This window comes from Pseudomonas sp. WT-JTC, from assembly GCF_056711565.1.
In genome coordinates this window covers 6,311,373-6,367,499 of record NZ_CM160042.1, presented here as the reverse complement: position 1 = coordinate 6,367,499, position 56,127 = coordinate 6,311,373, and the positions used below count along the sequence as shown (strand labels likewise).

Annotated in this window: 53 protein-coding genes (1 of these 53 cut by a window edge); 38 read left to right on the top strand and 15 right to left on the bottom strand. The window is 61.0% G+C overall.

The genetic code is table 11. The annotated features are described in order from the left end of the window. The 6 genes from ssuE to AC06G5_RS28970 all read left to right on the top strand — a co-directional run. On the top strand, positions 1–547 hold the 3' portion of the coding sequence (ssuE, locus tag AC06G5_RS28995; protein ID WP_480458660.1) for an NADPH-dependent FMN reductase. 47 nt of this gene lie to the left of the window's left edge; 547 of the gene's 594 nt are visible here — the last part of the coding sequence; its start codon lies off the left edge, out of view; it ends in the stop codon at positions 545–547. Positions 548–636: 89 nt separating this feature from the next. Then, the gene (locus tag AC06G5_RS28990) at positions 637–1,602 is read left to right on the top strand and encodes a sulfonate ABC transporter substrate-binding protein (protein WP_322617405.1); all 966 of its coding nucleotides are present in this window, start codon (positions 637–639) and stop codon (positions 1,600–1,602) included. A 25-nt stretch (positions 1,603–1,627) separates the two neighbouring features. Continuing rightward, positions 1,628–2,776, top strand: coding sequence for an FMNH2-dependent alkanesulfonate monooxygenase (gene ssuD, locus AC06G5_RS28985; RefSeq protein ID WP_111282858.1), 1,149 nt, complete (start codon positions 1,628–1,630; stop codon positions 2,774–2,776). A 9-nt stretch (positions 2,777–2,785) separates the two neighbouring features. Continuing rightward, the gene (gene ssuC, locus AC06G5_RS28980) at positions 2,786–3,568 is read left to right on the top strand and encodes an aliphatic sulfonate ABC transporter permease SsuC (RefSeq protein WP_413421915.1); all 783 of its coding nucleotides are present in this window, start codon (positions 2,786–2,788) and stop codon (positions 3,566–3,568) included. Next, the gene (gene ssuB, locus AC06G5_RS28975; RefSeq protein WP_413421913.1) at positions 3,565–4,371 is read left to right on the top strand and encodes an aliphatic sulfonates ABC transporter ATP-binding protein; all 807 of its coding nucleotides are present in this window, start codon (positions 3,565–3,567) and stop codon (positions 4,369–4,371) included. The genes ssuC and ssuB overlap by 4 nt, the downstream gene beginning before the upstream one ends. A 33-nt stretch (positions 4,372–4,404) precedes the next feature. Then, positions 4,405–4,620: a TOBE domain-containing protein gene (locus tag AC06G5_RS28970; protein WP_007967989.1), complete on the top strand. Its 216-nt coding sequence runs from the start codon at positions 4,405–4,407 to the stop codon at positions 4,618–4,620. Positions 4,621–4,809: 189 nt separating this feature from the next. Here AC06G5_RS28970 and AC06G5_RS28965 read toward each other — a convergent pair whose 3' ends face one another. The 3 genes from AC06G5_RS28965 to AC06G5_RS28955 all read right to left on the bottom strand — a co-directional run bounded on the left by AC06G5_RS28965 (position 4,810) and on the right by AC06G5_RS28955 (position 7,872). Then, positions 4,810–5,448 carry a TetR/AcrR family transcriptional regulator gene (locus tag AC06G5_RS28965; RefSeq protein ID WP_413421911.1) on the bottom strand — a complete coding sequence of 213 codons (639 nt, stop codon included), beginning with the start codon at positions 5,446–5,448 and terminating at the stop codon, positions 4,810–4,812. 91 nt (positions 5,449–5,539) lie between these two features. Beyond that, positions 5,540–6,292 carry a carbonic anhydrase gene (locus AC06G5_RS28960; RefSeq protein ID WP_413703834.1) on the bottom strand — a complete coding sequence of 251 codons (753 nt, stop codon included), beginning with the start codon at positions 6,290–6,292 and terminating at the stop codon, positions 5,540–5,542. Between the two features lie 203 nt (positions 6,293–6,495). Next, positions 6,496–7,872 carry a glutamine synthetase family protein gene (locus AC06G5_RS28955; RefSeq protein ID WP_008015393.1) on the bottom strand — a complete coding sequence of 459 codons (1,377 nt, stop codon included), beginning with the start codon at positions 7,870–7,872 and terminating at the stop codon, positions 6,496–6,498. Between the two features lie 278 nt (positions 7,873–8,150). Here AC06G5_RS28955 and AC06G5_RS28950 point away from each other — a divergent pair, with 278 nt between their 5' ends. The 8 genes from AC06G5_RS28950 (at position 8,151) to AC06G5_RS28915 (ending at position 16,967) form a co-directional block, all read left to right on the top strand. After that, entirely contained in the window at positions 8,151–8,510 is a 360-nt protein-coding gene (locus AC06G5_RS28950) for a gamma-glutamyl-gamma-aminobutyrate hydrolase family protein (protein WP_480458656.1), read from the top strand. A gap of 38 nt (positions 8,511–8,548) precedes the next feature. Next, positions 8,549–9,907, top strand: coding sequence for a glutamine synthetase family protein (locus AC06G5_RS28945; RefSeq protein ID WP_413421905.1), 1,359 nt, complete (start codon positions 8,549–8,551; stop codon positions 9,905–9,907). 59 nt (positions 9,908–9,966) lie between these two features. Then, complete coding sequence (locus tag AC06G5_RS28940) at positions 9,967–11,331, top strand: aspartate aminotransferase family protein (protein ID WP_413703835.1); 1,365 nt, start codon at positions 9,967–9,969, stop codon at positions 11,329–11,331. A gap of 171 nt (positions 11,332–11,502) precedes the next feature. Continuing rightward, entirely contained in the window at positions 11,503–12,612 is a 1,110-nt protein-coding gene (locus AC06G5_RS28935; protein WP_413421901.1) for a polyamine ABC transporter substrate-binding protein, read from the top strand. A 240-nt stretch (positions 12,613–12,852) separates the two neighbouring features. Continuing rightward, a complete protein-coding gene (locus tag AC06G5_RS28930; RefSeq protein WP_413421899.1) occupies positions 12,853–13,950 on the top strand; it encodes a polyamine ABC transporter substrate-binding protein in 1,098 nt (365 codons plus the stop codon). 70 nt (positions 13,951–14,020) lie between these two features. Next, entirely contained in the window at positions 14,021–15,163 is a 1,143-nt protein-coding gene (locus AC06G5_RS28925; protein WP_008015388.1) for an ABC transporter ATP-binding protein, read from the top strand. A 35-nt stretch (positions 15,164–15,198) separates the two neighbouring features. After that, entirely contained in the window at positions 15,199–16,080 is an 882-nt protein-coding gene (locus AC06G5_RS28920) for an ABC transporter permease subunit (RefSeq protein WP_238539257.1), read from the top strand. Next, complete coding sequence (locus AC06G5_RS28915) at positions 16,077–16,967, top strand: ABC transporter permease subunit (RefSeq protein ID WP_480458653.1); 891 nt, start codon at positions 16,077–16,079, stop codon at positions 16,965–16,967. The genes AC06G5_RS28920 and AC06G5_RS28915 overlap by 4 nt, the downstream gene beginning before the upstream one ends. Positions 16,968–17,102: 135 nt before the next feature. Here AC06G5_RS28915 and AC06G5_RS28910 read toward each other — a convergent pair whose 3' ends face one another. After that, positions 17,103–17,744, bottom strand: a complete 642-nt coding sequence (locus AC06G5_RS28910) for an HD domain-containing protein (protein WP_413421895.1) — start codon at positions 17,742–17,744, stop codon at positions 17,103–17,105. Between the two features lie 305 nt (positions 17,745–18,049). Here AC06G5_RS28910 and AC06G5_RS28905 point away from each other — a divergent pair, with 305 nt between their 5' ends. Continuing rightward, positions 18,050–19,015, top strand: coding sequence for a GlxA family transcriptional regulator (locus AC06G5_RS28905; protein ID WP_413703837.1), 966 nt, complete (start codon positions 18,050–18,052; stop codon positions 19,013–19,015). 145 nt (positions 19,016–19,160) lie between these two features. Here AC06G5_RS28905 and AC06G5_RS28900 read toward each other — a convergent pair whose 3' ends face one another. Beyond that, positions 19,161–21,560, bottom strand: a complete 2,400-nt coding sequence (locus AC06G5_RS28900) for a penicillin acylase family protein (RefSeq protein ID WP_480458651.1) — start codon at positions 21,558–21,560, stop codon at positions 19,161–19,163. Between the two features lie 103 nt (positions 21,561–21,663). Beyond that, positions 21,664–22,245, bottom strand: a complete 582-nt coding sequence (locus AC06G5_RS28895; RefSeq protein ID WP_413421889.1) for a DUF6436 domain-containing protein — start codon at positions 22,243–22,245, stop codon at positions 21,664–21,666. Between the two features lie 96 nt (positions 22,246–22,341). On the opposite strand from AC06G5_RS28895, the gene bipL reads away from it, so the two are divergent. Further along, a complete protein-coding gene (gene bipL / locus AC06G5_RS28890; RefSeq protein ID WP_413421887.1) occupies positions 22,342–23,289 on the top strand; it encodes a phospholipase BipL in 948 nt (315 codons plus the stop codon). A gap of 111 nt (positions 23,290–23,400) precedes the next feature. On the opposite strand, the gene AC06G5_RS28885 is transcribed toward bipL, so the two are convergent. Beyond that, a complete protein-coding gene (locus AC06G5_RS28885) occupies positions 23,401–24,153 on the bottom strand; it encodes a DUF2059 domain-containing protein (RefSeq protein ID WP_413421885.1) in 753 nt (250 codons plus the stop codon). 108 nt (positions 24,154–24,261) lie between these two features. Here AC06G5_RS28885 and AC06G5_RS28880 point away from each other — a divergent pair, with 108 nt between their 5' ends. Continuing rightward, positions 24,262–24,894, top strand: a complete 633-nt coding sequence (locus AC06G5_RS28880) for a 2OG-Fe(II) oxygenase (protein ID WP_413703839.1) — start codon at positions 24,262–24,264, stop codon at positions 24,892–24,894. Between the two features lie 2 nt (positions 24,895–24,896). Next, positions 24,897–25,382: a 2-thiouracil desulfurase family protein gene (locus tag AC06G5_RS28875; RefSeq protein WP_413421882.1), complete on the top strand. Its 486-nt coding sequence runs from the start codon at positions 24,897–24,899 to the stop codon at positions 25,380–25,382. 55 nt (positions 25,383–25,437) lie between these two features. Here AC06G5_RS28875 and AC06G5_RS28870 read toward each other — a convergent pair whose 3' ends face one another. Next, positions 25,438–26,031 carry a transporter substrate-binding domain-containing protein gene (locus tag AC06G5_RS28870; RefSeq protein ID WP_413421880.1) on the bottom strand — a complete coding sequence of 198 codons (594 nt, stop codon included), beginning with the start codon at positions 26,029–26,031 and terminating at the stop codon, positions 25,438–25,440. Between the two features lie 135 nt (positions 26,032–26,166). Here AC06G5_RS28870 and AC06G5_RS28865 point away from each other — a divergent pair, with 135 nt between their 5' ends. Then, entirely contained in the window at positions 26,167–26,592 is a 426-nt protein-coding gene (locus AC06G5_RS28865; protein WP_008015365.1) for a DUF4399 domain-containing protein, read from the top strand. A gap of 62 nt (positions 26,593–26,654) precedes the next feature. Here the strand turns inward: AC06G5_RS28865 and serA are convergent, their stop codons facing one another. Next, complete coding sequence (serA, locus tag AC06G5_RS28860; RefSeq protein WP_413703840.1) at positions 26,655–27,884, bottom strand: phosphoglycerate dehydrogenase; 1,230 nt, start codon at positions 27,882–27,884, stop codon at positions 26,655–26,657. Positions 27,885–28,090: 206 nt separating this feature from the next. Between serA and AC06G5_RS28855 the strand changes: the two genes are divergently transcribed. The 4 genes from AC06G5_RS28855 to AC06G5_RS28840 all read left to right on the top strand — a co-directional run bounded on the left by AC06G5_RS28855 (position 28,091) and on the right by AC06G5_RS28840 (position 32,405). After that, complete coding sequence (locus AC06G5_RS28855; RefSeq protein ID WP_043302073.1) at positions 28,091–29,485, top strand: FAD-binding oxidoreductase; 1,395 nt, start codon at positions 28,091–28,093, stop codon at positions 29,483–29,485. 37 nt (positions 29,486–29,522) lie between these two features. Then, positions 29,523–30,188: a fumarylacetoacetate hydrolase family protein gene (locus AC06G5_RS28850; protein WP_413421877.1), complete on the top strand. Its 666-nt coding sequence runs from the start codon at positions 29,523–29,525 to the stop codon at positions 30,186–30,188. Between the two features lie 257 nt (positions 30,189–30,445). Further along, positions 30,446–31,372 carry an SdiA-regulated domain-containing protein gene (locus AC06G5_RS28845; RefSeq protein ID WP_480458649.1) on the top strand — a complete coding sequence of 309 codons (927 nt, stop codon included), beginning with the start codon at positions 30,446–30,448 and terminating at the stop codon, positions 31,370–31,372. Positions 31,373–31,490: 118 nt separating this feature from the next. Further along, positions 31,491–32,405, top strand: a complete 915-nt coding sequence (locus AC06G5_RS28840; protein ID WP_413703842.1) for an SdiA-regulated domain-containing protein — start codon at positions 31,491–31,493, stop codon at positions 32,403–32,405. A gap of 141 nt (positions 32,406–32,546) precedes the next feature. Here AC06G5_RS28840 and rpiA read toward each other — a convergent pair whose 3' ends face one another. Beyond that, complete coding sequence (rpiA, locus tag AC06G5_RS28835; protein WP_413421871.1) at positions 32,547–33,221, bottom strand: ribose-5-phosphate isomerase RpiA; 675 nt, start codon at positions 33,219–33,221, stop codon at positions 32,547–32,549. Between the two features lie 269 nt (positions 33,222–33,490). On the opposite strand from rpiA, the gene ilvA reads away from it, so the two are divergent. Continuing rightward, a complete protein-coding gene (gene ilvA, locus AC06G5_RS28830; protein ID WP_413421869.1) occupies positions 33,491–35,005 on the top strand; it encodes a threonine ammonia-lyase, biosynthetic in 1,515 nt (504 codons plus the stop codon). A 39-nt stretch (positions 35,006–35,044) separates the two neighbouring features. Next, positions 35,045–35,470 carry a DUF2269 domain-containing protein gene (locus tag AC06G5_RS28825; RefSeq protein WP_007976406.1) on the top strand — a complete coding sequence of 142 codons (426 nt, stop codon included), beginning with the start codon at positions 35,045–35,047 and terminating at the stop codon, positions 35,468–35,470. Positions 35,471–35,576: 106 nt separating this feature from the next. On the opposite strand, the gene AC06G5_RS28820 is transcribed toward AC06G5_RS28825, so the two are convergent. After that, positions 35,577–36,233: a histidinol-phosphatase gene (locus AC06G5_RS28820; protein WP_413421867.1), complete on the bottom strand. Its 657-nt coding sequence runs from the start codon at positions 36,231–36,233 to the stop codon at positions 35,577–35,579. A 143-nt stretch (positions 36,234–36,376) separates the two neighbouring features. Between AC06G5_RS28820 and AC06G5_RS28815 the strand changes: the two genes are divergently transcribed. Together AC06G5_RS28815 and ptsP are read left to right on the top strand one after the other, a co-directional pair. Further along, positions 36,377–36,856, top strand: a complete 480-nt coding sequence (locus AC06G5_RS28815) for an RNA pyrophosphohydrolase (RefSeq protein WP_003229203.1) — start codon at positions 36,377–36,379, stop codon at positions 36,854–36,856. 22 nt (positions 36,857–36,878) lie between these two features. Then, positions 36,879–39,158 carry a phosphoenolpyruvate--protein phosphotransferase gene (ptsP, locus tag AC06G5_RS28810; RefSeq protein WP_413421864.1) on the top strand — a complete coding sequence of 760 codons (2,280 nt, stop codon included), beginning with the start codon at positions 36,879–36,881 and terminating at the stop codon, positions 39,156–39,158. 91 nt (positions 39,159–39,249) lie between these two features. Here ptsP and AC06G5_RS28805 read toward each other — a convergent pair whose 3' ends face one another. Then, complete coding sequence (locus AC06G5_RS28805; RefSeq protein ID WP_413421862.1) at positions 39,250–39,996, bottom strand: NRDE family protein; 747 nt, start codon at positions 39,994–39,996, stop codon at positions 39,250–39,252. Positions 39,997–40,129: 133 nt separating this feature from the next. On the opposite strand from AC06G5_RS28805, the gene AC06G5_RS28800 reads away from it, so the two are divergent. From AC06G5_RS28800 to AC06G5_RS28790, 3 genes are all read left to right on the top strand, one after another. Next, the gene (locus AC06G5_RS28800; protein ID WP_111285325.1) at positions 40,130–40,912 is read left to right on the top strand and encodes a sulfite exporter TauE/SafE family protein; all 783 of its coding nucleotides are present in this window, start codon (positions 40,130–40,132) and stop codon (positions 40,910–40,912) included. A 97-nt stretch (positions 40,913–41,009) separates the two neighbouring features. Then, entirely contained in the window at positions 41,010–41,822 is an 813-nt protein-coding gene (gene lgt, locus AC06G5_RS28795; protein ID WP_413703843.1) for a prolipoprotein diacylglyceryl transferase, read from the top strand. A 48-nt stretch (positions 41,823–41,870) separates the two neighbouring features. Beyond that, complete coding sequence (locus AC06G5_RS28790) at positions 41,871–42,842, top strand: thymidylate synthase (protein WP_413421859.1); 972 nt, start codon at positions 41,871–41,873, stop codon at positions 42,840–42,842. Between the two features lie 136 nt (positions 42,843–42,978). On the opposite strand, the gene cadR is transcribed toward AC06G5_RS28790, so the two are convergent. Next, the gene (cadR, locus tag AC06G5_RS28785) at positions 42,979–43,428 is read right to left on the bottom strand and encodes a Cd(II)/Pb(II)-responsive transcriptional regulator (RefSeq protein ID WP_111285329.1); all 450 of its coding nucleotides are present in this window, start codon (positions 43,426–43,428) and stop codon (positions 42,979–42,981) included. 93 nt (positions 43,429–43,521) lie between these two features. Here cadR and AC06G5_RS28780 point away from each other — a divergent pair, with 93 nt between their 5' ends. The 7 genes from AC06G5_RS28780 to AC06G5_RS28750 all read left to right on the top strand — a co-directional run bounded on the left by AC06G5_RS28780 (position 43,522) and on the right by AC06G5_RS28750 (position 52,576). After that, positions 43,522–45,783: a heavy metal translocating P-type ATPase gene (locus AC06G5_RS28780; protein WP_413421857.1), complete on the top strand. Its 2,262-nt coding sequence runs from the start codon at positions 43,522–43,524 to the stop codon at positions 45,781–45,783. A 16-nt stretch (positions 45,784–45,799) separates the two neighbouring features. Beyond that, positions 45,800–46,663, top strand: a complete 864-nt coding sequence (locus tag AC06G5_RS28775) for a LysR family transcriptional regulator (RefSeq protein WP_413421855.1) — start codon at positions 45,800–45,802, stop codon at positions 46,661–46,663. A 229-nt stretch (positions 46,664–46,892) separates the two neighbouring features. Then, entirely contained in the window at positions 46,893–47,969 is a 1,077-nt protein-coding gene (locus AC06G5_RS28770) for a putative 2-aminoethylphosphonate ABC transporter ATP-binding protein (protein ID WP_480458648.1), read from the top strand. Beyond that, positions 47,969–49,693 carry a putative 2-aminoethylphosphonate ABC transporter permease subunit gene (locus AC06G5_RS28765; RefSeq protein ID WP_413421851.1) on the top strand — a complete coding sequence of 575 codons (1,725 nt, stop codon included), beginning with the start codon at positions 47,969–47,971 and terminating at the stop codon, positions 49,691–49,693. Before AC06G5_RS28770 ends, AC06G5_RS28765 begins: the two co-directional genes overlap by 1 nt. Before the next feature lie 49 nt (positions 49,694–49,742). Next, a complete protein-coding gene (locus AC06G5_RS28760) occupies positions 49,743–50,768 on the top strand; it encodes a putative 2-aminoethylphosphonate ABC transporter substrate-binding protein (protein WP_008020008.1) in 1,026 nt (341 codons plus the stop codon). 117 nt (positions 50,769–50,885) lie between these two features. Continuing rightward, positions 50,886–52,019 (top strand): TIGR03364 family FAD-dependent oxidoreductase, encoded by a 1,134-nt coding sequence (locus tag AC06G5_RS28755; protein WP_413421847.1) that lies wholly within the window; start codon positions 50,886–50,888, stop codon positions 52,017–52,019. Next, complete coding sequence (locus AC06G5_RS28750) at positions 52,019–52,576, top strand: phosphonate degradation HD-domain oxygenase (RefSeq protein ID WP_480458647.1); 558 nt, start codon at positions 52,019–52,021, stop codon at positions 52,574–52,576. Before AC06G5_RS28755 ends, AC06G5_RS28750 begins: the two co-directional genes overlap by 1 nt. A 135-nt stretch (positions 52,577–52,711) precedes the next feature. On the opposite strand, the gene AC06G5_RS28745 is transcribed toward AC06G5_RS28750, so the two are convergent. After that, positions 52,712–54,088, bottom strand: a complete 1,377-nt coding sequence (locus tag AC06G5_RS28745; RefSeq protein WP_480458646.1) for a GTPase/DUF3482 domain-containing protein — start codon at positions 54,086–54,088, stop codon at positions 52,712–52,714. Further along, positions 54,081–55,451 (bottom strand): DUF2868 domain-containing protein, encoded by a 1,371-nt coding sequence (locus AC06G5_RS28740; protein WP_480458645.1) that lies wholly within the window; start codon positions 55,449–55,451, stop codon positions 54,081–54,083. The genes AC06G5_RS28745 and AC06G5_RS28740 overlap by 8 nt, the downstream gene beginning before the upstream one ends. 85 nt (positions 55,452–55,536) lie before the next feature. On the opposite strand from AC06G5_RS28740, the gene AC06G5_RS28735 reads away from it, so the two are divergent. Next, entirely contained in the window at positions 55,537–56,049 is a 513-nt protein-coding gene (locus AC06G5_RS28735) for a dihydrofolate reductase (RefSeq protein ID WP_413421839.1), read from the top strand. The last annotated feature ends 78 nt before the right edge of the window (positions 56,050–56,127 follow it).

Below are 56,127 nucleotides of genomic sequence, written 5' to 3'. Positions count from 1 at the left end.
CGGGGTGCTGCTGGATCGCTCCCGGAAATGGTTACAGGAGCAGGGTGTGGAAGTGGTGAGTTACCAGGTGCGGGACTTCCCGGCCGAGGACTTGCTGCACGCACGCTTCGACAGCCCGAAGGTAATCGACCTGCTGCAACAGATTGAAAACGCCGATGGCCTGCTGATCGCCACGCCGGTTTACAAGGCATCGTTTTCCGGAGCCCTGAAAGTCGTGCTGGACCTGCTGCCCGAACGCGCCCTGAGCCACAAGGTTGTTTTGCCCATGGCCACTGGCGGCAGCATCGCCCACATGCTGGTGGTGGATTACGCGCTCAAGCCGGTGCTGTCGGCATTGAAGGCCCAGGAAATGCTGCAGGGGATATTCGCCGTCGACAGCCACATCGCCTACGGCGAAGGCAGCACCCAGGCGCAATTGGCGCCGGAGCTGGAACAACGTTTACATGAAGCGCTGGAGCAGTTTTCCAGCGCCATGGCGCGACGGCCCAAGCCGCTCGATCCGAACCTGTTGAATGACCGTTTGTTGAGTGCTCGCTGGAGCATTTAAGCCTCACCGAAAATTGAAGTACTGGCCTTACTCGCCCGCCAACGGGCAAGCAGGTGCAGCCAAAACCCAACTGCAAAAAGGAGAGCGCCATGCGCCCTGTCATTTTGCGTCGTGGTCTGGTCGCTCTGTTTGCTGCGGCTGTCACCTTCGGCGCCATTACTCAAGCTCAGGCCGAGACGTTACGAATCGGCTACCAGAAATACGGCACTCTGGTGCTGCTCAAAGCCAAGGGCACCCTGGAAAAACGTCTAGCCGCCCAAGGCGTGGACGTGCAATGGACTGAATTCCCCGGTGGCCCGCAACTGCTTGAAGGCCTGAATGTCGGCTCCATCGACTTCGGCGTCACCGGCGAGACTCCGCCCGTGTTCGCCCAGGCGGCCGGTGCTGATTTGCTCTACGTCGCCTACGAACCGCCAGCGCCGCACAGTGAGGCGATCCTGGTGCCGAAGGACTCGGCAATCAAGTCGGTGGCAGAGCTCAAGGGCAAGAAAGTCGTGCTCAACAAGGGCTCCAACGTGCACTACCTGCTGGTGCGTGCACTGGAAGATGCCGGCCTCAAGTACACCGACGTCCAGACCGTATTCCTGCCGCCGGCTGATGCCCGCGCCGCGTTCGAACGTGGCAGCGTCGACGCCTGGGTCATCTGGGACCCGTACCAGGCTGCCGCCGAACAACAGCTGCAAGCGCGCACTCTGCGTGATGGTCAGGGCATCGTCGACAACCATCAGTTCTACCTGGCGACCAAACCTTACGCGCAAAAAAATCCCGAGGTGATCAAGACCCTGGTGGAAGAAGTGCGGGCGGTGGGCGAGTGGTCCAGGGCCAATCCCCAGGATGTGACCCAGCAGGTATCGCCACTGCTCGGCCTGCCGGCGGACATCACCCTGACCTCGGTGAAACGCCAGGGTTACGGCGCGCTGTTCCTCACCCCGGAAGTGGTCGCCGCGCAGCAGAAAATCGCCGACAGCTTTTACCAGCTCAAGCTGATTCCTAAGCCGCTCAGCATCAAAGACGTGATCTGGACGCCGCCGGCTGCCGTGGCCAAAGCCCAATAATTCGATTCCCCAAGGAGACCACTCCATGAGCCTCAATATCTTCTGGTTCCTGCCTACCCACGGCGACGGCCATTACCTTGGCACCGCCGAAGGCGCCCGCGCCGTTGACCACGGCTACCTGCAACAAGTCGCGCAAGCGGCGGATCGCCTGGGTTTCGGCGGGGTGCTGATTCCCACCGGCCGCTCTTGCGAAGACTCGTGGCTGGTGGCGGCATCGCTGATTCCGGTGACCCAGCGTCTGAAGTTCCTTGTCGCCCTGCGCCCCGGGATCATTTCCCCGACAGTGGCGGCGCGTCAGGCTGCGACCCTGGATCGTCTGTCTGGCGGGCGGGCGTTGTTCAACCTGGTAACGGGCGGTGATCCGGAGGAGTTGGCGGGCGATGGTCTGTTCCTTAGCCACGAAGAGCGCTACCAGGCCTCTGTGGAGTTCACCCGTATCTGGCGCCGCGTGCTGGAAGGCGAAACCGTCGATTACGACGGCCAGCACATCAGCGTGAAGGGAGCGAAGTTGCTCTATCCGCCGATCCAGCAGCCGCGTCCACCGCTGTACTTCGGTGGCTCGTCGGAAGCCGCGCAAGACCTGGCGGCAGAGCAGGTGGAAATGGTCCTGACCTGGGGCGAGCCGCCGGCTGCCGTGGCCGAGAAGATCGAGCAGGTCCGCGCTAAAGCCGCCAAGCTTGGCCGCACCGTGCGCTTCGGCATCCGTTTGCATGTGATCGTGCGCGAAACCAATGCCGAAGCCTGGCAAGCGGCGGATCGACTGATCTCGCATCTGGACGACGACACCATCGCTCGTGCCCAGGCTTCGCTGGCGCGTTTCGATTCGGTCGGTCAGCAACGCATGGCCGCATTGCATGGCGGCAACCGCGACAACCTGGAAGTCAGCCCCAACCTGTGGGCCGGTGTTGGTCTGGTGCGCGGCGGTGCCGGTACGGCGCTGGTGGGCGATGGCCCGACCGTGGCCGCCCGCGTGAAGGAGTACGCGGACCTGGGCATCGACACGTTCATTTTTTCCGGATACCCACACCTGGAAGAGTCGTATCGGGTGGCGGAGTTGTTGTTCCCGCACCTCGATGTCGAGCGTCCTGAACTGCCGAAAAGTGCCGGCTACGTCAGCCCGTTCGGCGAGATGGTCGCCAACGACATTCTGCCCAAAGCCGCGTCCCAGAGCTGAGGCGCGGTCATGAAGAAAATCATCCACAGTCTGGCGCCCTGGGCGTTGCCGGTGTTGCTGCTGGCGGTGTGGCAGTTGAGTGTGTCGGCGGGCTGGTTGTCGACACGGATCCTGCCGGCACCGATCGCCGTGATCGAAGCCGGCGTGAGCCTGGTGCGCAGCGGCGAAATCTGGACGCACCTGGCCATCAGTGGCTGGCGTGCGGCGCTGGGTTTCACCATTGGTGGCAGCATCGGTCTGACCCTGGGTTTTATCACCGGCCTGTCGAAGTGGGGCGAGCGCCTGCTCGACAGTTCGGTACAGATGATCCGCAACGTGCCGCACCTGGCCCTGATTCCGCTGGTGATTCTCTGGTTCGGCATCGACGAGTCGGCAAAGATTTTCCTGGTGGCGCTGGGCACGTTGTTCCCGATTTACCTCAACACCTATCACGGCATTCGCAACGTCGACCCGGCGCTGGTGGAGATGTCGCGTAGCTATGGCCTGAGCGGTTTCAGCCTGTTCTGGCAGGTGATTCTGCCAGGGGCGCTGCCTTCGATTCTGGTCGGCGTGCGTTTCGCCCTGGGGTTTATGTGGTTGACGTTGATCGTCGCCGAAACCATTTCCGCGAGTTCCGGCATCGGCTATCTGGCGATGAATGCCCGGGAGTTTTTGCAGACTGACGTGGTGGTGCTGGCGATCCTGATGTACGCGGTGCTCGGCAAACTGGCCGACCTCGCGGCCCGTGGACTTGAACGTGTGTGGCTGCGCTGGCACCCGGCGTATCAGGTTGCCAAGGGAGGTGCGGCATGATCGCGGAACAACCTCCACGCCTGCTGCGCGGGATTCCGCTGGCGGTGCGCAAGCTGCAAAAAACCTTTGGCGCGCGGCAGGTGCTGCGTGAGATCGACCTGCACATTCCGGCCGGCCAGTTTGTCGCCGTGGTGGGCCGCAGTGGTTGCGGTAAAAGTACCTTGCTGCGCTTGCTCGCCGGTCTCGACCAGCCCACGGGCGGTGAATTGCTGGCCGGTGCCGCGCCACTGAGTGAGGCGCGGGAGGACACGCGGCTGATGTTCCAGGAAGCGCGATTGCTGCCCTGGAAAAAGATCATCGACAACGTCGGTCTTGGTCTCAAGGGCAACTGGCGGCCGCAAGCGCTTGAAGCTTTGGAAGCGGTCGGTCTGGCCGATCGCGCCCACGAGTGGCCGGCAGCTCTATCCGGTGGACAGAAACAACGCGTGGCGTTGGCCCGTGCATTGATTCATCAGCCGCGCCTGCTGTTGCTCGACGAACCCTTGGGCGCGCTGGATGCCCTGACCCGAATTGAAATGCAGCAACTGATCGAGCGGCTCTGGCAACAGCATGGCTTCACCGTGTTGCTGGTCACCCACGACGTCAGCGAAGCGGTGGCGATTGCCGATCGGGTGATCCTGATCGAAGAGGGCGAAGTCGGTCTCGACCTGCACGTCGAACTGCCGCGCCCCCGGGTCCGCGGCTCCCATCGGCTGGCGGCGCTGGAAACCGAAGTGCTCAATCGCGTGCTGGCGCTGCCCGGCCAGCCGCCGGAACCGGAACCTGTTTCACCCTTGCCTACGCAATTGCGCTGGGCTCAATAACTCAAGTCTTATCCCACGACAGGAATCAACATCATGACTATCAAAGCCATCAACGTTCGTAACCAGTTCAAAGGCTCCATCAAGGAAATCGTCCTCGGCGACGTGCTGTCGGAAATCGACGTGCAGACCGCGTCCGGCATCGTCACTTCGGTGATCACTACTCGTTCGGTGAAGGAGCTGGAACTGGCGGTCGGCAGTGAAGTGATCGCGTTCGTGAAATCCACCGAGGTGTCGATCGCCAAGTTGTAAGCCGTGCGCGCAAACAACAACCCCGAAGGGTTTGAGCCCTTCGGGGTTTTTGTGCGTGTGATTCAGTGAGATAGGCGGTGTGGCCTTCGCGAGCAAGTCGAGTCGTCGCACCGCCGCTCCCACATCTGGAATGCGTTTCCCTGTGGGAGCGGGCTTGCTCGCGAAGAGGCCAGTCCAGCCAATAGAAAATCAGGCAGCAACAGCACGCTTTGGCAGGTAAGGCGGCAAATACAACCCAAGATACGCATCAAACACCCGCATCCCTTCCTCGGCCATGCGCGGTGTGATCTGCCCGTGCTGCTGCACCGAACGCGCATACACCCGGTCGCCCAGCTCCATGGCCAGGGCGAACACATCGACATCGCTCGGCAATGTCGGCAGTTCGAAGTGATGGTCGAACAGCTTGTGCATCAGGTCGCCCAGTTCGATGTCGTGCTGGCGGTCGGCCTGGGTGACTTCGGTCAGGCCGTGTTGGGCCAGAATGAGTTGGCGGGCGGCGGCGTCCTCTGCGTAGATGTCGAGCATGCGTTGTTCCACCAGTCGCGACAGATCGCGCCAGCCGTTCAAGGCCGGGTGATCGATGGGGGCTTGCAGGCAGGCACGGAAGGCGGCGTGGACATCGGCGGTCAAGGCTTCAAGCAAGGCCGGCACGCTGGCGAAGAAGTGGTAGACCGAGGAGGGCGGTATCTCCGCGCGCTCGGCGACGCTGTAGATCGACAGACTGGCCACGCCCTCGGCGGCCAACAGCGTGCGGGCCGCATCGAGTATCGAATCGATCCGGGCCTGGCTGCGTGCGCGGGGTTTGCGTGGGGTGGCTACGCGTGTCATTGGAGTCTCCTGCGGGGCAGCGGGCATTGTACGAGGCAGGTGGCACCTTGTCTGTATGGGCTCCGCTGCCCGGTCCGGCGATCAAGGGCGCTTAGCCGCCGATGTGCACACTCCGGTCGTTCAAGGGTTGAACCGGGCGTGCATTCATTGGATACAGCGCCTGGAACGCCTCCAGTTGCGCTCGCGACAGTTGCACCGCAGTGGCCAGCACATTCCAGCGCACGCCTTCGGTACAAGGGGGTGTTGTCAGGGAGCCCATATAGAAATAGGCGTTGAGGTTCGCAGGTAGTAGTTGTGCAACATTTACCGTGTCCAGATGCGCACTACCGCCCGTGTGCTTTGGCATGGCTGCCAGGATTGGCTCCAGGGCCGGGTTGTATGCACCCTCTTCAAACAGCAAGGCCACCACGGCCAGTTCGCCTGCAGCGTTGCGGTGGACCAGATGCGCGTCCAGAGGATAGGTGCGCCCCTGGATCATTTCTTCGCTTGGCGTATGAAAATGCATTTGCACGAATGAGTAGTGACTGGATTCCAGAGTGATGCCTCCGGCGTCGACCGGCGTTACCTGAATGGTGTGGCCGTTGTTCGACACAGTGGCTTTGCTTGGCTGATAAGCAATGTTCAGCATCTTGGCTTCAGTCTTGATCGCGTCACGAATATCGATAGGCGACTGTGTCTTGCCCGACGAGCAGAGACTGTACTCGCTCTTCAGTTCACCCCAGTTTTGCGGTCCGGTGGGGGAGGAATAGCTCCATGCGGCCGTGTCACCGGCTGTTGCCCAGGCGGTGGAGCACAAACCGGCGACGATCAGAGTGATGGTTGCGCCCAATAGCTGTTTTTTCATAGTTGTTCTCATGCGCGGGTAGGAAAACGGGAAGAATCCCGGCGTCCGAAGTGTGAGGTTGTGGTCAGGGTGCAGATGTAGTCAGTGTCTGGCGAATCCGTAGGAATTTTCCTTGGTTCTGCTGACAAGCATTCCATAATAAATGGCGAGCAAAAAAAACGCCGCCGGCTGTGAAGCCGACGGCGTTTTTTTACTGCAACCGCTTAAACGGTATGCAGGTACCAGTTGTACTCGAGGTCGGAGATGGAGTGTTCGAACTCCTCCAGCTCGCTCTCTTTACAAGCCACGAAGATATCGATGTATTTCGGATCGATGTACTTGGCCATGACTTCGCTGTCGTCCAGCTCGCGCAGGGCATCGCGCAGGTTGTTCGGCAGGCTCTGCTCGTTCTGCTCGTAGCTGTTGCCTTCGACCGGAGCACCAGGTTCGATTTTGTTGACCAGACCGTGGTGCACGCCTGCCAGGACCGAAGCCATCAGCAGGTACGGGTTGGCGTCGGCGCCGGCCACACGGTGTTCCAGACGCACGGCGTCGGCGGAGCCGGTTGGAACGCGCAGGGCCACGGTACGGTTGTCCAGGCCCCAGCTTGGCGAGTTCGGCACATAGAACTGCGCACCGAAACGACGGTACGAGTTGACGTTCGGGCAGAGGAAAGCCATCTGCGCCGGCAGGGTCTCGAGCACACCGCCGATCGCGTGACGCAGTGCGGCGTTCTGCTCGGGATCCTCGCTGGCAAAAATGTTCTTGCCATCTTTATCAAGAATCGAGATATGGACGTGCAGACCATTACCCGCCTGGCCTGGATACGGCTTGGCCATGAAGGTGGTGTCCATCTCATGGTCGTAGGCGATGTTTTTGATCAGACGCTTGAGCAGGACTGCGTAGTCGCAGGCCTTGATTGGGTCAGCCACGTGGTGCAGGTTCACTTCGAACTGCGCCGGGGCACTTTCCTTGACGATGGCGTCGGCCGGAATGCCTTGCTCTTTGGCACCTTCCAGAATGTCTTGGAGGCAGTCGACGTATTCGTCGAGGTCGTCGATCAGGTAGACCTGGGTCGAGTGCGGACGTTTGCCGGAAACCGGCGAGCGAGGTGGTTGTGGACGACCGTTCACGTTCTCCTGGTCGATCAGGTAGAACTCCAGTTCGAACGCGGCGCAGATGGTCAGGCCCATTTCGTCGAACTTGCGCACCACATTGGCCAGCACTTCGCGCGGGTCGGCAAAGAATGGCTCGCCTTCGAGTTCGTGCATGGTCATCAACAGTTGCGCGGTCGGGCGCTTCTGCCATGGCTCGTTGCACAGGGTATCGGGGATTGGATAGCAGATTCGGTCAGCATCACCGATGTCCAGGCCCAGGCCGGTGCTTTCCACCGTCGAGCCGTTGATATCCAGAGCAAATAGAGAGGCCGGCAGGTTGATGCCTTTCTCGTAAACCTTGTGGAGGCTGGTGCGTTCGATGCGCTTGCCGCGCACCACACCATTCATATCCGCAATCAGAAGGTCAACGTACAGAACCTCAGGATGTTCCTTAAGGAACGCGTTCGCTTCGTTAAGCTGAACGGCACGCGGGGGTACCGACATGATGCAACACCTTTGTTGTTAAAAATATCAATCATTGATCTTTTCAGATTCCAGTCAACCCGAACGGCCTGCCGAAGTCAAGCGAGGCCTTTTTTGCCCTAAAAAAGCGCTCGTGTGGCTTTTTTGAGGCACTTTAGGGCGTTTTTACTCCGCTGGACGTGGCGGCGGCCGCGAGCTTGAGCGGGCCGTGTTGTATTTTTTACGGGGGTGTTGTGTAAAAAAATGAACAAGGCTAAGCTCGAATCAAACCCATAACAGCAATAATACCGGGGTGCTTCATGTCTCGCCTGCCGATAATCGGCGTCACCGACTGCTCAAGACAGCTCGGTCGGCATGCTTGCCACAAAAGTGGTGACACGTACGTCCGCGCAATGGCCTCGATCGTTTCAGGCCTGCCGGTGATTCTCCCATCCTTGACAGAGCACCTGTCCCCGTCCGTTATTCTGGACGGTCGCGGTGGCACCCCCATTACGGTTACTCCAATCAATATAGAACCGATTCACAATAGCGGCCTGACCATTGTTCAGGGCACCGCTCGCGATTCTGCACGCCCGGCCTCTGCGGCAGTGTTGGCAAACACGATAATCTGCCGCAGGAACGCTCTACAACGCGACGCCGACGCGTCAAACAACGCCTGACCTTAAAAGGGTCAGACAACTCAAGCCTAGAGGCATTTATGAGTAACAACCTCGACCAGCTCACCGATTGGTTGAAAAACCACAAGATCACAGAAGTCGAATGCATGATCGCCGACTTGACCGGGATTACCCGGGGCAAGATTTCGCCGACCAACAAATTCATCGCCGAAAAAGGCATGCGCCTGCCAGAAAGCGTGCTGCTGCAGACCGTAACCGGCGATTACGTCGAAGACGACATCTATTACGAACTGCTCGACCCGGCCGACATCGACATGGTCTGCAAGCCGGACGCCGACGCCGTATACGTGGTGCCGTGGGCCATCGAGCCGACCGCCATCGTCATCCACGATACCTACGACAAGCAAGGTAACCCGATCGAGCTGTCGCCGCGCAACGTACTCAAGAAAGTCCTGAAACTCTATGCCGACAAAGGCTGGCAGCCGATCGTGGCGCCGGAAATGGAGTTCTACCTGACCAAGCGCAGTGACGACCCGGACTACCCGTTGCAGCCGCCGGTCGGCCGCTCAGGTCGCCCGGAAACCGGTCGTCAGTCGTTCTCCATTGAAGCGGCGAACGAGTTCGATCCGCTGTTCGAAGACGTCTACGACTGGTGTGAACTGCAGGACCTTGACCTCGACACGCTGATCCACGAGGACGGCACGGCGCAGATGGAAATCAACTTCCGTCATGGCGATGCCCTGTCCCTGGCAGACCAGATCCTGGTGTTCAAGCGCACCATGCGCGAAGCCGCGCTCAAGCACAACGTCGCCGCAACTTTCATGGCCAAGCCGATGACCGGCGAGCCAGGCAGTGCCATGCACTTGCACCAGAGCATCATCGACATCGAGACCGGCAAGAACATCTTCTCCAACGACGACGGGACCATGAGCCAGTTGTTCCTGCACCACATCGGTGGCTTGCAGAAACTCATTCCCGAGCTGTTGCCGCTGTTCGCCCCGAACGTGAACTCGTTCCGCCGCTTCCTGCCGGACACTTCGGCGCCGGTGAACGTGGAGTGGGGCGAAGAAAACCGCACGGTGGGCCTGCGGGTACCGGATGCGGGACCGCAAAATCGTCGGGTGGAAAACCGCCTGCCGGGCGCCGATGCCAACCCGTACCTGGCGATTGCCGCGAGCCTGCTCTGCGGTTACATCGGCATGGTCGAAGGCCTGAACCCGAGTGCGCCGGTGGTGGGGCGCGGCTATGAACGTCGCAACCTGCGCCTGCCGCTGACCATCGAAGATGCGCTGGAACGCATGGAACACAGTTCAACAATCGAGAAGTACCTGGGCAAAAATTTCATCACTGGCTACGTCGCGGTCAAGCGGGCCGAGCATGAAAACTTCAAGCGCGTCATCAGTTCGTGGGAAAGGGAATTCCTGCTCTTTGCCGTCTGATACGCCGGGCGCTGCCGTTGTCGAGTGGCGCTTTCACCTGATTTTTTTAGGAGATTCGTATGACCAGCAACAATCCGCAAACCCGTGAATGGCAAACCTTGAGCAGTGATCACCACCTGGCTCCGTTCAGCGACTTCAAGCAGCTGAAAGAGAAAGGCCCGCGGATCATCACCAACGCCAAGGGCGTTTACCTCTGGGACAGCGAAGGCAACAAGATCCTCGACGGTATGGCCGGCCTGTGGTGTGTCGCGATTGGCTATGGTCGCGATGAACTGGCCGATGCCGCCAGCAAACAGATGCGCGAGCTGCCTTACTACAACCTGTTCTTCCAGACGGCACACCCACCGGTACTGGAACTGGCCAGGGCCATCGCCGACATCGCGCCGCAAGGCATGAACCATGTGTTCTTCACCGGTTCCGGCTCTGAAGGCAACGACACCATGCTGCGTATGGTTCGTCACTACTGGGCGATCAAGGGCCAGCCGAACAAGAAAGTCATCATCAGCCGCAAGAACGGCTATCACGGCTCCACCGTGGCTGGCGCGAGCCTGGGTGGCATGACGTACATGCACGAACAGGGCGACTTGCCGATCCCGGGCATCGTCCACATTGCCCAGCCGTACTGGTTCGGCGAAGGCGGCGACATGACCCCGGAAGAATTCGGTGTGTGGGCCGCCAACCAGCTGGAAGAAAAGATTCTGGAAGTCGGCGTCGACAACGTCGGTGCCTTTATTGCCGAGCCGATCCAGGGCGCCGGCGGCGTGATCATTCCGCCAGAGACTTACTGGCCGCGCATCAAGGAAATCCTCGCCAAGTACGACATCCTGTTCGTGGCTGACGAAGTGATTTGCGGTTTCGGCCGAACCGGCGAGTGGTTCGGTACCGATTTCTACGGCCTCAAGCCGGACATGATGACCATCGCCAAGGGCCTGACCTCGGGCTACATCCCGATGGGTGGCCTGATTGTGCGCGACGAAGTGGTGGACGTGCTCAATGAGGGCGGCGACTTCAACCACGGTTTCACCTACTCCGGGCACCCGGTAGCGGCGGCTGTGGGGCTGGAAAACATCCGGATCCTGCGCGACGAAAAAATTGTCGAGCGCGTGAAGTCCGAAACGGCACCGTATTTGCAAAAGCGTCTGCGGGAACTGAACGATCACCCGCTGGTAGGTGAAGTTCGTGGGGTCGGGCTGTTGGGGGCCATCGAACTGGTCCGGGACAAAGCCACTCGCAAGCGTTATGAGGGCAAGGGCGTCGGCATGATCTGCCGTCAGTTCTGCTTCGACAATGGCCTGATCATGCGCGCAGTCGGCGACACCATGATCATCGCTCCGCCCCTGGTGATCACGCCGGCGGAAATCGATGAGCTGGTGACCAAGGCTCGCAAGTGCCTTGACCTGACCCTGAGTGCATTGCAGGGCTAAGTGCTAGGCTCAGAGCGAGGGAGCTGCGGCGCTCTCGCTCAAAGCTGTCACAAAGGCCGGTCTTTTCTTGAAAGACCGCCTCGGATCTTGCCAGACTAGCCGCAGTTCCAGTTGCCCGGGTTCGGCCGCTGAACAAAGTGGTTCAAAAAAGAAAAATTTGGAGCATGACGCATGAAGGCATTAGGTAAAAAGCTTGCTGGCAAGACACTTCTCGCCCTGTCCGTCGCGGGCATGATGGCGGGTGCGGTTCAGGCGGACGACAAGGTGTTGCACGTCTACAACTGGTCCGACTACATCGCTCCGGACACCATCGCGAACTTCGAAAAAGAGTCGGGGATCAAGGTCGTTTACGACGTATTCGACAGCAACGAGACCCTGGAAGCCAAACTGCTGGCGGGCAAGTCCGGCTACGACGTGGTCGTGCCGTCGAACAACTTCCTGGCCAAACAGATCAAGGCCGGCGTATATCAGGAGCTGGACCAGTCCAAGTTGCCTAACTGGAAGAACCTGAACCAGGATCTGCTCAAGGCCGTTTCGGTCAGTGACCCTGGCAACAAGCACGCCTTCCCGTACATGTGGGGCTCGATCGGCATCGGTTACAACCCGGAGAAGGTCAAGGCTGCGCTGGGCGTCGACACCATCGACTCGTGGGACGTGCTGCTCAAGCCGGAAAACATCGCCAAGCTCAAGGGTTGCGGTGTGAGTTTCCTCGATTCGCCGACCGAAATGCTCCCGGTCGCGCTGCACTACCTGGGCCTGCCAACCGACAGCCAGAAGAAAGAAGACATCAAGAAAGCCGAGGACCTGTTCCTCAAGATTCGTCCTTCGATCACCTACTTCCACTCCTCCAAGTACATCTCGGACCTGGCCAACGGCAACATCTGCGTAGCGGTTGGCTACTCGGGTGACGTTCAGCAGGCCAAGTCCCGTGCCGCAGAGGCGGGTGACAAGGTCAAGGTCAGCTACGCCATTCCGAAAGAAGGCGCTGGCAGCTTCTTCGACATGGTCGCGATTCCCAAGGATGCCGAGAACGTCGAGGGTGCCTACAAGTTCATGACCTTCCTGCAGAAGCCTGAAGTCATGGCCGGTATCACCAACGCCGTACGCTTCCCGAACGGTAACGCCGCTGCAACGGCTCTGGTGGAAAAAGACATCACCAGCGATCCAGGCATCTACCCGCCAGCCGATGTGCAGGCCAAGTTGTATGCCATCGCCGACCTGCCAGCGGCGACCCAGCGTGAAATGACCCGCAGCTGGACCAAGATCAAATCAGGTAAGTAAGAAATACACCCTGTAGGAGCGAGCCTGCTCGCGATGAACCTGAGAGCACCGCTGGGTGTCAGGCACCCAGCGTTATCGTTGACGACCATCGCGAGCAGGCTCGCTCCTACAAGGATCTGCATAAAGTTTGCTGGAACGGTTTTTCGAGGGTAAGTTGCGCGCCGGTTTTGTTGCTGGACAATCACGGTTGTCATGTAACGCGGGGCAACTTGGGCCCAACTAAATTCAGAGGACCTCCACTTGCCTATTTTTTCTATGTTGCGCAATGCCTTGCTGGCTGCTGCCGGGCTGACGATTGCTGTCAGTGTCCAGGCCGCCGGCACTGTGCATATTTATAACTGGTCGGATTACATCGGCGAGACCACCCTGGCCGACTTCCAGAAAGAGACCGGAATCAAGCCGGTTTATGACGTCTTCGATTCCAACGAAACCCTGGAAGGCAAGTTGCTGGCCGGGCGTACCGGTTATGACGTGGTCGTACCGTCGAACCACTTCCTCGGCAAACAGATCAAGGCCGGAGCATTCCAGAAGCTCGACAAGTCGCAGCTGCCGAACTATTCCAACCTCGACCCGGTGCTGCTCAAGCGTCTGGAGCAGAACGATCCGGGCAACCTGTACGCCGTGCCGTACCTGTGGGGCACCAACGGCATCGGTTACAACGTCGACAAGGTCAAGGCGGTGCTGGGTGTCGACAAGATCGACTCCTGGGGTGTTTTGTTCGAGCCGGAAAACATCAAGAAGCTGCATAGCTGTGGCGTCGCGTTCCTCGATTCCGCCGATGAAATGATGCCGACAGTGCTCAACTACATGGGCCTGAACGCCAACAGCACTGATCCCAAGGACTACGAAAAGGCCACCGCCAAGTTGCTCGCGGTGCGCCCTTACGTGACCTACTTCCACTCCTCCAAGTACATCGCGGATCTGGCCAATGGCGATATCTGCGTGGCGATCGGTTTTTCCGGTGACATCTTCCAGGCCAAGCACCGTGCCGAAGAAGCCAAGAAGGGCGTGAACATCGCCTACTCGATCCCGAAAGAGGGCGGTGCGCTCTGGTTCGACATGCTGGCGATTCCGAAGGACTCGGCCAACGTCAAGCAGGCCCACGCTTTCATCAACTATTTGCTGAAGCCTGAGGTGATTGCCCAGGTCAGTGATTACGTCGGCTATGCCAACCCTAACCCGGGGTCGGACAAACTGATGGAACAGTCCATCCGTACCGACGAAGCGGTTTATCCACCGCAAGAGGTTCTCGACAAGACCTACGTGTCCATCGAGCTACCGCCGAATATTCAACGATCGATGACCCGCAGCTGGACCAAGGTCAAGTCGGGTAAATAGTTTCAAGGCTCAAACTATCCAAGGTTCGCTCACCTTGAGCGGACTGAAAATTTTGTTGGGAGTTTCGTAAATGGCAGTTGCCTCCGGCGCCTATAAGAAAGCCCTCGAGGGCGACCAGCAACCTAAACAGGTGCTGGTCAAAATCGACCGGGTCACGAAGAAGTTCGACGAGACGATTGCCGTGGACGATGTGTCCCTGGAAATCAAGAAAGGCGAAATTTTCGCCCTGCTCGGCGGTTCGGGATCGGGCAAATCCACTCTGCTGCGCATGCTCGCAGGTTTCGAACGGCCCACGGAGGGGCGCATTTTCCTCGATGGCGTAGACATCACTGACATGCCGCCCTACGAGCGGCCGATCAACATGATGTTCCAGTCCTACGCCTTGTTCCCGCACATGACCGTGGCGCAGAACATCGCCTTCGGCCTCAAGCAGGACAAGATCCCGAACGCTGAAATCGATGCCCGCGTGGCCGAAATGCTCAAGCTGGTACAGATGAGCCAATACGCCAAGCGCAAGCCGCATCAATTGTCCGGTGGTCAGCGTCAGCGTGTGGCCCTGGCCCGCTCCCTGGCCAAGCGACCGAAGCTGCTGTTGCTCGACGAACCGATGGGCGCCCTGGACAAGAAGCTGCGCTCGCAAATGCAGCTGGAGCTGGTGGAGATCATCGAGCGCGTCGGCGTAACCTGCGTCATGGTGACCCACGACCAGGAAGAGGCCATGACCATGGCCGAGCGCATCGCGATCATGCACCTGGGCTGGATCGCCCAGATCGGCAGCCCGATCGACATCTACGAAACCCCGACCAGCCGCCTGGTCTGCGAATTCATCGGTAACGTGAACATCTTCGAAGGCGAAGTGATCGAAGACGCCGAAGGCCACGCAACCATCACCTGCAAGGACCTGGACCGCCAGATCTACGTCGGTCACGGCATCAGCACCTCGGTGCAGGACAAGTCGGTCACCTACGCGATTCGTCCGGAAAAGCTGCTGGTCACCGCCGACATGCCGACTTGCGAGTACAACTGGTCGAGCGGCAAGGTGCACGACATCGCCTACCTCGGCGGCCACTCGGTATTCTACGTCGAACTGCCAAGCGGCAAGCTGGTGCAGTCGTTCGTAGCCAACGCCGAACGCCGTGGCACGCGTCCGACCTGGGGTGATCAGGTCTACGTGTGGTGGGAAGACGACAGCGGCGTGGTACTTCGCTCATGAACATGCGCAAACTCAAACGCCGTCTCAATCGAATAATTCCCGGTGGCCGTCAGATGGTCATCGGCATTCCATTCATCTGGCTGTTCCTGTTCTTCATGCTGCCGTTCTTCATCGTTCTGAAGATCAGCTTCGCCGAAGCAGACGTGGCCATTCCGCCGTATACCGAAATCTACAGCTACGCCGAGCAGAAGCTGCAGTTGCTGCTGAACCTGGGTAACTACGCGATGCTGGGCGGTGACGAGCTGTACATCGCCGCTTACCTCGGCTCGCTGAAGATGGCGCTTTTCAGCACCATCCTCTGCCTGTTGATCGGCTACCCGATGGCCTATGGCATCTCCGTTGCCCGCAAGGAAGTGCAGACGGTGCTGGTGCTGTTGATCATGATGCCGACCTGGACCGCGATCCTGATCCGCGTTTATGCGTGGATGGGTATCCTCAGCAACAACGGCCTGCTCAACGGTTTCCTGATGAGCATGGGCTGGATCGACGAACCGCTGCAGATCCTCAACACCAACCTGGCGGTCTACATCGGCGTGGTTTATTCCTACCTGCCGTTCATGATCCTGCCGCTGTACGCCAACCTGGTGAAGCATGACCAGAGCCTGCTGGAAGCCGCGTCCGACCTGGGTTCGAGCACGTTCAACAGCTTCTGGAAAATCACCGTGCCGCTGTCGAAAAACGGCATCATCGCCGGCTGCATGCTGGTGTTCATCCCGGTGGTGGGCGAGTTCGTGATCCCGGAACTGCTCGGTGGTCCGGAAACCCTGATGATCGGTAAAGTGCTCTGGCAAGAGTTCTTCAACAACCGTGACTGGCCGGTGGCGTCCGCCCTGGCGGTGGTGATGCTGGCGATCCTGATTGTGCCGATCATCCTGTTCAACCGCAGTCAGGCCAAGGAAATGGAGGGTAAAGAATGAAGCGCTTCCGTTTCTCCAGCATGATGCTGGTCCTGGGTCTGTTGTTCATCTACCTGCCGATGCTGATCCTGGTGATCTACTCGTTCAACGCCTCGAAACTGGTAACGGTGTGGGGCGGCTGGTCGATCAAGTGGTACGTCGGCCTGCTCGACAACACCCAACTGATGGGCTCGGTGGTGCGCTCGCTGGAAATCGCCTGCTACACGGCGGTGGCGGCGGTGGCGCTGGGTACATTGGCTGCGTTCGTCCTGACCCGCATCACCCGCTTCAAGGGCCGCACCCTGTTCGGTGGCCTGGTGACTGCGCCGCTGGTAATGCCTGAGGTGATCACCGGTCTGTCGCTGTTGCTGCTGTTCGTGGCCATGGCGCAGATGATCGGCTGGCCGCAGGAACGCGGCATCGTCACCATCTGGATCGCCCACACCACGTTCTGCGCGGCCTATGTGGCGGTGGTGGTCTCGGCGCGCTTGCGTGAGCTGGACCTGTCCATCGAAGAGGCGGCCATGGACCTGGGCGCGAAACCGTGGAAGGTGTTCTTCCTGATCACCATCCCGATGATCGCGCCATCGCTGGCGGCCGGCGGCATGATGTCGTTCGCGCTGTCGCTGGATGACCTGGTGTTGGCGAGCTTCGTGTCCGGCCCGGGTTCCACGACCCTGCCGATGGAAGTGTTCTCGGCGGTACGCCTGGGGGTCAAACCCGAGATCAACGCCGTGGCCAGCCTGATTCTGCTGGCGGTGTCGATCGTGACCTTCATGGTCTGGTTCTTCAGCCGTCGTGCCGAAGAGAGCCGCAAGCGTGCTATCCAGCAAGCGATCGAAGAAGCGGCAACCGATTCATGGAAGCAACCGGACGTGCGTCGCGCGCAGGCACCGGAAGCGGCTTGAGCCTGAAGTCGGGTTGGCCACAGCTCTGCGGCCAACCCAATCCTCTGTAGGAGCGAGCTTGCTCGCGAAGGTGTGTCAGTCGAAGTCAATGTGACTGATGCACCATCGCGAGCAAGCTCGCTCCTACAAGGTCTCTTATGCAGTCCAGGGTGATTTGCGGATGACCTCGACGAAGTTCATCGGCTTGAACCCAGGCTCCTGATCCACCAGCACGTCGGTCTTCACATTACCGAACGTGGTCTGCGGACGGTGGCGCAAGCCGTCGGCAAACGCGCAGATGATGCATTCCTTGAATCCCTCGCCCCGTGGATGCGCATGCACCACTGCTTCGCGCTGCACGGTGGAAAACGCCGCGTAGTCCATGCCCAGCACGTCCATCTCGACACCCGCCGTTACCAGCGCCACGGTGGGCCGCAAGTGTTGCGGTACGCCCGGTGTGGTGTGCAGGGCAATCGATAGCCAGACCTGTTCGATATCGTCATCGCTCAGCCCGTAAGGCTTGAGGAACGCTGCTGCGGCGTTGGCTCCATCGACTTCGAAGCGCTCGTTGTCACTGCGATGACCTTCCACCAGGCCCAGGTCATGGAACATTGCCCCGACGTACAGCAACTCCGGGTTGTAGGTCAGTTGCTTGCGCTCACCGCTCAGTGCGCCGAACAGGAATACCCGGCGCGAGTGGTGGTAGAGCAAGTCTGATTCGATGTCGCGGATGTACTCGGTGGTGGCCCTGGCCAATGCGCTGTCGGGGATCCTGATGCCGGCGATGGTGGTGCTCATGGAGTTTTCCTCGTCGTGAACGCCTGAGTGGCGCTGAGGGTTTCAGTCTGTTCCGGCCCCCGAAGCCGGACAATCGATCCATGGCTGCGATCCCGGCCAATGAGCGTGCATATCGCGCCACCCTCGCTTGTTGGGCGGGGATTGGATAGGGTTGCACGCAGCCCCTGTAGGAGCGAGCTCGCTCGCGATGGACGTCAACGATGACGTGGGCTGCCTGGATGTACGCGGCGCTCTTGCGTCCATCGCGAGCGAGCTCGCTCCTACAGGGAACGGTGCAATCAGATCCACAGAAGGCGATTCACGTCATGAGTAAAACCGTCGCCATCGTGGTGTTCGCCGGCGTCCAGTCGCTGGACGTCACCGGTCCCATGGATGTGTTTTCCGAGGCCAATCGTTTCCTTGCGCCCGAGGATCACTATCGGCTGGAGGTAATCGGCGTGGAGCGTGGGGTGATGGCGTGTTCCAACGGTCTGGCGCTGAATGCCCATCGGCATTTCAGCGAAGCGTTGCAGGTCTATGACCTGTTACTGGTGGCCGGCGGTCCGCAGTTGCCGTTCATGGATTTCGGCATGGCATTCGATGGCTGGTTGCGTGATGCCTGTGCGCGGGCCCGGCGCTTTGGCTCGATCTGCAATGGCGCCTTCATGCTCGCCCGCGCAGGGTTGCTGGAGGGGCGCACAGTCACCACGCATTGGCAGGACGCGTCGGAACTGGCGGCGCTATGCCCCTCGTCCCGTGTTGAAGCGGATCGCCTTTATGTAGAGGACGGGGAGCTGTTCACCTCGGCCGGGGTCACGGCGGGGATTGATCTGTCCCTGTACCTGCTGGGGCGGGATCACGGGCCGGAAGTGGCGCTGAATGTCGCCAAGCGGCTGGTGGTGTTCACCCAGCGTTCGGGCGGGCAATCGCAGTTCAGCCCGTTCCTCACGCCCCACGCCGAACCGACCTCGGCAGTGGCGATGGTCCAGCATTACGTGTTGGCCAACCTGACCGGTGACTTGACCATTGCCGATCTGGCCAACGCCGCCAACATGAGCGCGCGCAATTTTTCCCGGGTATTTGCCAGGGAAGCGAAAATCACCCCGGCCGAGTTCGTCGAACGCGCGCGGGTCGATGCGGCGCGGGTGATGCTCGAAAGCACTCGTGCGCCGCTCAAGACCGTGGCCTATCAATGCGGTTTCCGCGATGCCCAGCACATGCGCAGCGTGTTCAATCGCAGGCTGGGGGTGACGCCTCAGCAGTTTCGGCTGAACTTTGCGGCGATGGTTTGAACTGACATTTTTGTTGCCTTTGAGGGCCTCTTCGCGGGCAAGCCCGCTCCCACAGGTTTCTCTGGTGTTCACAAAATTTGTGTTCGACACAGATCCTTGTGGGAGCGGGCTTGCCCGCGAAGGGGCCGGTCCAGTCAATGCAAAATTACTGCGCAGCCCGCGCCGGAAGCAGCTTCAAGGTGCTGCGGGTATTGGCCGTGACTTCTTCATCATTGAGATGTGCCTGGAAGTAAACCCCTTCTATATAGGCTTCGGCCTGATCGTCGAAGTGACGGTCGAACAGCACGCCGCTCTGGCCAACCGGGTTGACGGTCAGGCTGTGGGCCGGGTCGGCGAAGTCGATCAGGCGCCGGGTCGAGGGGCCATAGGTGACAGGCCACGGAGCCGGGCCGATCTTCGCCGAGAGGTTGTTCGGCACTTCATGGCTGCCGGGTGCGGCAAAGGGGCCGACATTGAAGATCAGGTCCAGCGGCTTTTGCTGCCCCAGCGGATGGCCATGGGTCAACGTGTGCGCGCTGCCCCACTGCCATTGCGAGGTGTCCGCGCCAAGGGTGTTCTTGAGATGCGCGATGCTGGCTTGCCAGGCTGCCTTCACCGTGTCGGCACGGGTTTCCTTGCCGAGGGTGCTGCGGTTGTCCCACCACGGTGAGTCGGCAGTGGCAGCCAGGCGGGGGAGCGCAGCGTCTATCACCCGGGTTGAGAGCAGCGTTTCGAAGAAGTCGTTACCCAGCTCATCGCGCATCGTCGCGTCAGCCAGGTTGAACAGGAACTGGTTGAACAGCGTGGCGCTGGTCGAGTCGATCGGGTAATCGCCTTTCCACTGGGCCAGTTGCTCCACCAGTTTGAGTTCGGCGGGATCCTTCACCACTTCGCGCAACACCGGCAACAGCGGTGCCAGCAGGCGCGGGCCGTAGGCGGTGGTGGTGCCCAGTTGCAGTTTCTGGCTGTTTTCCAGATCCCACTTGATGGCTTTGTCGCTGAGCTGGCGATTGAGCTGCTGGCCGCGATCGGCAAGGTTGTAATAGCCGGGAATCTCCATGCCGGTCGGTGATACTGGCTGGAAGTTGGCCGAGACGATGTAGCCCCGCGCCGGATTCTCTTCCTGAGGGTTGGCGCTGAACGGGTAGAAGCCATCCTTGTCCGCCTCGGCTGTGCTGCCATCGAGGATGAACCACGGACGTACACCCGCCGGACGTTTAGGCAATTGCGCCGCCGCCCACCAGCCGATGTCACCCTTGGCATTGGCCCACACGACGTTCAGGCCCGGAGCCTGGATTTTTGACGCGGCACCGCGGGCCTTGGCCAGGGTGTCGGCGCGATTGAGCTGGTAGAAGCCCTCCAGGATCGGGTTCTGGCTTTCGAGAAAAGCCCACCACATGGCAATCGGTGTTTTGCCGACGCCGTTGCCCAGTGCATCGTTGACGATCGGGCCGTGAGGCGACTGGCGCAGCACCAGGGTGACCGGGGCCTGGCCCTTGACCGCGATCTGCTGCTCGCTGGTCGTCATGTCCACCCAATTGCCGCGATACCAGACCTGATTGGGGTTGTCCGGGTTGACCTTCTCGGCGATCAGGTCGAGGTCGTCGTTCTGGAACATGGTGATGCTCCAGCCGAAGTCGTGGTTCATGCCCAGGGAAGCGAACGGCATCAAGGCCTGATAGTGGCCGTAGAGTTCGAAGCCCGGTGCCGAGAGTTGCGCTTCGTACCACACCGACGGCGCGGAAAAACGGATATGCGGATCACCCGCCAGCAGCGGCTTGCCGCTTTGGGTCCGGTTGCCCGCAACAACCCAGGCGTTGCTGCCCTCGTACTGTGGCAGGCCGTTGTCAGCCAAGGCTTGTTCGCTCAGGCGGGCGAGGGCGTTGAGGTCTTTCCAGTCGGCGCTGGCCAGGGCGGGAGCTGTCCCGCTGAGCACGCCTTTTGGCTGCCAGTCGAGATCGAAGATGTTCAGGTAGTCGGGCCCCAGTTGATCGCGCACGAATGTCAGCAAGGGTTCGGTACGAAAGGCCGCAGCAAAGCTGTAGGCCATGTACCCGGCAATACTGATGGTGTCCTGGGCGGTAAATGGACGCTTGGGAATACCCAGCACATCGAACTCCGCGGGTTTGGCGTGACTGTCCTGATACTGGTTGATGCCGTCCAGATAGGCTTGCATGGCGATGAAGGAGGGCGACTGCTTGTCGAGATTCGCCAGGTAGGTTTCAGCGCGTTCGCGAATGCGCAGGCTGCGCATCAGTTTGTCGGTGTCGAGCAGTTTCGGCCCGAGCACTTCAGCCAGTTCGCCACGGGCCAGACGACGCAGGACTTCCATCTGGAACAAGCGGTCCTGGGCATGCACGTAGCCGAGGGCGCGGTACAGGTCTGTTTCGTTTTCGGCGCGGATGTGCGGGACGCCGCGCTCGTCGTAGCGCACGGTGACGGAGCCTTGCAGGTGTTGCAGTTCCACCATGCCCTGGCGTGACGGCTGCTTGCTGTAGAGGTACCAGCCGGCCCCGGCGGCCAGCACGACGATCAACAGAGCAAGAGCGGTCAGGCTGCGTTTCATGGCGACTCCTTGTTGTTATTGTGATTCCAGGGGCCACTGTGTAACACGGCGCGCCGATTTGGCGCATCGCCCGTAGGAGGGATTCGTATTGCCGTGTCGTTCCCTACTTCGCTGGATCGACAGGCCACGGGCAGTAACAACCCACGGCCAGTGTGTGCGTGGCACTCACTGCGCGGCCTTCATCCAGTGCTTGCAGGATGGGCTCGATAAAGCTGTTGCTGGAGTTACAGGTCAGGCCTTCGCTGTACGGGCCGAAGTACGCCAGTTTGCCGCTGCGATCCCAGATCGCCACGGCCGGGCTGGCGGGGATCTGCTCGGAACCGGGCAGGATGTCGATGGTTTTCAGGCTGCTCAAGGTGCTCGGCAACTGGCCATGGCTACCGGGCTTTTGCACGGCATAGAATTTCACGCCATGGGGTGCATAGCGCTGCACCAGTTCGGCCAGGTGTTGTTGATTGCCGACATTGCACGGGCAGGCCGGGTCCCAGAAATGCACCAGGCGGATGGCGCCGGGGCCGGCGAGGGATGCGGGAAGGCGCAGCGGATCACCCGAAAACATTGCCGTGTGCTCGCTGAACGCCCGCAGGTAACGCCCCTGGAACCAGTCGTAGGCCGCCCACAACACGCCGGCACACACCACGGCGAGCAGGCTGGCAAACAAGGTGGTGCGAAAGGGCAGGCGCATCGGTTCAGTCCTCGAAGGCCGGCTAGCTTGCCATGCTTGCCGCGACAGAAGAATATCGCAGGCCTATAAAGTCCGTTTCACGCTCTGGAATTGTCCATGCCGGCTACTTTCGACCCCGATCTTCTACGTGCAGGCTTGCTGCCGCTGGCGGCCGGGCAGCCGTTGTCGGCGCAGGCGCAGGCTTACCAGCAATTCTACGGACTGGATTTTGCGTCGCGTCAGGTGCGCAGCGGTCTTGGGCGATTCGATGTCGATGGCTATGAACTGGTCAGCCAGTTCTGGTGGCCAGAGCGGGCGAAGGCGACGCTGTTTGTCATCCACGGTTTCTACGATCACACCGGGCTCTACCGGCATGTGATCGAGTGGGCGCTGGACCAGGGCTTTGCGGTGATTGCCTGCGATTTGCCGGGGCATGGCTTATCCAGTGGCGAGCGGGCGAGCATCAAGGATTTCGCCGAGTATCAGGACGCATTGCAAGGGTTGTTCCGCGAGGCGCAATCCCTCGACTTGCCGCAACCGTGGCACCTGTGCGGACAGAGCACCGGCGGGGCGATCGTGATCGATCATGTGTTGAATGCAGGAGCGAATAGCCCGGCGCAGGGGCAGGTGATCTTGCTGTCGCCGCTGGTGCGGCCGCGGGCGTGGGGTTGGTCGCAGCTGAGTTACTACCTGCTCAAGCCTTTCGTCAAAGCCATCGCCCGGCGCTTCAGCGAGAACTCCAACGACCCGGCCTTTTTGCCGTTCCTGCAGGCCGATCCGTTGCAGCCGCTGCGCCTGCCGACAGCATGGGTGGGTGCGTTGGCGCGCTGGATCAAACGCATCGAGGCCGCACCCATGAGTCCCCGCCGGCCGCTGATCGTGCAGGGGCAGGCCGACATGACGGTGGATTGGGAGCACAACCTGGAAGTGTTGCGGGGCAAGTTTGATCGGCCGCAGGTGCTGATGCTGCCCGAGGCACGGCATCATCTGGCGAATGAAACGCTGGTGATGCGACAGGAGTATTTCGGGTTTTTGACCAAGCGGATCAAGGGGCGGAATTCCTAGTGACTGTTCTGGCCCCTTCGCGAGCAAGCCCGCTCCCACAGGGGGGCGGTGTGTACAGATCCAATGTGGGAGCGGGCTTGCTCGCGAAAGCGGTCTAACTGGCGCCGAAAATCACTGGGTCAGGTTCGAATTGCTCTGCCCCACCGCCAACCCCGCCCGAATCGCCGCCAGCGCCGCTTGATAATAAGCCTGGCCTTCTGCCGATTCGGCAAAGGTCGCGAACTCTTCCAGCTCGTCGTCCGACAGGTCGCGATAGACATACAGCAGTGTGTTGTTGAGGTCGCTGCCGATCTGGTCCATCAGGCGCTGGCGCTGGCCGTTGAGCATGCCCTGGGCCTGACCGGCACCGAGCAACCCAGGGATCATCGAACTCAAGCTGTCGGCGGCAACACCGGCAATCGCCAGGCTGACTTCAGCGCCGGCCTCGCGAGCGGGCAGGGCTTGTGCCAAATGGCCGATGATCAGCATGCGGCTGTCGCTGGCCTGCATCTTCGGCAGACCCTTGGCGTTTTTCGCCAGTTGGTCACGACGGGTCGCCAGCAACTCGGCGGCGACGATTTTCTTGCCCAAGGGCGATTGGAAAAACGTCAATGCGGGTTTGGGGTCGGCGAGATTCTTGCGCAATTGCGTTTCGGCACGCTTGTCTACGGCCTGGGGGGAAAAGCGCTGATTGCTGTTACTGACCAGTGCCTGAAACACCGCCGGCGGCAGGCTGCCCTGGTAGCGTTGCTGAGCAGCCGAGAGGGCGTCGTTGAAATGCGCGCGTTGTTCCGGCCAGCCGGCGACCTTGTACAACTGGTCGTGGCCGTCTGCCCAGGCGGGCAAAGCGCAGAACATCAGCAGTGATAAAAGCAAACGGCGCATAGGGACTCCAGTCAGCAGGCGACTATTCTCCGTGCGGCATCCGTACTTGTCGAGAATTCGTATCAACCCGCTGCGCGGCTCTGTCGGATTTTCGGGCACAGGAATACTATGCGCGGCATGCAAATATCCTCTGATCACCCGCTGCTGTTACGAATCGTCGACGACCTGGCCGAGCACGGCTGGTCGCAGCAGAATATTTTCCTGCCTCAGGACCTGACCCTGGCGCTGGCGGCCGAGTGTCGTAAACGTGCTGCCGAGGGTGAACTGGCTCCGGCCGCGGTGGGCCGTGGGCCCTCATCGGAGATCCGCGAGGGGATTCGTGGCGACCATATCCAGTGGATCGACCCCGGCCAGGCCGAGGTTTGCGACAGCTATCTGTGCTTGATGGACAGCCTGCGCGAGGCGATCAATCGCGGTCTGTTTCTTGGCCTGGAGGATTTCGAAAGCCATTTTGCGATGTACCCGCCCGGTGCTTTCTACCTGAAGCACGTCGACCGCTTTCGCGATGACGACCGGCGCATGGTTTCGGCGGTGGTTTACCTCAATGACGGCTGGCTTCCCGAACACGGCGGCCAGTTGCGCATGTACCTCGACAATGATCGCGTCTACGACGTGGAACCTGTCGGTGGCTGCCTGGTGGTGTTTCTCTCCGGAGAGGTTCCCCACGAAGTCCTGCCCGCGACCCGGGATCGACTGTCGCTGACCGGCTGGTTCCGGCGGCGCGGCAACGAGCCGTTCTGATCATGCAGAAAATTCTCGTCAGCCGCTGCCTGTTGGGACACCGCGTACGTTACGACGGCGGGGCCAGCGGGCCGTTCGACCAGCTTCAGCAGTGGCTTGATGACGGTCGGGTCGTGCCATTGTGCCCGGAGGTCGCCGGAGGCTTGCCAACGCCACGGCCGGCAGCGGAAATTCCAGGCGGGCAGGGCGCGCAAGTCCTCGATGGCCATGCATTGGTGATCACTACCGAAGGCGAGGACGTCAGTGCGGCGTTTTTGTCAGGGGCGTATCAGGCGCTGGAGCTGGTGCAAATGCATGGCATCCGCATCGCCGTCCTCAAGGCCAACAGTCCGTCCTGCGGCAATCTGCTGACCTATGACGGGACGTTCAGCGGCGTGAAGGTCAGTGGCGAGGGCGTGACGGCGGCGCTGCTCAAGCGCCATGGGGTGCAGGTGTTCAGTGAACTGGAGTTGCCGCAAGCGGCGCAGGCTTTATTGACGCTGGACTGACAACCGCCACAAAACCAATGTGGGATCGCCGCACCGCCGCTCCCACAGTTGGGTTTCATTGTTCTTTCGGCTTGGGCTCCACATCCGCATCCGCCCCCAACCACTTCTGCTCCAGCGCTTGCAGTCGCCCATCATCCTTGATCCGCTGCAATGCGTTTTCCAGGCTGGCATGGAACGCCGGATTACCCTTCTGAAACGGAATCGCCAGGCTCACGGCCGGGTTGGCTTTGGGCTTCTCTTCTGTCAGTGACTGCACCAGCAGAATGGAGCGCGGCTCTTCTTTCTGCGCGATCAACTGCGCATGGGTTTGAATGTAAGGCTCGCTGAAATCGAAACGATCCTTTAGATCGGGGGTCTCTGCTATGTGGTTGATGGCGATGTCGTATTTGCCGCTTTCAACACCGCTCAACAGATCGTTGGAATCGGTGACGACAAAGTCGGCGCGCACATCCAGTTCGTTGGCCAGCATTTGACCCAGTTCGACTTCGAAGCCCGCAAGATTGCCGTCTTCCTTGAAATTGAAGGGGGGTGTATTGGCTTCAAGGGCAATGCGCAATTCGCCGCGGTCGTTCACGTCGTCAATCAGTTCGGCATGAGCCAAAGGGCTCAAAAGGGGTAGCAGGCAGATCAGGCCAGGCAGAAAGCGCATGGTCACTCCTTTGAATTTATTATCGCGACCCTCTGATTCAGGCTCGCTTTGCTATGGTTGTCGAGTGCCTTCGACAACAAATGGCTCTGAAGTTGTCATGACCACGCGGATTTTATGGAAAAACTGGAGAAGAGAATGAAAACCTTTATGTCACGTGCTGCTTTGGCTGGCCTGTTGATGGGTGTTTCGGTGCTGGCCAGTGCTGCAACGCCGGCTCCGAAAGGCGCCGAAGTGTCCATTGTTTCTCCCAAGGACGGTGCGACGATTCCACAGACAGTCGTCGTCAAGTTCGCGGTCGAGAACATTGCCCTGGCACCGGCGGGCGATACCACCAAGAACACCGGTCACCACCACGTGCTGATCGACGTCGATGAGCTGCCAGCCGCCGGTGCGCCGATCCCCAAGGATGCCAACCACCTGCATTTCGGCGGTGCGCAGACCCAGGCTGAAATTACGCTCACGCCGGGCAAACACACCCTGCAGCTTGAACTGGGCGATAGCAACCACATGCCGTTCGATCCGCCGATCGTTTCCGAGAAAATCACCGTCAACGTCAAGTAACGTTGTTGCGTGAATGAAAAAGGGAGCCCGAAGGCTCCCTTTTTTTGTCGCTCAAGTCGCGATCAGAACAACACCCGGCTACGGATGGTGCCGTTGACGTGTTGCAGCTTCTCTTGCGCCAGGTCCGAGTACTCGGCGTCGACGTCGATCACCACGTAGCCGACCTTCTCGTTGGTCTGCAGGAACTGACCGGAGATGTTGATGCCGTTTTCGGCGAAGACCTTGTTGATCTCGCTCATCACACCCGGGACGTTTTCGTGGATGTGCAGCAGGCGGTGCTTGCCAGGGTGAGCCGGCAGGGCCACTTCCGGGAAGTTCACGGACGATACCGAAGTACCGTTGTCGCTGTACTTGACCAGTTTTTCCGCCACTTCCAGACCGATGTTGGCCTGGGCTTCAGCGGTAGAACCACCGATGTGCGGAGTCAGGATCACGTTGTCCAGGCCACGCAGCGGGCTTTCGAACTCTTCGTCGTTGGAGCGTGGTTCCACCGGGAATACGTCGATGGCCGCGCCGATCAGGTGTTTGTCCTTGATCGCGTCCGCCAGGGCGTCCAGTTCGACCACGGTGCCGCGGGCGGCGTTGATCAGGATGCCGCCTTTCTTGATCGCGCGGATTTCCTTCTCGCCCATCATCCACTGGGTGGCGGCGGTTTCTGGTACGTGCAGCGAAACGATGTCGGACATCGCCAGCAGCTCGTGCAGGTTGCCTACCTGAGTGGCGTTACCCAATGGCAGCTTGGTGATGGTGTCGTAGAAGTACACCTGCATGCCCAGGCCTTCAGCCAGGACCGACAGTTGAGTACCGATAGAGCCGTAACCGACGATACCCAGCTTCTTGCCACGGATTTCGAAGGAGTTGGCCGCGCTCTTGATCCAGCCGCCACGGTGGCAGGAAGCGTTCTTCTCAGGGATGCCGCGCAACAGCAGGATCGCTTCGGCCAGCACCAGTTCCGCTACGGAGCGGGTGTTGGAGTACGGAGCGTTGAACACGGCGATGCCGCGTTCGCGGGCAGCGTCCAGGTCGACCTGGTTGGTGCCGATGCAGAAACACCCTACAGCCACCAGCTTCTTCGCGTGATCGAAGATCTCTTCGGTCAGTTGAGTGCGCGAGCGAATGCCGATGAAGTGAGCATCAGCGATCTTTTCCTTGAGCTGGGCTTCCGGCAGAGAACCGGTGAGGTACTCGATGCTGGTGTAGCCCGCCGCCTTGAGGACGTCGACAGCCGATTGGTGGACGCCTTCGAGAAGAAGGAACTTGATCTTGCTCTTATCGAGAGAAGTCTTGCTCATCTGCGTAAACCTGTATCCCGGAGAAAAATGGCAGGGAAGGGAGCAGCCCGGAGCTGACCCGCACGGCAGGAAAGCCGTCGCCGCAGAACAGCCGTTGGGCACTATGCTGCGGGGTCGGTATGCTAGCATATGCGCCCCGCTAAACACTCATTCCTGCGACGTGAAGCGTTCTCAGGATGACCATGAATTGTTCGAGAGTTCTGTCGATGACCAATCCTGCCCTGATTGATGAGCTGAAGACCCTGGTTGAGCCTGGCAAGGTGCTGACCGATGCCGACTCCCTGAATGCTTACGGAAAGGATTGGACCAAGCATTTCGCCCCGGCCCCGACCGCCATCGTGTTCCCCAAGACCACCGAGCAGGTCCAGGCCATTGTCCTGTGGGCCAATAAGCACAAGGTGGCGCTGGTGCCATCCGGCGGTCGCACCGGGCTGTCCGCCGCTGCCGTGGCGGCCAATGGCGAAGTGGTCGTGTCGTTCGACTACATGAACCAGATCCTCGACGTGAACCTCACTGACCGTACCGCCGTGTGTCAGCCGGGTGTGGTCACCGAGCAATTGCAGAACGTGGCCGAAGAAAAAGGCCTGTACTACCCGGTGGACTTCGCTTCGGCCGGTTCCAGCCAGATTGGCGGCAACATCGGCACCAATGCCGGCGGAATCAAGGTCATTCGCTACGGCATGACCCGTAACTGGGTCGCCGGCATGAAAGTCGTCACCGGCAAGGGCGATGTGCTGGAACTGAACCGCGACCTGATCAAGAACGCCACCGGCTACGACATGCGTCAGCTGTTCATCGGTGCCGAAGGCACCCTCGGGTTCGTGGTCGAAGCCACCATGCGTCTGGACCGCGCGCCGAAAAACCTTACCGCGATGGTCCTCGGCACCGCCGATTTCGACTCGATCATGCCGGTGCTACACGCCTTCCAGAGCAAGCTCGACCTGACCGCCTTCGAATTCTTCTCCGACAAGGCCCTGGCCAAAGTCATGGCTCGTGGCGATGTGCCGGCACCGTTCGAGTCCGACTGCCCGTTCTACGCACTGCTGGAATTCGAAGCGACCACCGAAGAAGTGGCCAACCACGCCCTGGAAACCTTCGAGCACTGCGTCGAGCAGGGCTGGGTACTGGACGGCGTGATGAGCCAGAGCGAAACCCAGTTGCAGAACCTGTGGAAGCTGCGCGAATACATCTCCGAAACCATTTCCCACTGGACGCCGTACAAGAACGACATCTCGGTCACTGTGTCGAAAGTCCCGGCGTTCCTGAAGGAAATCGACGCGATCGTCGGCGAACACTACCCGGACTTCGAAATCGTCTGGTTCGGCCACATCGGCGACGGCAACCTGCACCTGAACATCCTCAAGCCGGATAACCTGAGCAAGGATGAGTTCTTTGCCAAGTGCGCCACCGTCAACAAGTGGGTGTTCGAAACCGTCGAGAAATACAACGGTTCGATCTCCGCGGAGCATGGCGTGGGCATGACCAAGCGTGACTACTTGACCTACAGCCGTTCACCGGTTGAGATCGAGTACATGAAGGCCGTCAAGGCGGTGTTCGACCCGAACGGCATCATGAACCCGGGCAAGATCTTCGCTGTTTGATTTTCGAATTCAAGAGCTACGAACCAGGAGTCGGTCCATGAGCTATCAGCACCAGTATGTCGACGGTACGCGCATTCATTTCCCGCTAGGGAAAGTGGTGTGCATCGGCCGTAACTACGCGGAACACGCCAAGGAACTGGATAACCCGGTGCCGACCGAGCCACTGCTGTTCATCAAGCCGGGCAGCTGCGTGGTGCCGCTGGAAGGCGGCTTCAGCATTCCAACCGAGCGCGGTTCGGTGCATTACGAAGCGGAAATCGCGGTCTTGATCGGCAAGCCGTTGTCGACCAAGCCGAGTCGTGAAGAAGTGCTCGACGCCATCTCCGGTTTCGCTCCGGCCCTGGACCTGACCCTGCGCGACAAGCAGGCCGAGCTGAAATCCAAGGGTTTGCCTTGGGAAATCGCCAAGTCCTTCGACGGTGCGGCAGTGATTGCTCCGTTCGTGTCCGGCAGCACCTTTGCCGACCTGACCGACATCGGCATCCGCCTGACCATCAACGGTGAAGTGCGCCAGGACGGCAACAGCGGCGCAATGCTCAACCCGATCGTGCCGATGATCCAGCACATGGCCGGCTGCTTCTCGTTGCAGGCCGGGGACGTGATCCTCACCGGCACGCCAGTGGGCGTTGGTCCGCTGAATGTCGGAGATGAGATCGTTCTGGAGTTGCCGGGCGCCAGCCGGTTTACCAGCAGCGTTCGCTAGTTGTAACACCGCTGTATCCTGTGGGAGCGGGCTTGCTCGCGAAGAGGGAGTGACAGTCAACATAAGTGTTGCCTGACACACCGTTTTCGCGAGCAAGCCCGCTCCCACATTGGTTTTGTGGTGGCCTGTAAAAGGCTCATCCTGTCATTTCCCGTTTTTTTCACATCCTCTCTGGATAATTTCAGGGCTTTCGGCCTCTGAGCCGGCCGCAAATTGTGCTATTACCCCTAGCCTGAATTTCTGGAACGCATTCCCCAATGGCCACTCCACCGCTATCCACGCTTAAACCTGCCCGCCGCTCACGCTTCGCCCTGCGTTGGCAAATCTGGCTACTGCTGGTGGCCGTTGTCGCCTACGGCGTTGCATTTGCCATGCACTGGGATGCGCGGGGCGTGCTCTGGGTGAAAGAGCAATTCAAGAGCCCGGCCGAGCGTCAGGCCAGTATCTGGCTTCCGGACTACCGGGCGGTGATCGATGCCAAGCCGTTGCCGGGCATGGAGAAGGACGAGGCGTCGGACCTGGCCTATGACCCCCAGACCAAAACCCTGTTTTCGGTCATGGGCAAGAACCCGTTCCTGGTCGAATTGAACTTGCAGGGCGATGTGCTGCGCAAAATGCCGCTGGTGGGCTGGAGCAATCCTGAAGGCGTTACCGTGCTGGGTAACGGCCTGTTGGCGATTGTCGATGAACGCGATCACCTGATCACCATCGCCAAGGTCGATGCCGACACCCGCGAGCTGAACATCGTCGATTTCCCGAAATACGACCTGGGGCCTTCCAAAGACCAGAACAAGGCCTTCGAAGGTGTCACCTGGGATTCGCGTAATCAGCAGCTGGTGCTGGGCGAAGAGCGTCCGCCGGCATTGTTTGCCTGGAAAGGTGACGGCAAGGTCCTTACCGGTGACAAGCTGAAGCTGGCCAGCCATGCACTGGATATGCGCAACCTGTCGGCACTGGCCATCGACCCGCGGACCGGCCACATGCTGGTGCTGTCCGCCGATTCGCACCTGTTGCTGGAGCTGGACAAGAAGGGTGAACAGGTCAGTTTCATTACGCTGTTGCGTGGCTTCAATGGCCTGAAAAATACCATTCCGCGTGCCGAAGGCGTGACCATGGATGACGCGGGCACGCTGTACATGGTGAGTGAGCCGAACCTGTTTTATCGCTTCGAAAAACAGCACTGACGTTTACGATTTGCAGGATTGCCTGTGCTCGGTTGTAGAATCGGGTCCGCGGCCATTAAGCTTCAGTTCAGACAGGCGTGATATTTCATCCGCCTGTCTTGAACCCGAGCCCGCCCGAATGCATCGATTTGCCCGCCCCAAATCCCTGATTCTGATCCTGTCGGTGGTCTCGCTGATCGCGCTGATTGCGCTCGGTCAGTACCAGCGCCTGTTCGAACGCGCCTGGTTCAATCTGCACGTGCTGTGGCAGCCGGTGAGTTCCCGGTCCATGGGCCTTGACCAATATCAGGTCGTGACCGAAGCGCAGGTGATCGATAGCCAGGTTGACAACGTTTCAGCGTTGACCTACGACCCGGTGCGCAAAAGCCTGTTCACCGTTACCAACAAGCGAAGCGAGTTGATCGAGTTGTCCCTCGACGGCAGGATTTTGCGCCGTGTGGCACTGGTCGGTTTCGGCGATCCCGAGGCGGTGGAGTTCATCAGCGCCGACACCTACGTGGTCGCTGACGAAAGCCAGCAGCGTCTGATCAAGATTCATCTGGAGCAGGACACGACCTTCGTCGACGCGGCAGACGCCGAACAAGTGACCATCGGCGTAAACATGAGCAACAACAAGGGCTTCGAGGGGTTGGCGTACGACTCGGTGGGCAAGCGCCTGTTCGTGGCCAAGGAGCGCGACCCGATGCTGATCTACGAGGTACACGGCTTTCCGCGCTTCAACCCTGAAGAATCCTACTCGGTGCACGTGATCAATAACTCCAAGCGTGATGCCGGGTTGTTTGTACGAGACCTGTCGAGCCTGCAATACGACGAACGCAGCGGGCATTTGCTGGCGCTGTCGGATGAGTCGCGGTTGATTCTGGAGCTGGATGTGGATGGGCGTCCGCTGAGCACAATGTCATTGAGCAAGGGGAGCCAGGGTCTGCAGAAAAACGTGCCGCAAGGGGAGGGGATCGCCATGGGAGATGACGGTACGCTGTACCTGGTGAGTGAGCCGAACCTGTTTTACGTCTTCAAGAAACCACAGCCCTGAAAAGCAACGCATGACCCTGTGGGAGCGGGCTTGCTCGCGAAGGGGGCGTGTCAGTCGATAGAGATGTCAACTGACAGCCTGCATTCGCGAGCAAGTCGGATCGCCGCACCGCCGCTCCCACAGGTTTCATCTATCCACAAATTACTCAGCGCGCAGGGTCTTCACGCCTTCGCTTGTACCCAGCAGCAACAGATCCGCCGGACGTGCCGCGAACAAACCATTGGTGACCACGCCGACAATCGCGTTGATCTGCGTCTCCAGCTCCACCGGATTGGTGATCTGCATGTTGAACACGTCGAGGATGATGTTGCCGTTGTCGGTGACTACGCCTTCACGGTAGACCGGGTCGCCACCGAGCTTTACCAACTCACGGGCCACGTGACTGCGGGCCATTGGGATCACTTCCACCGGCAGCGGGAAGTTGCCGAGCACCGGCACCAGTTTGCTGGCGTCGGCGATGCAGATGAACGTCTTGGCCACGGCCGCGACAATCTTCTCGCGGGTCAGGGCAGCGCCGCCGCCCTTGATCAGGTTCAGGTGCTCGTCGCTCTCGTCAGCGCCGTCGACATAGAACTCCAGGTCGCTGACGGTGTTCAGTTCGTACACCGGAATCCCGTGGCCCTTGAGGCGCGCGGCGGTGGCTTCGGAACTGGCGACGGCGCCATCGAATGCGCCCTTGTGTCGGGCCAGGGCATCGATGAAGCAGTTGGCGGTGGAGCCGGTGCCGACCCCGACGATGCTCTTGTCGTCGAGTTTCGGAAGGATGAAGTCGACGGCGGCCTGAGCCACTGCCTGTTTGAGTTGATCCTGGGTCATGCGGGCTCCGAAGTGCCGAAGAGAGAACGAAAGGCCGGCATTATAGGCTTCGGGGCGGGGAAGGTCATTGCCCGATTGGCGGTTCGTGACCGTTCCCTGTAGGAGCGAGCTCGCTCGCGATGGACGTGAACGATAACGCGTAAAACCAGGTACCCCGCGGCGTCTTTGGGTTTCTCGCGAGCAAGCTCGCTCCTACAACAGGTGGTCGTGCGGACAAAAGCCGGGTTAGACTCCATGGTCCTGCCCAACCCGCTCAGTGATGCTTTCCGATGCTTGAACAGTACGTCAAAAAGATCCTCACCTCGCGCGTTTATGACGTTGCCGTAGAAACCCCGTTGCAGACTGCCCGCCAGCTCTCCGAGCGGCTGGGCAACAGCATCTGGCTCAAGCGCGAAGACTTGCAGCCGGTGTTCTCGTTCAAGATTCGCGGCGCCTACAACAAGTTGACCCAGTTGAGCGACGAAGAGCGCGCTCGCGGCGTGGTCACCGCGTCGGCGGGCAACCATGCGCAAGGCCTGGCACTGGCGGCGAAGGTGCTGGGTGTGAAAGCGACCATCGTCATGCCCAAGACCACCCCGGAGATCAAGGTCGAAGGCGTGCGTTCCCGCGGCGGCAAAGTGGTGCTGCATGGCGATTCGTTCCCGGAAGCCCTGGCCTACTCGCTGAAACTGGTCGACGAAAAAGGCTACGTCTACATTCACCCCTACGACGATCCCCACACCATTGCCGGGCAGGGCACCGTGGCGATGGAGATTCTGCGCCAGCACCCGCAACCATTGGATGCGATTTTCGTCCCGGTCGGCGGCGGTGGTCTGATCGCCGGCATCGCCGCGTACGTGAAGTACCTGCGCCCGGACATCAAGATCATCGGCGTCGAGCCGGACGACTCCAATTGCCTGCAAGCCGCCATGGCCGCCGGTGAGCGCGTGGTGTTGCCGACCGTGGGCCTCTTTGCCGACGGTGTTGCGGTGGCCCAGATCGGTCAGCACACCTTTGACATCTGTAAAGATCATGTCGATGAAGTGATCACCGTCAGCACCGACGAAATCTGTGCTGCCATCAAGGATATCTACGACGATACCCGTTCGATCACCGAACCTGCCGGCGCCTTGGGCGTGGCCGGGATCAAGAAGTATGTCGAGCAGCACGGTGTCAGCGGCCAGACCTTCGTGGCCATCGACTCCGGGGCCAACGTCAACTTCGATCGCCTGCGCCACGTCGCCGAGCGAGCGGAGCTGGGCGAGGGTCGTGAAGCCATCATCGCCGTGACCATTCCCGAAAAACCGGGCAGCTTCAAGGCGTTCTGCGAGGCTATCGGCAAGCGCCAGATCACCGAATTCAACTACCGCTACAACACCGGCAGCGAAGCGCACATCTTTGTCGGCGTACAGACCCACCCGGAAAACGACCCGCGCAGCGCACTGATCACCAGCCTGAGCGAGCAAGGTTTCCCGGTGCTGGACCTGACCGACAACGAACTGGCCAAGCTGCACATCCGCCACATGGTGGGCGGGCGTGCGGCGCATGTGGTCGATGAAGTGATCCTGCGTTTCGAATTCCCGGAGCGTCCGGGCGCGCTGTTCAACTTCCTCAACAAGCTCGGCGGGCGCTGGAATATCTCGATGTTCCACTACCGCAACCATGGCGCGGCGGATGGCCGGGTCGTCGCGGGCCTGCAAGTGCCCCACGACGAGCGCCACCTGGTGCCGGCGGCGCTGGAAGAAATCGGCTACCCGTACTGGGACGAAAGCGACAACCCGGCCTATCAGCTGTTTCTTGGCTAAAGGGCTACGCTGATGGGCAGGTCATAAGGAAATCGAACAATGGAAACGTTAACTGCCCTGAAAGCGGCGCACATGGTGGCCACTGTTGTATTGCTGGCTTGTGCGCTGGGTCTGGGAGTCTGGGTTTTGCTTGCGCGACGCAAGGGTGATGCGACGGCGGGAAGCCGCACCCTGCAGCGGCCACGTGTATTTGTCTGGCTGTTGATGGGGCTGGCGCTGCTGAGCATGCCGTTTACCGGCTGGTGGATGGTGCATCTGGTGGGCTGGCCGCTGGGGCAGACCTGGTTGCTGGCCTCCAGCGTGCTTTACACGGTGGCGGCACTGGCGTGGTTCTGGTTGCTGGTGCGACTGAACAAGCTGCGCAAGGCGCCGGGGGGCGTGGGTAAATTCACCTTTGCCCTGGCGTTGTTCAGCTTTGTCTGTTTTATCGCCATTGCCGGGTTGATGGGGGCCAAGCCTGTGTAGGAGCGAGCTTGCTCGCGAAAAACTCAAGATCGCCGCGGGGCATCAGGTGCCCCGCGTTATCGTTAACGACCATCGCGAGCAAGCTCGCTCCTACAGTAAGGCGATATCAGCCGCGCAGGCTGATCACCGGCCAGCCACGCTTCTCGGCCTCGGCCCGCAGGTTCGGATCCGGATCAACCGCCACCGGGTTGGTCACCTGCTCCAGCAACGGAAAATCATTCATCGAGTCGCTATAGAAGTAGCTGTCTTGCAGCGTAAACCCGGTTTCCTCCAGCCAGCGATTGAGCCTTGTCACCTTGCCTTCACGGAAGCACGGCACATCGGTGCTGCGCCCGGTGTAGCGGCCCTCGGCCATTTCGCACTCGGTGGCGATCAGGGTGTCGACGCCCAGACGCTCGGCAATGGGACCTGTGACGAAGCGGTTGGTCGCCGTGATGATCACCAGTTTGTCGCCGGCATCGCGGTGCTTCTTCAGCAGCTCAAGGCCCTTGGGCAGCACGATCGGTTCGATGCAGTCGCGCATGTAGTCGCTGTGCCACTGATCCAGCGTGGCCATTTCGGTGCGACCGAGGACTTCCAGGCAGAAGTTCAGGTAAGCAGCGTTATCCAGTTTGCCGGCCAGGTAATCCTGGTAGAACGCATCGTTGCGAGTCTTGTAGGCAACGGCGTCGAGAAGGCCGCGCTCGCACAGGTAATCGCCCCAGGCGTGATCGCTGTCACCGCCCAGAAGGGTGTTGTCCAAATCGAATAAAGCCAGGCGCATTGCAGTTACCCGCTGAAAAGTCAGTAAAAAGGCGACAAGAATACGGTCTTTTCACAAGAGTGCACATAAGGTAGGAACCTTCGTTGCCGCCTTCACGACCTTTGTGGAACAATGCGGCGACATGCGTTTGCGAGGTTGTTGCCGTGATCGACCCCGATGGATTTCGCCCCAATGTCGGGATCATTCTGACGAATGACGCCGGCCAGGTGCTATGGGCTCGCCGAATCAATCAGGATGCCTGGCAGTTTCCGCAGGGGGGAATCAACCCCGAAGAGACGCCGGAAGACGCCTTGTACCGCGAGTTGAACGAAGAAGTGGGCCTGGAGCGCGAAGATGTTGAAATTCTCGCCTGCACCCGGGGCTGGTTGCGCTATCGTTTGCCGCAACGTCTGGTACGTACCCACAGCCAACCGCTGTGCATCGGCCAGAAACAGAAATGGTTTCTCCTGCGCCTGATCTCCAACGAGCAGCGGGTGCGGATGGATTTGACCGGTAAACCGGAGTTCGATGGCTGGCGCTGGGTCAGCTATTGGTATCCGTTGGGCCAGGTGGTGACATTCAAGCGCGAGGTGTATCGACGCGCTCTCAAAGAGCTTGCCCCGCGCCTTTTAGCGCGCGACTGACGACGGAGTTCGACCCCGAGCCATGCTCAATACGCTGCGCAAGATCGTCCAGGAAGTTAACTCCGCCAAGGATCTCAAGGCGGCGTTGGGGATTATTGTGTTGCGCGTCAAAGAGGCCATGGGCAGCCAGGTCTGCTCGGTCTACCTGCTTGACCCCGAGACCAACCGTTTCGTGCTGATGGCCACCGAGGGCTTGAACAAGCGCTCGATCGGCAAGGTCAGCATGGCCCCCAATGAAGGTCTGGTCGGCCTGGTCGGCACGCGTGAAGAACCCCTGAACCTCGAAAACGCCGCGGATCACCCGCGCTACCGCTACTTCGCCGAAACCGGCGAGGAGCGCTACGCCTCGTTCCTCGGGGCGCCGATCATTCACCACCGCCGCGTCGTCGGCGTGTTGGTCATCCAGCAAAAAGAACGTCGTCAGTTCGATGAAGGTGAAGAAGCCTTCCTCGTGACCATGAGCGCGCAGCTCGCCGGCGTTATCGCCCACGCCGAAGCCACCGGTTCGATCCGTGGCCTCGGTCGTCAGGGCAAAGGCATCCAGGAAGCCAAGTTCATCGGCGTGCCGGGTTCGCCGGGTGCGGCGGTCGGCACCGCGGTGGTCATGCTGCCACCGGCGGACCTGGACGTGGTGCCCGACAAGAGCATCGCCGACATCGAAGCCGAGCTGGGGCTGTTCAAGACCGCTATCGAAGGCGTACGCGCCGACATGCGCGCGTTGTCCGCCAAGCTTGCCACGCAGTTGCGCCCGGAAGAGCGGGCCTTGTTCGACGTCTACCTGATGATGCTCGACGATGCCGCGCTGGGCAACGAAGTCACCACTGTGATCAAGACCGGCCAGTGGGCCCAGGGCGCGTTGCGCCAGGTGGTCACCGATCACGTCAACCGTTTCGAATTGATGGATGACGCTTACCTGCGCGAGCGTGCCTCGGACGTCAAGGATCTCGGTCGGCGCCTGCTGGCTTATTTGCAGGAAGAGCGCCAGCAAACCCTGGTCTACCCCGACAACACCATTCTGGTCAGCGAGGAACTGACGCCGGCAATGCTCGGCGAGGTTCCGGAAAGCAAGCTGGTGGGCCTGGTTTCGGTACTCGGTTCCGGCAACTCCCACGTCGCGATCCTGGCACGCGCCATGGGTATTCCGACGGTAATGGGCCTGGTCGATCTGCCGTATTCCAAAGTCGATGGCATCGACATGATCGTCGATGGGCACCGGGGCGAGGTCTATACAAACCCCAGCGACGTGCTGCGCAAGCAGTTCGCCGAAGTGGTCGAGGAAGAGAAACAGCTGGCCCTGGGGCTGGACGCGTTGCGCGATCTGCCGTGTATCACGGTCGATGGCTACCGCATGCCGCTGTGGGTCAACACCGGCTTGCTGGCCGACGTGGCGCGGGCGCAGAAGCGTGGTGCCGAAGGCGTCGGGCTGTACCGCACCGAAGTGCCGTTCATGATCAACCAGCGCTTCCCGAGCGAAAAGGAGCAATTGGCGATCTACCGCGAGCAGCTCGCCGCGTTCCACCCGCAACCGGTGACCATGCGCACCCTGGACATCGGCGGCGACAAGTCGCTGTCGTACTTCCCGATCAAGGAAGACAACCCGTTCCTCGGCTGGCGCGGCATTCGCGTCACCCTCGACCACCCGGAAATTTTCCTGGTGCAGACCCGGGCCATGCTCAAGGCCAGTGAAGGCCTGAACAACCTGCGGATTCTGCTGCCGATGATCTCCGGCACTCATGAGCTGGAAGAAGCCCTGCACCTGATCCACCGGGCCTGGGGCGAAGTGCGCGACGAAGGCTGCGACGTACCGATGCCGCCGGTTGGCGTGATGATCGAGATTCCGGCGGCGGTGTATCAGACCAAGGAACTGGCGCGGCAAGTGGACTTCCTTTCGGTCGGTTCCAACGACCTGACCCAGTACCTGTTGGCCGTGGACCGCAACAACCCGCGGGTGGCCGATCTTTACGACTACCTGCACCCGGCGGTGCTGCAAGCCTTGCAAACCGTAGTGCGCGACGCCCATGCCGAAGGCAAGCCGGTGAGCATCTGCGGCGAAATGGCCGGTGATCCGGCGGCGGCCGTGCTGTTGATGGCGATGGGTTTCGACAGCCTGTCGATGAACGCCACCAACTTGCCGAAGGTGAAGTGGATGCTGCGCCAAATCAACCTGAGCAAGGCCAAGGAGCTGCTGGCGGAGCTTATGACCATCGACAACCCGCAAGTGATTCACAGCTCGCTGCAGCTGGCGCTGAAGAACCTCGGGCTGGCGCGGATGATCAATCCGGCTGCGGTCAAGCCCCTCTAGATCTGCGGCGTGCCCTTCGCGAGCAAGCCCGCTCCCACACAACTGTGGGAGCGGGCTTGCTCGCGAAGGCGTCAGTGCCGGCAACACAAAACTAAAGCCTGATCTCCACTTCCCCCAGGTGCCCGCCATACGGCCCGAAACTGCGCTCGACCATATGCCGCGTCCCATCCGCCTGCACAATCAACGCCGTACTCGCCCGCGTTCCATAACTCTGGCTGGCAATGAACACGCTCGACAGCAACGTCTCGGTGGCCAGCCCCACTCCGGTATCCGGCAACTCGGCAAACGGCGCGGTCTGCGCATCGCTCAATAACGCCAGCAGCGCCTGAGGCTGCGGATCATCCAGCACTTCGCTCAATGCAGCCTTGGCCTTGAGTAACTTCGGCCAGGGCGTATCCAGCCCGGCATTGGATAAGCCGTAGACCCCCGGCTTCAGCATCACCGCGCTCGATTCCCGGGCGTTGAAGTGCCAGAGCTCGTGGGTGTTGCCAATCAGCAGGTTAAAACCACCATACTCCTTCGAATGGTCGACAACGTCGGCTAAATAGTCCTCAACTGGCAATTCCCCGGTGAGAAATCGCGCGACCAGCTCCCCGCGCGACTTGAGCCCTGGCGGTCGAAGGGGATCGCGGATGTTGGTCAGCGCTGCAAAACGTCCGTTGGCACCGATACCGAGCCAGGTGCCACCGGCCTCGAGGTCGCGCCCGGCATGTACGTGCGGCGCTTCAGGCCATGGCGCCAGAGGCAGGCTGGGGCGGGCGTAGAATTCATCGCGATTGGCCGCCACGACCAGCGGCTGGGCATGACCCGGGCGCCAGGCAAAAACGATCAGGCACATAAGGGAGTCCGTGTGTGTTTTTGCCCACTCTACGCAGACATCACTCATCGATCCATCGCCTTGCACAGTGGAGCTCAAGGCCATGCATCCGGTACCATGCCGCTCCGGTTTTGGGGATACGGGCGGGACAACCATGGAATTTCTGCTCTATCTGGCGCTCGGCGCCTGTGCAGGTGTACTCGCCGGGCTGTTTGGCGTGGGCGGCGGGATCATCATAGTCCCGGTGCTGGTGTTCAGCTTCAAGGCCCAAGGGTTCGATCCGTCGATCCTCACGCACCTGGCAGTGGGTACTTCCCTGGCGACGATCATCTTCACCTCGGTCAACGCAGTGCGTGAGCATCACCGCCGTCGCGCCGTGCTTTGGCCGATCTTCATGTGGATGACCGTCGGCATTCTGATCGGTGCCGGGTTCGGCGCCCTGACGGCGGAAGCGATTTCCGGCCCCAACCTGCAGAAACTCATTGGTGTATTCGCCCTGGTGATCGCCGCTCAGCTGGCGCTGGACGTCAAACCCAAGGCCAGCCGAACCGTGCCGGGCAAACTCGGTCTGACCCTGGCCGGCAGCGTGATTGGCTGGGCCTCGGCGATTTTCGGCATTGGCGGCGGTTCGTTGACCGTGCCGTTCCTGACCTGGCGCAGTGTGCCGATGCAGCAAGCCGTGGCCACTTCATCGGCCTGCGGTCTGCCGATTGCCCTGGCCAGTGCATTAAGTTTCATGATTCTGGGCTGGCACGATCCGTTGCTCCCGGCCCATAGTCTCGGTTTCATTTATTTGCCGGCATTGCTGGGCATTGCCCTGACCAGCATGGTGTTCGCCCGATTGGGCGCGCGACTGGCCCACCGATTGTCGCCGAAGTTGCTGAAAAGGCTGTTTGCCGCTTTGCTGTTCTGCGTTGGCCTGAACTTTCTAGTCTGAAGCATCTGCTCTGACGCACAGCGCAATCCTGGCTTAATCCTGAGGTGGCAGCGTCGCCCGGGAATTTTTAAGATTTGAACTCTAACGAGGAGTCGCAATGCTGCCTTACCCGCAGATCGACCCGGTGGCCCTGGCCATCGGTCCGCTGAAAATCCACTGGTACGGTCTGATGTACCTGATCGGCATCGGCGGCGCCTGGCTGCTGGCGTCCCGCCGCTTGAACCGCTTCGACCCGACCTGGACCAAGGAGAAACTCTCCGACATGGTGTTCTGGATGTCGATGGGGGTGATCGTCGGCGGGCGATTGGGTTATGTGCTGTTCTACGATCTGCATGCCTACCTCGCCAACCCGACGCTGATTTTCGAAGTGTGGAAGGGCGGCATGTCGTTCCACGGTGGTTTCATCGGTGTGATGCTGGCGGCGTTGTGGTTCGGCAGGAAGAACAACAAGTCGTTCTTCCAGCTGATGGATTTCGTCGCGCCGATGGTGCCGATTGGCCTGGGTGCCGGGCGTATCGGCAACTTCATCAATGCCGAGCTGTGGGGCAAGCCGACCGACGTGCCGTGGGCGATGATCTTCCCGCCGTTCAGCGACCCGTCGCAGCTGCCGCGTCACCCCTCGCAGCTGTACCAGTTCGCCCTCGAAGGCGTGGCGCTGTTCCTGATCCTCTGGCTGTTCTCGCGCAAACCGCGGCCGACCATGGCGGTGTCCGGGATGTTCGCGCTGTTCTATGGCATCTTCCGTTTCATCGTCGAGTTCGTCCGTGTACCGGACGCGCAACTGGGCTATCTGGCCTGGAACTGGCTGACCATGGGTCAGGTGCTGTGCGTGCCGATGATCGTCGGCGGTCTGTTGCTGATCTGGCTGGCGTATCACCGCGCCCCGGCATCTCCAGCAGCAGCCGTATAAATTCGAACCCCGCAGCGATGGCTGCGGGTTCAAGGAAACAGGTAACTCATGAAGCAATATCTCGAACTGGTCGCCCACGTCATCAAGAACGGCACCAAACAGGCCAACCGTACCGGCGTGAACACCATCAGTTTTCCTGGCGCGATGCTGCGATATGACCTGCAGGAAGGCTTTCCGGCGATCACCACGCGCAAAATGGCGTTCAAATCGGCCGTCGGCGAAATGTGCGGATTCCTGCGTGGCGTGAACAACGCCGCCGAATTCCGCGCCCTGGGTTGCAAGGTCTGGGACCAGAACGCCAACGAAAACGCCCAGTGGCTGGCCAACCCGTTCCGTCAGGGCGAAGACGACCTCGGCGAAATCTACGGCGTGCAATGGCGAAAATGGCCGGCGTACAAGCAGATCCCGCTCAGCAACCCGGCCGCCATCGAGCAGACCCTGAAGCAAGGCTATCGCCAGATCGCTGAAGGCGAAGAAAACGGCCAGGCCTACGTGGTGCTGTACAAGGCCATCGACCAGGTCCGCCAGTGCGTCGATACCATCATCAAGGACCCGGGCAGCCGTCGCATCCTGTTCCACGGCTGGAACTGCGCCCAGCTTGATGAAATGGCCCTGCCGCCGTGCCACCTGCTGTACCAGTTCCACCCGAATGTCGAGACCAAGGAGATTTCCCTGACGCTCTACATCCGCTCCAACGACCTGGGCCTTGGCACGCCGTTCAACCTCACCGAAGGTGCAGCGCTGCTGAGCCTGATCGGTCGCCTGACGGGCTACACGCCGCGCTGGTTCACCTATTTCATCGGTGATGCCCACGTCTACGAAAACCACCTGGACATGCTCAACGAACAGCTCAAGCGCGAGCCGTTCCCGATGCCGAAACTGGTGATTTCCGAGCGTGTGCCGGAGTTTGCCAAGACGGGCGTGTATCAGCCGCAATGGCTGGAGCTGGTGGAGCCGAGCGATTTTTCGCTGGAAGGCTACGAACACCACGCGCCAATGACCGCGCCGATGGCGGTCTGACGCTTCACGCTATCCCCCTTGTAGGAGCGAGCTTGCTCGCGATGGACGTTAACGATGACGCGTATTGTCTGACGACCCACGTCGCCCTTGAGTTCATCGCGAGCATGCTCGCTCCTACAGAGGGAGGGTGGTGTTCTCAATGGCCGTGACTGCGGCCTACATGGGAATGCTCAACCTCCGTCGCCACAACCCCGCCGCTTACTTCCAGCCGCTGCAAAATCCCGCATTGATCGACACCCGGCCGCTCGCCGCAGCGTTGGCGCAGGTCGAGCAGTTGTGTCTGCAAGGCCAGCAAGCCGTCGATCCGCGCCTTGACGTGATGGATGTGCTCGTCGATCAGCGCGTTGACGCTTTCGCACTGGTCCTGCGGACTGTCGCGAAACGCCAGCAGGCTGCGGATTTCTTCGAGCGTCATGTCTAGGGTGCGACAGTTGCGGATGAACGTCAGGCGCTCGGCGTGGGCCTGGGTATAGACGCGATAATTACCGTCACTGCGGGCTGGTTCCGGCAGCAGGTTCTCGCGCTCGTAGTAGCGGATCGTCTCCACGGCGCAGTCCGTGAGTTTCGCCAATTCTCCAATTTTCATGACGCCAATCTCCAAAACTCCAGAAAGGGTGCTTGACCCTATAGTGGCTACAGGGTCTTTACTTGGCAACAGGCACTCTTATGGACGCAACCAATGAGCGATTCCCTGCATTCCCACAAACCCGGGGCTGAACACGAGCACAGCCACAAGCTCAAACCCGTGCCAAAACATGGCCATGGCAGTCACGGCGACTCCTGCTGCTCATCTAAAGCGGCAGCGCCTGCGCTGGTAAAACTGAGCGAATCGCCGACGCCCGGGGCCCGACTGAGCAGTTTTCGCATCGAGGCCATGGACTGTCCAACCGAACAGACGCTGATCCAGAACAAGCTAAGCAAACTGACCGGGGTGCAGCAGCTGGAGTTCAATCTGATTAATCGGGTGCTCGGCGTGACCCACGACTTGCCCGATATCGAGCCGATCGTCGAGGCCATCAAGTCCTTGGGCATGCATGCCGAGCCGATGGATCAGGGGGCTGAAACCCCGGGGCCGGCGCCGCGGAAAAAGCCGTGGTGGCCCCTGGCGCTGTCCGGTGTTGGTGCATTGCTGGCGGAAGTTATCCACTTCACCGGTACCGCACCGAACTGGGTGGTGGCGGTTATCGCACTGGTCTCGATCCTCAGTGGTGGCCTGGGTACCTACAAAAAAGGCTGGATCGCCCTCAAGAACCGCAACCTGAACATCAACGCGCTGATGAGCATTGCCGTGACCGGCGCGGTGCTGATCGGCCAGTGGCCGGAAGCGGCCATGGTGATGTTCCTGTTCACCGTGGCCGAATTGATCGAAGCCCGATCCCTCGATCGTGCGCGCAATGCCATCGGTGGCCTGATGCAGATGACCCCGGACACGGCAACGGTATTGCAGGCTGACGGGACCTGGCTTGAGCAGGATGTCAAAACCATAGGGCTCGGCGCGCGGGTACGGGTGCGTCCCGGTGAGCGTATCGGCCTGGACGGCGAAGTGCTGTCCGGTCGCTCGACCATCGATCAGGCGCCCATCACTGGTGAAAGCCTGCCGGTGGAGAAAACCGTCGGCGACAAAGTATTCGCCGGCACCATCAATCAGGCCGGCTCCCTGGAGTACGCAGTGACCGCCGCGGCGGACAACTCGACCCTGGCCCGCATCATCCACGCCGTCGAGCAGGCTCAGGGTGCGCGGGCGCCGACCCAGCGTTTCGTCGACAGCTTCTCGAAAATCTACACCCCGGCGGTGTTCGTCCTGGCCTTGGCCGTGGCGGTGATCCCGCCAATGTTCATGGGCGCGTTGTGGTTCGACTGGATTTATCGGGCGCTGGTGCTGCTGGTGGTGGCTTGCCCGTGTGCGCTGGTGATTTCCACACCGGTGACCATCGTCAGTGGCCTCGCGGCGGCGGCGCGCAAAGGCATTCTGGTCAAGGGCGGCGTCTATCTGGAGGGCGGTTACAAGCTCGACTACCTGGCCCTGGACAAGACCGGCACCATCACCCACGGCAAACCGGTACAGACCGATTACCTGTCGCTGGACCCGACCGTCGATGAATCGGCGCCAGCCATTGCCGCCGCGCTGGCCGGGCGCTCGGACCACCCGGTTTCCCTGGCCATCGCCACAGCGGCTGTGGATAAACCAATTGCGCCGCTGATTGTGGATAACTTCGAAGCCTTGGGCGGGCGTGGCGTGCGCGGCGAGATCAACGGCCAGCTCTACCATTTGGGCAACCATCGTCTGGTCGAGGATCTGGGCCTGTGTTCGCCGGCGCTGGAAGAAAAGCTGTTTGCCCTTGAAAAGCAGGGCAAGTCGGTGGTGCTGCTGCTTGATTCGTCCGGTCCGTTGGCGTTGTTCGCCGTCGCCGATACGGTAAAGGCAAGCAGCCGCGAAGCTATCCGGCAACTGCATGACCTGGGCATCAAGACCCTGATGCTCACCGGCGATAACGTCCACACCGCGCAGGCTATCGCTGCACAAGTCGGTATCGACGAGGCCAAGGGCGACCTGTTGCCGGGCGACAAATTGCAGGCCATCGAGGCCCTTTATGCCCAAGGGCATCGGGTCGGCATGGTCGGCGACGGCATCAACGACGCCCCGGCACTGGCGCGTTCGGAGATCGGTTTCGCCATGGCCGCCGCCGGCACCGATACCGCGATTGAAACCGCCGATGTCGCCCTGATGGACGACGATCTGCGCAAGATCCCGGCATTCATCCGCCTGTCACGCCAGACATCGAGCATTCTCAAGCAGAACATCGCCCTGGCTTTGGTCATCAAGGCGATCTTTCTTGGGGTAACCTTCGCCGGGGTCGCTACCATGTGGATGGCGGTGTTCGCCGACATGGGCGTGAGTTTGCTGGTGGTGTTCAACGGATTGCGCCTGCTGCGCAAGTGAAGGATGAGGGACGGTTGTGCTGAGTGCCGAGCTGAAGGCGTTTTACATGGTGGCCCGCCTGGGCAGCATTACCCAGGCTGCAAAAAAGCTTGGCCTGAGCCAGCCGACGGTGACGACGCAGATCCGCAACCTCGAAAGTCAGTACTCGGTCGAGTTGTTCTATCGTGGCGGCCGGCGTCTGAGCGTCAGCGAGGAGGGCGCGCGGCTGCTGCCGATGGTCAAGGTGCTGATGCAACAGGAAGCCGACATCGAGTTTTTCCTGCGTAACTGCGGCCAGGTCCAGGGCACATTGCGTATTGCCGCCACGGCGCCGTATTACATTCTCGACCTGGTGAAAACCTTCCGCGAGCGACTGCCGCAGGTTGAGGTTTCGGTGGAAATCGGCAACTCCCAGCAAGTACTCGAAGCGCTGGAAGAGTACCGGGTCGATGTCGCGGCATCGTCGCAGTTGCTCGATGACGCGCGGCTGATTCGCCGGGTGCTTGGCAGCGATCCGCTGGTGCTGGCGGTGCATCGCAATCATCCGCTGGCGATTCACGATCACGTACCGCTCGGCGCCTTGGCCGGGCATACCCTGCTGATGCGCGAACCGGGCTCGACCACTCGTCGCCTGACTGAAGAGCTGCTGGCCAGTGCCGGTGTGTGTTTCGGTCCGCTGCTGGAAATCGGCAGCCGCGAATCGATCCGCGAAGCGGTGCTGCGCAACATAGGCATCAGCATCATTGCCCGCCAGGAAGTCCCGCACGATCCGCAGTTGCGGGTGCTGACCATCGAAAATGCGCCGCAAATCCCGGAATACCTGTATTGCCTCAAGGAGCGTAAAAACGCGCGGCTGCCGGCGGCGTTTCTGGGGTTGGCGCAGGAAATGGCTCCGGCCTGAGATCAGTGGTGACAGTACCGGCCCCTTCGCGAGCAAGCCCGCTCCCACAGGGGACCGCACTCAACTGTGGGAGCGGGCTTGCTCGCGAAGGCGTCGGATCGGGCAATACATCTCTTGAACTCTGAACCAAAAATCCCGAATACCACTATCGGCAGTTTTTGCCTTACTGCCACATGACGGACTCATTACAACTCTAGGATGGCCCCCATCTGCTCGATGAGGTCCGTCCATGAACAACCCGATTGCAACTGCCCTGACCAACCCCGGTGCACCGATGAAAGTGCGCGGCGTTCAGAAACGTTTTGGCGCCTTCACGGCGCTGGATAACGTTTCCCTCGACGTGGCGGCCGGTGAGCTGGTGTGTCTGCTGGGCCCGTCGGGCTGTGGCAAAACCACCTTGCTGCGCTGCATCGCCGGTCTGGAAAAGCAGGACAGTGGCGAGTTGTACCTAGGCGACCGCGATGTTTCCCGCCTGCCACCCCAGGCGCGGGACTACGGCATTCTGTTCCAGTCCTATGCGTTGTTCCCCAATCTGACCGTCGAAGCGAACATTGCCTACGGCCTCGCCGGCAATGGCCGCGACCAGATTCGCCAACGTGTCGGTCAGATGCTGGAACTGGTCGGCCTGGGCGGCAGCGAGAAAAAGTATCCCGGTCAATTGTCCGGCGGCCAGCAGCAGCGGGTTGCACTGGCTCGCGCTCTGGCCCCGGCGCCTTCGCTGTTGCTGCTCGACGAGCCGATGTCGGCCCTCGATGCCCGGGTACGCGAGCACCTGTGCACCGAATTGCGCCAGCTGCAACGCAACCTCGGCATCACCACGCTGATGGTTACCCACAATCAGGACGAGGCCATGCTGATGGCCGACCGCATTGCCGTGATGAACAACGGCAAGGTCGAGCAGTACGCCACGCCGCAGGAAATCTACAACCGCCCGGCCACGCCATTCGTGGCGGAGTTCGTCGGCCAGGGCAACTGGTTGCCGTTCCAGCGCAGCAGCGACAGCCACGCCCAGGTCGGCGGAATGAGCATGCGTCTGGCCGATGGCGGCGCCAGGACCGCATCGGGCCGTTTGTTCTGCCGACCGGAAGCGATCAGCATCAACCCGCTGGTGCACGAGGAAAACCTGTTCCCGGCCAAGGTTCGCGAAATCACCTTCCTCGGCAACCGCTGCCGCATGAGCTTCGAACTCGATCAATTGCCGGGCCATGCACTGTTGGCGGAACTGGCGCCGGAAGCCATGCCGCGTCTTGGCGCCCAGCAGATCATGGTCGCCTTGCCGCCGCGTAGCCTGCAGGTGTTTGCCTGATGAGCGCGAACCTCGCGCTGCCGCTGCCACAAAGGCAGGTTCGGCAGACCTCCCGCGCCGAGATCGGTGACCGCCTGTTCGTGGTCGGCGGCAAAGTCCTCCTGCTGGTGTTGCTCAGCATTGCCGTGTTGATGCCGTTGCTGGCGATCTTCTGGCGTGGTTTCAGCGCCGAAGCCGGGCAGGGCGGTGGTTGGCTCGCAGCGAAAGAACTGGTGACCAGCGAGAACTTCCACTGGTTGCTTGGTAACAGTCTGAAGGTTTCCCTCAGCGTCGCGGCCATTGTCGTACCGCTGGCCTACCTGTTTGCCTACGCCCTGCAACGCACGTTGATTCCGGCCAAAGGCATCTGGCGCGGCATCTCGCTGCTGCCATTGATGGCGCCGTCGATGCTGCCCGGCATTGCGCTGGTTTACCTGTTCGGCAACCAGGGCATGTTGCGTGGTCTGCTTTCGGACAACATCTACGGCTTCTGGGGCATTGTGCTCGGTGAGGTGATCTACACCTTCCCGCACGCCTTGATGATTCTGCTGTCGGCGTTGTCCCTGGCGGATGCGCGACTGTTCGATGCCGCCTCCAGCATGGGCGCGAGTCCTGCGAAAGCTTTCCGCAGCATCACCTGGCCGGCGTCCCGCCAGGCAGTGTTCGCGGCGTTCTGCCTGGTGTTCACCCTGACCATCACCGATTTCGGTGTGCCCGTGGTGGTCGGTGGCGACTATCAGGTGCTGGCGCTGGAGGCCTACAAGGCGGTAGTGGGTCAGCAGCAGTTCGGCCGCGGTGCCTTGATCGGCATGGTGCTGCTGCTGCCGGCGCTGTTCAGCTTCGGGGTCGACGCCTGGTTGCGTCGGCGGCACGGCGACTCCATGAGCGGTCGTGCCCAGGTGTTCAAGCCAGTGCCGTCGAAGTTGCGTGACGGATGCTACCTGGCCATCGTGTTGCTGATCAGCGCCGCATTGCTGCTGGTGTTCGGCATGGCGGTGTTCTCGTCGCTGGTGAAGTTCTGGCCGTACAACCTGTCGCTGTCGCTCAACCACTACCAGTTCAACGAAACCGCCGGCGGTGGCTGGCTGGCCTACGGCAACAGCCTGAAGATGGCTTTGGGCACCGCGTTGATCGGCTCCATGCTGATCTTTACCGGCGCCTACCTGATGGAAAAAACCAGGGGGCAGCGCGGCCTGAACCTGACCTTGCGCATGCTCAGCTTCGTACCGATGGCGGTGCCAGGCCTGGTGCTGGGGTTGGGTTACGTCTTCTTCTTCAACCTCACCGGCAACCCGCTGCACGTCCTCTACGGCAGCATGGCGCTGCTGATCGTCTGCACCATTGCGCACTATTTGACCACCGCGCAAATGACCGCCACCACCGCGCTGCGTCAACTCGATGCCGAGTTCGAAGCCGCCGCGCTGTCGCTCAAGGCGCCGCTGTACCGCCATTACCTGCGCGTCACCGTGCCGATTTGCCTGCCGGCGTTGCTGGACATCGTGCGCTACCTGTTCGTCTCGGCCATGACCACCGTCTCGGCGGCGATCTTCCTCTACAGCCCCGACACCATCCTCGCGGCGGTGGCGGTGCTGAACATGGACGACGCCGGCAACGTCGGCGGCGCGGCAGCGATGTCGACCCTGATTCTGTTCACCTCGGCGGGCGTGTCCCTGCTGCTGGCCTGGGCTTCGCGCGGCTTGCTGCGCCGCTCCCAGGCCTGGCGGCAGACCGCGCCCGGTCATTGATTTGCTTCTCCTCAAACCGAAAGCCCTCAACTCAAAACAGGAAAAGATCATGTTCAAGCCCCTGGCCCTGGCCGCTGCTGTTCTCACCGCTTTCAGCCTGAACGCCTTCGCGGCGAAAACCGAGTTGACGGTGTACACCGCCCTCGAAGCCGAACAACTGAAGACCTACAAGGAAGCCTTCGAAAAGGCCAACCCGGACGTCGAGATCAAGTGGGTGCGTGATTCCACCGGGATCATCACTGCCAAACTGCTGGCCGAAAAAGCTCGTCCGCAGGCTGACGCCGTGTGGGGCCTGGCGGCTTCCAGCCTGGCGATCCTCGACCAGCAGGGCATGCTGCAAAGCTACGCACCCAAGGATCTTGGCAAGATCGGCGCCAACTACCGCGACGCCGCCAACCCGCCAGCCTGGGTCGGCATGGACGTCTGGGCCGCGACCATTTGCTTCAACACCGTCGAAGCCGAGAAGCAGGGCCTGACCAAGCCAGTGAGCTGGCAAGACCTGACCAAGCCTGAGTACAAAGGCAAGATCGTCATGCCGAACCCTGCATCGTCCGGCACCGGCTTCCTCGACGTCAGCGCCTGGCTGCAAACCTTCGGCGAGAAGCAGGGCTGGGCGTACATGGACGGCCTGCACCAGAACATCGGCCAGTACGTTCACTCCGGTTCCAAGCCTTGCAAACTGGCCGCCGCCGGTGAGTTCCCGATCGGTATTTCCTTCGAATACCCGGCCGTCCAACTGAAACGCCAGGGCGCACCGCTGGACATCATCCTGCCGAAGGAAGGCCTAGGCTGGGAAATCGAAGCGACTGCCGTGATCAAGGGCACCGCCCACGAGGAAGCCGCGAAAAAACTGGCTGACTTCTCCGCCAGCCCTGAGGCGATGGAACTCTACAAAGAAAACTTCGCCGTGCTCGCCCAGCCTGGCATCGCCAAGCCGCAAACCGAACTGCCAGCCGACTACGAACAGCGCCTGATCAAGAACGACTTCGCCTGGGCTTCGAAGAACCGCGACGAGATCCTCACCGAATGGCGCAAGCGCTATGACGGCAAGTCCGAGAAAGTGGCGGCCAAGTAAGATCTTTATCGGCTGAAAGGGCCTCTTCGCGAGCAAGCCCGCTCCCACAGGATTACGCATTCCAATGTGGGAGCGGGCTTGCTCGCGAAAGCGGTTTCAAATTCAGGACAAGACTCCATGACACAACACAACGACATGCTGATCGTCGGCGCCGGCATCCTGGGTTTGTCCCACGCATATGCCGCCGCCAAACGCGGTCTCAAGGTCACGGTTTTCGAGCGTAGCGAAACGCCGGTCGGCGCTTCGGTGCGCAACTTCGGCCAGGCACTGGTCACCGGCCAACCGCCGGGCCCGATGCTGGAGCTGGCCCGCGCCAGTCGCGGGATCTGGGGCGATTGGGCACAGCTCGCCGGCCTGCAACTCAAGCGCAATGGCTCGTACCTGTTCGCCCGCACCGAAGCGGAAGAGCAACTGCTGGAAGCCTTCTGCGAGGGCCGCGCCGTCGAACACGGCTACCGCGTCGACCTGCTGCGCGGTGCCGCATTGCGCGATTTGTATGGCGGCCAGTTCCGCCATCATCGCGCGGCGTTGCACGGTGTGGACGACCAGCAACTGTATTCACGCGAAGCGATTCCGGCGCTGATCGACTTCCTGCGCCGCGACCTGGGTGTCGAATTTCACTTCTCCACCCTGGTTCGCGATATCGAACCGGGCCGCTTGTACAGCACCGCCGGCAGCTTCAGTGCCGAGCAGATCATCGTCTGCTCCGGTCATGACTATCAGACCTTGCTGGCCGAGCACATCGCCGAGCTCGACCCGCAAATCTGCCGCCTGCAAATGCTCCGCGCCCGACCGCAGATCAACCTCAACCTGCAACACGCGTTGCTCACCGGTTTGAGTTGCGTGCACTACGGCGCCTTCGCCGACTTGCCGGAGGCTGCAGCGGTGCAGGCGGAAATCCTGCGGCACGCGCCGCACCTGCACGAAAATGGCATCCACCTGCTGATCAGCCCGACACCCTATGGCGAGTTGATCATTGGCGATTCGCACCATTACGGCCGCGATCCGTCGCCCTTCAATGCCGAGCAGGTCGATGACTGGATGATCGAGCTGGCCGAGCAAACCCTGGGCTGCAAGGTGCAGGTGGTCGAACGCTGGCAGGGCGTCTATGGTTCACGGGGGCCAGGACCGTTCTCGTTCCTGCGCCCGGAAAAAGGCCTGGGCGTGGCGTTGATGCACACCGGTGTCGGCATGAGCGTCGGGCCGGCAATGGCTGAGCGCAACGTGGCCACCGTATTGGAGGAAATCTGATGGAGCGCAATCAACAAGTGATTGCCGAGGTGTTCGGGTTGTACGAGCGCTTTGGCGACAGCGACTACATCGGCGAGCCGGTGTCACAGATCGAGCACATGTCCCAGGCGGCAGAGCTGGCAATGGCCGAAGGCTTCGACGATGAGGTGGTGCTGGCGGCGTTCTTCCACTACATTGGGCATATCTGCGCTGAAAGCGCGGAGAACATGGGCGGCTTCGGGGTGGTCAGCCATGAACGTCTCGGCGCCGACTACCTGCGTCGCGCAGGCTTCAGCGAACGCATGGCGCGGTTGGTCGAATACCACGTGCAGGCCAAGCGTTACCTGACGCTCAAAGAACCCGGGTACTTCGAGCGCTTGAGCGTAGCCAGTCGCCGGACCCTGGAGTATCAGGGCGGGGTGATGACGGCTGAAGAGGCTGAATCGTTCGAGCAGGACCCGCTGTGTGCCGTGAGTTTGCGCATGCGCCAGTGGGATGAGCTGGCGAAAGAGATGCATGTGCCGGTGATTGATCTGGCGGTGTTGAAGGACAAGGCGGTGCGGTTGTTGGCTGCGTAAGTCTCGGCACCGAGTGGCTGCCTTCGCGAGCAAGCCCGCTCCCACATTGGATTTGTGACCGACGCACATCCCCTGTGGGAGCGGGCTTGCTCGCGAAGAGGCCCGCGCTGACACCATGCATCATCAGTCAAGCCACTAAAGCTGCTGCGCCAACACCTCAACCTGTTCCTGCCGCTCCGCCTGATTCAGTTTGGGATGAGGATTGAGCGACGACCACTGCGGATGTGCCCGTGCCTTGTTCAGGGCCTCGGGCAGTTTGCCTTCGCGCCAGCTCTTGTCCTGAGGCGTGGCCACCTGAATGCTGTCCATCGCCGCATGTCCGCGGGCGTTCAGCGCTTGCAGCAATTGCCGCTGGCGTAGCGCCAACAGGCGCAGCACGTTGTCATCCACCGTCAGTTCGCGCTGGCCCTTGATCTTGCCGAGCAAGCGGCTGCCATAACTGCGTGCGGTTTGCAGCGCGCCGCCGGCGATGGCCCCCGCCAGAGCCGCCGCGCCCAGGGTAATCCCGCCCACCAGCAGGTCGACCCCAGCCCCCGCAGCAGCCCCCGCGGCGATACCGCCACCCACGCGCACACCCAGTTGCTTGAGGGTTTCCGGGTTGAACAAATCGTCGCCCCAACGGCCGTCGAGCAGCGGCAAATCGCCGGCCGCGGCATCCTGTGGGCGGAAGGCGTAGAGCTTGAGCAGGGCCTCGACGCAACGCTGCTCACGCTGGCGTACGGCTTTGCGCAGTTCGCTGATCGCCTGCTGTTCCTGCTCGGCCTCACTGACCACGCTGCGCCGGCAAGCCGCGCAATCGATCAGCAATTCGGCAATCAATCGCTCGGCGCTTTGTTGGCGAGCCAGACGCTGGGCTTGCTGATCGGCGATCAGGCGTTCGAGTTGCGGCCGGGCAGTTTCCAGCAGCAGGGCGAGACTTTCATAGAGTCGACGCTCGCCATCCTCCGGCGGCGCGACACTGTCGAAGCGCACCAGGGCATGCAAGCCCAGCCGCGCCAGCGCTTCACGCCAGGCCGGTTCGCGGTGGTTGGCGCTGCTGACGAAATTCAGCACCGGCAGCAAGGGCTTGCCGCAACCGGCCAGCACTTCCAGTTCGTCGCGATACTTGGCCAGCACCGGTTCCCGGGCGTCGATCACGTAGAGCCCGGCGTCCGACGCCAGCAACTGGCGCAGCACCTTGGCTTCCTGTTCGAAGCGTTGCCGGGCTTCGCTGCCCTCAAGGAAGCGCGCCAGGCGAGCCGGGCCATCGAGGCGTTCGCCGGGGCGCTCCAGGCGTTCGAGGTAATCGAGCAGGGCGATGGCGTCTTCCAGACCCGGGGTGTCGTAGAGATCGAGCAGTGGCTCGCCGTCCACCGAAAGACGGGCACCTTCGACGTGCCGTGTAGTGCTGGGGCGATGGGACACCTCACCGAAGCCGACGTCGCGGGTCAGGGTTCGCAGTAGCGAGGTCTTGCCGACATTGGTGTGGCCGACGACGGCGAGTTTCAGAGGCTGCTTGCGGGTGTCAGTCATGGCCCGTCTCCAGCCAGTTCATCGGCGCACAATCGGCGAAAGGCAGCTCAAGTTGTTGCAGCGCCACGTGCCAGTCGCCGAGGCGTTCGGCGTCCAGCGCTTCACCGGGCGGTGCCTGCAACAACCACACGCGGGTGGCGCTGGCGCTGCGGGCCAGTTCGGCGATCAGCGCCAGGCTGCCGCGATCCGGTGAGCGTTGTGGATCGCAGGCGATGGCCAGGCGTGCCGGAGGAAAGCGGCTCAGTTGTTCGAGGAGCTTGTGCCGCGATTCGCGACTGTCGAGGATGCCGGCGTTGCTCACGTTTTTCGGCATTTGCGGTGGCCACGGGCGTTGGTCGTCCAGTTCGATGGCGACCAACAGCGCGCCGTCGCTTTGCTGCTCGGTGACACCGTTTTCCACACGATGCAGTTGGGCTGGTGCCGCATCGCTGACGCCGAGGCGTTCGCTGGTGGGCATCAGGCGTTCGCGCAGTTGCGCGTATCCGGGCAGGTTCAAATCCAGACGCAGCGCCGTTTGCCCGGTCTTCCAGCGCCACAGGCAAAACAGTGCGAGCAGCAGGCGCGGCAAAACGCCGTAGACCAGCAGTACCCCCACCAGCCAGGCGGCCCAGGCCTGACGGGCACTTTCGATGTTCAGTGCGGCATCGCCGCTGGCACGGATCATCTCCTCGGTCGGCACGCTGAAGCCGAGCAGGGTCGGCAGCGCGCCAAGCGCCTGAGTGACGGCGATAAAGGTGTCGGCACTGAGGATCGTGGTTTCCCAGACGAAGCCGTAGCGCCGGGTCGCCATCAGCGTCAGCAGAATGACCAGGGCGCTGAGCATCGCCAGCAACCACAGGCTGTTGACCAGCACGCCGATGGCCCAGCGATTGAGCTTCTGGCGTTGCAGCAACAGGAGCAGGGCCGGTGCCAGTTGTGCGGCTTTGGCGTCTCGAGCGAGTTTTTCACTTAGCCATAGCCACAGTCGCCCGAGACTGGCGCCGTGTTCGCCGGCAAACACCAGCCCCAGGGCCCAGCTCAGCAGCAGGATCAGATTCAGCCCGAGCAGGCTGCCCAGGGCCCAGAACACATTCACCGGGTGCAGGCCGTCGCCCATTGCCGCAAAGGCCAGGCCGGCGCCGCTGATCACGGCCAGCGCCGCCATTACGATCAGCGCCAGTCGTGCGCCTTGCAGCCAGTGTTGGAGGGCTGCGGCCAGGCCGTCGCGTTCAGCCAGCCACAGGGCCCGGCGTTGAATGCGCGACGGCAAATCGCCGCCGGCACTGCGGGCCATCCGGTTGGCTTCTAGGTCTTCCAGGGGACCTGCGTGTTCTTCGCGCAGGCGAATGGTTTCTGTCAGCCAGAGGGTATTGAGTTCAGTCACGCGGCATCCCGTCGCTTCATTGAGCTGAGAGCATAACCGCTGTGGCGCTTATCGGCGAAAGCGAGGCTCTGGTATCCTCGCCGGCATGACTAAATCACTCCCCCTCAGCCTGATCGCAGCCCTCGGTGAAAACCGTGTGATCGGCGTCGACAACAGCATGCCCTGGCACCTGCCGGGGGACTTCAAATATTTCAAGGCCACCACCCTCGGCAAGCCGATCATCATGGGTCGCAAGACCTGGGATTCCCTCGGTCGCCCGTTGCCGGGCCGCTTGAACATCGTGGTCAGCCGTCAGGCGGACCTGCTGCTGGAGGGCGCGGAGGTTTATCCATCGCTGGAAGCCGCCGTCGTTCGCGCTGAAGCATGGGCGAAGGAGCAGGGCGTCGATGAGCTGATGCTGATTGGCGGTGCGCAGTTGTATGCGCAAGGCTTGGCGCAGGCCGATCGGTTGTACCTGACCCGTGTGGAGCTGAGCCCGGAAGGGGATGCGTGGTTTCCGGAGTTTGATTTGAGCCAGTGGAAACTGGTGTCGAATGTGCCGAATCCGGCCGAGGGCGACAAACCGGCGTACAGCTTCGAGGTCTGGGAAAAAGCCTGAAAGCTTCGCGAGCAAGCCCGCTTCCACAGGGGATTTGTGTGGCTCACAGATCCAATGTGGGAGCGGGCTTGCTCGCGA

Coding starts and splice junctions, on each gene's coding strand:
- ssuC (WP_413421915.1), top strand. CDS start 2,786: ATGAAGAAAATCATCCACAGTCTGGCGCCCTGGGCGTTGCCGGTGTTG.
- AC06G5_RS28755 (WP_413421847.1), top strand. CDS start 50,886: ATGACACAACACAACGACATGCTGATCGTCGGCGCCGGCATCCTGGGT.
- AC06G5_RS28915 (WP_480458653.1), top strand. CDS start 16,077: ATGAAGCGCTTCCGTTTCTCCAGCATGATGCTGGTCCTGGGTCTGTTG.
- AC06G5_RS28765 (WP_413421851.1), top strand. CDS start 47,969: ATGAGCGCGAACCTCGCGCTGCCGCTGCCACAAAGGCAGGTTCGGCAG.
- AC06G5_RS28825 (WP_007976406.1), top strand. CDS start 35,045: ATGGAAACGTTAACTGCCCTGAAAGCGGCGCACATGGTGGCCACTGTT.
- AC06G5_RS28855 (WP_043302073.1), top strand. CDS start 28,091: ATGACCAATCCTGCCCTGATTGATGAGCTGAAGACCCTGGTTGAGCCT.
- AC06G5_RS28905 (WP_413703837.1), top strand. CDS start 18,050: ATGAGTAAAACCGTCGCCATCGTGGTGTTCGCCGGCGTCCAGTCGCTG.
- AC06G5_RS28735 (WP_413421839.1), top strand. CDS start 55,537: ATGACTAAATCACTCCCCCTCAGCCTGATCGCAGCCCTCGGTGAAAAC.
- AC06G5_RS28770 (WP_480458648.1), top strand. CDS start 46,893: ATGAACAACCCGATTGCAACTGCCCTGACCAACCCCGGTGCACCGATG.
- AC06G5_RS28990 (WP_322617405.1), top strand. CDS start 637: ATGCGCCCTGTCATTTTGCGTCGTGGTCTGGTCGCTCTGTTTGCTGCG.
- AC06G5_RS28820 (WP_413421867.1), bottom strand. CDS start 36,233: ATGCGCCTGGCTTTATTCGATTTGGACAACACCCTTCTGGGCGGTGAC.
- AC06G5_RS28780 (WP_413421857.1), top strand. CDS start 43,522: ATGAGCGATTCCCTGCATTCCCACAAACCCGGGGCTGAACACGAGCAC.
- ssuD (WP_111282858.1), top strand. CDS start 1,628: ATGAGCCTCAATATCTTCTGGTTCCTGCCTACCCACGGCGACGGCCAT.
- AC06G5_RS28840 (WP_413703842.1), top strand. CDS start 31,491: ATGCATCGATTTGCCCGCCCCAAATCCCTGATTCTGATCCTGTCGGTG.
- AC06G5_RS28950 (WP_480458656.1), top strand. CDS start 8,151: ATGTCTCGCCTGCCGATAATCGGCGTCACCGACTGCTCAAGACAGCTC.
- AC06G5_RS28880 (WP_413703839.1), top strand. CDS start 24,262: ATGCGCGGCATGCAAATATCCTCTGATCACCCGCTGCTGTTACGAATC.
- AC06G5_RS28945 (WP_413421905.1), top strand. CDS start 8,549: ATGAGTAACAACCTCGACCAGCTCACCGATTGGTTGAAAAACCACAAG.
- AC06G5_RS28790 (WP_413421859.1), top strand. CDS start 41,871: ATGAAGCAATATCTCGAACTGGTCGCCCACGTCATCAAGAACGGCACC.
- AC06G5_RS28750 (WP_480458647.1), top strand. CDS start 52,019: ATGGAGCGCAATCAACAAGTGATTGCCGAGGTGTTCGGGTTGTACGAG.
- lgt (WP_413703843.1), top strand. CDS start 41,010: ATGCTGCCTTACCCGCAGATCGACCCGGTGGCCCTGGCCATCGGTCCG.
- AC06G5_RS28895 (WP_413421889.1), bottom strand. CDS start 22,245: ATGCGCCTGCCCTTTCGCACCACCTTGTTTGCCAGCCTGCTCGCCGTG.
- ptsP (WP_413421864.1), top strand. CDS start 36,879: ATGCTCAATACGCTGCGCAAGATCGTCCAGGAAGTTAACTCCGCCAAG.
- AC06G5_RS28965 (WP_413421911.1), bottom strand. CDS start 5,448: ATGACACGCGTAGCCACCCCACGCAAACCCCGCGCACGCAGCCAGGCC.
- AC06G5_RS28960 (WP_413703834.1), bottom strand. CDS start 6,292: ATGAAAAAACAGCTATTGGGCGCAACCATCACTCTGATCGTCGCCGGT.
- AC06G5_RS28845 (WP_480458649.1), top strand. CDS start 30,446: ATGGCCACTCCACCGCTATCCACGCTTAAACCTGCCCGCCGCTCACGC.
- AC06G5_RS28900 (WP_480458651.1), bottom strand. CDS start 21,560: ATGAAACGCAGCCTGACCGCTCTTGCTCTGTTGATCGTCGTGCTGGCC.
- AC06G5_RS28805 (WP_413421862.1), bottom strand. CDS start 39,996: ATGTGCCTGATCGTTTTTGCCTGGCGCCCGGGTCATGCCCAGCCGCTG.
- bipL (WP_413421887.1), top strand. CDS start 22,342: ATGCCGGCTACTTTCGACCCCGATCTTCTACGTGCAGGCTTGCTGCCG.
- AC06G5_RS28910 (WP_413421895.1), bottom strand. CDS start 17,744: ATGAGCACCACCATCGCCGGCATCAGGATCCCCGACAGCGCATTGGCC.
- AC06G5_RS28925 (WP_008015388.1), top strand. CDS start 14,021: ATGGCAGTTGCCTCCGGCGCCTATAAGAAAGCCCTCGAGGGCGACCAG.
- AC06G5_RS28970 (WP_007967989.1), top strand. CDS start 4,405: ATGACTATCAAAGCCATCAACGTTCGTAACCAGTTCAAAGGCTCCATC.
- AC06G5_RS28745 (WP_480458646.1), bottom strand. CDS start 54,088: ATGACTGACACCCGCAAGCAGCCTCTGAAACTCGCCGTCGTCGGCCAC.
- ssuB (WP_413421913.1), top strand. CDS start 3,565: ATGATCGCGGAACAACCTCCACGCCTGCTGCGCGGGATTCCGCTGGCG.
- AC06G5_RS28885 (WP_413421885.1), bottom strand. CDS start 24,153: ATGCGCCGTTTGCTTTTATCACTGCTGATGTTCTGCGCTTTGCCCGCC.
- AC06G5_RS28935 (WP_413421901.1), top strand. CDS start 11,503: ATGAAGGCATTAGGTAAAAAGCTTGCTGGCAAGACACTTCTCGCCCTG.
- AC06G5_RS28870 (WP_413421880.1), bottom strand. CDS start 26,031: ATGCGCTTTCTGCCTGGCCTGATCTGCCTGCTACCCCTTTTGAGCCCT.
- serA (WP_413703840.1), bottom strand. CDS start 27,884: ATGAGCAAGACTTCTCTCGATAAGAGCAAGATCAAGTTCCTTCTTCTC.
- rpiA (WP_413421871.1), bottom strand. CDS start 33,221: ATGACCCAGGATCAACTCAAACAGGCAGTGGCTCAGGCCGCCGTCGAC.
- cadR (WP_111285329.1), bottom strand. CDS start 43,428: ATGAAAATTGGAGAATTGGCGAAACTCACGGACTGCGCCGTGGAGACG.
- AC06G5_RS28800 (WP_111285325.1), top strand. CDS start 40,130: ATGGAATTTCTGCTCTATCTGGCGCTCGGCGCCTGTGCAGGTGTACTC.
- AC06G5_RS28865 (WP_008015365.1), top strand. CDS start 26,167: ATGAAAACCTTTATGTCACGTGCTGCTTTGGCTGGCCTGTTGATGGGT.
- AC06G5_RS28940 (WP_413703835.1), top strand. CDS start 9,967: ATGACCAGCAACAATCCGCAAACCCGTGAATGGCAAACCTTGAGCAGT.
- AC06G5_RS28955 (WP_008015393.1), bottom strand. CDS start 7,872: ATGTCGGTACCCCCGCGTGCCGTTCAGCTTAACGAAGCGAACGCGTTC.
- AC06G5_RS28875 (WP_413421882.1), top strand. CDS start 24,897: ATGCAGAAAATTCTCGTCAGCCGCTGCCTGTTGGGACACCGCGTACGT.
- ilvA (WP_413421869.1), top strand. CDS start 33,491: ATGCTTGAACAGTACGTCAAAAAGATCCTCACCTCGCGCGTTTATGAC.
- AC06G5_RS28760 (WP_008020008.1), top strand. CDS start 49,743: ATGTTCAAGCCCCTGGCCCTGGCCGCTGCTGTTCTCACCGCTTTCAGC.
- AC06G5_RS28850 (WP_413421877.1), top strand. CDS start 29,523: ATGAGCTATCAGCACCAGTATGTCGACGGTACGCGCATTCATTTCCCG.